This window comes from Xenorhabdus budapestensis, assembly GCF_002632465.1.
GTDB lineage: Bacteria > Pseudomonadota > Gammaproteobacteria > Enterobacterales > Enterobacteriaceae > Xenorhabdus > Xenorhabdus budapestensis.
On sequence record NZ_NIBS01000006.1, the window covers coordinates 57,672 to 115,342 of the forward strand.

Here is a 57,671-nt window from a genome sequence, read left to right on the forward strand (position 1 = left end):
AAGCTTAAAAGGCCCATTACTGACAAAAAATTCCGGCTTCGTCCATTTATTACCATATTTTTTGACAACCTTTTCACTGAGCGTAGACATAACTGGATGCTCCAGCATTTGCAAAAAACCCGCTTTTGGTCTTTCCAGAGAAACTTCTATTGTGGCATCGTCCAGTGCTTTAATAGCGAGCTCTTCAGGTTTTTTCTTACCGGATAATACATCGTGTGCATTGATAACTTTGGCCTGAACGAGATAGCTGCCATAAGGGGAAAGAGTGTCGGGAGTTACCAGCCGCCGCCAGGTAAAAACCACATCATGTGCAGTCACTGGCGAACCATCTGACCACTTTATTCCTTTTCTTAAATGGAAAACCCACGTTTTATTATCTTTGGTTTCCCAATGCTCAGCCAACGCAGGGATAGTGTTACTATTTTTATCAATGGTAACCAATGGTTCAAAAAAATCCTGTAAAATATCAAATTCACTACTACCTTCGGACTTATGGGGATCTAAAGAGCCGGGCTCGGAAAAATTATTGCGGGTGATTTCTTGCTTTTCAGCTAATTGTGTACCAACAGGGACTACAGCAGCGTAAGAGTAAGTAGCACTTCCTAATATAAGACTTACAGAACAGGTTAATACTCTGGCAATTTTGTTTTTTATTAGCTTTGCCATTATTTTTTGCATATCAGTGCTCCCCATATTTATTTTTATTATTAATTTCACTATTACATTTATTATTACTACCTCTACTATTATTGCCTTAAAAACATTACTCTTATACCCATCGTCTTTCAAGTTGCAGCTTTGTTGGCTGCGCTCGTTCACCCCGGTCACATAGTTATCTATGCTCCCGGGGATTGGCGACTTCTCTGCAAAATATTTCACAACCGCATCCACATCAGGAACACTGTAAACCGGATCAGTACCCTCTCTAAATACAGAGAAATTACTTCCCCCTGTCGCCAGATATTCGTTGCAAGGTATCAGCAGTCAATGATAATGCCTGCTCCGTTGAGCAGGCATCAATACAGTTAAGGTTTATTTTTTATCAGTCAGATCAATTTGATAAATTGCAAACCCAACCTCATCATTTTTCAGGTATTTCACCGGATATTGCGCGTGTTCTTTAATAAACTTCACGGCCTTTTCTGATGGAGAGGTTTCAAAGCGGACATCCAGTTTTTTATCTGTCTTGATTGGCAGGAATGACCAGTTATTTTCCGCCTGTGTTGATACCACACCTTTCTCTTTAGTCATTCTGGAAATGTAGGCAGCCAAAATGGAGCGATTTTCATCCGGTGAAGCAAATGCAATATGGCCTTCACCTGTTCCTGCAAATTTACCACCATAACCACGGTAGTTATTAGTGGCGATCAGGAATGTCGCTGTTGGATCGATAGGTTTACCCTGGTAAGTAACGTCCTTAATACGGTTCGCACTTTTGTTGATCAATTGGCAATCTGTGTCGTATTTCGCTGGCTGAGTCAGATCCACCTTATAATTGACACCGCTGATGGTATCGAAATTATAAGTTCGGAAACTCTTCCAGTTCAATAACTCTTGTGGTTTGGTGGAGTTAGGATCTATCTGGTTATACATGCCAGCTGAACATTCCAGCCACTCCACAACATCAGCACCACTCGCTTTCACCACAACCAACGTGTTCGGGTAGAGATACAAATCAGCCGCGTTACGGAATGTCAGGTCACCTTTCTCTACTTCGACAAAATCAGCCGGTGCATTTTTACGTCCACCTACCTTGAATGGTGCAGCAGCCCCCAGAACTGGCAGATCTGCCAGATCAGGATCACCCTGAATAAAACGCGTGGTGTAATCAACCTGGGCATCGTTAACGATCTGAACCGTTGGATCATTCTGGATCAGAGCAAGATAACTGTACATATTGGCAGAGGCTTTACCAATGAACTTGCCAACGAAATCACGGGTTCCCTGATTGGCTTCTTCAATAATCGCTGCCAGTTTGTTGTCACGTTCAACCAATGCTTTCTTATGCGTTTTATCATAGATAGGACGCGCTTCAGCTTTAGCAGATTCCACTTTCCATTCACCGCTGTCGTTGTTGATAACCATATCAACAATCCCCAAATGGTCTCCCCATTGGCCCGGCATCACGGCAGGAATGCCATTGACTGTGCCATTAGCAACATCAACACCTCTAATACCGTTGTATTCCTCGCTTGGGAAAACCCCGTGCGCATGACCGAACATAATGGCATTAATGCCGGGAACTTCACTCAAATAATAAACAGAGTTTTCTGCCATCGCTTTATAAGGCTCTTGAAAGAAACCAGAATGCGGAATAGCAATAATGAGGTCAGCTCCCGCTTTCTTCATTTCAGGTACAAATTTTTTTGCTGTCTCAGTGATATCGTTGACAACGACTTTGCCATCCAGATTGGCCTTATCCCAAATACTGATCTGTGTTGGAACAAAACCGATATAACCGATCTTAATTGTGTGCTCTTTGCCTTCACGATCTTTAACGGGGGTATCAACAATAATATAAGGTGTGAAGTAGTTTTTGTCGGTCTTGGCATCCATAATATTGGCGTTAATGTAAGGGAATTTAGCCCCTGCTATCGCCTGTTTCAGATAATCCAGACCAAAGTTAAATTCATGGTTACCGAAATTACCTATGGTATAACCCATGGTGTTCATCAGTTGGTGGACCGGATGGACTTCACCTTGTTTGAGTCCTTTTGCCACTATGTAATCTGCCATCGGGCTTCCCTGGATCAGGTCACCATTATCAACCAGAATTGCGTTGGTAGCTTCAGCTTTGGCTGCTTTAATTAAACTCGCAGTACGAACCAGACCAAACTGCTCAGTCGGTTTATCCTTAAAGTAATCGAAATCAATCAGGTTGCTGTGAACATCTGATGTTTCCATAACCCGTAAATCAACGGTTGCCGCATTGACATTAAATGCCACCAACATCACCAACGTTGAAATTTTCAAGCCATACTTCAACATGTTATCCCCTTCTATAGATAGAGTTTCCAGAATGGTTTGTTTCTTATCTCTATAAACCGGATTGTCTCTGCGGACATCATCATATGCCGCTTCAATCAACAGACGTATGCTATTGTACTGATTGTTCTTTTATTTATGGTATTACCCGTAACATAGAAACAGGATTCGCTCACAAAATCAGGAATTTTATGCCAAATAGATATGCCCTTCATTTTTAGAGTAAAAATGAAGGGCATAAATGAAGGGTATAGTTATTTATTAGGCCACAACCACGCCGCCCCACGCACTCCGCTGGAATCACCATGCAGTGCTTTTCTAATTGGCGTTGCACACTCGCCACCAAAGACCCACTCACTCACTAAACCCGGCAAGGTCTGATAAAGGCGATCAACATTACTCATACCACCACCCAGCACAATGACATCAGGATCAAGTAAGTTAACGACCTGAGCTAACGCCCGTGCCAGACGCTTTTCGTAGCGCTGGATGGCCAGTTCCGCAATTTTATCTCCCTGAGCTACAGCCTCCATAATTTCATGACCTTTTTTGTGCACGCCACTCAAGCGGAAATAATCCTTCATAAAACCGGTTCCCGATACGAACATTTCGGTACAGCCTGGTTTACCGCAGAAACAACGAACCTCTTCCTGATATGCCCGATCTTCATCATCCATCCACGGTAATGGGTTATGTCCCCATTCTCCAGCCAGACCATTACCACCTGCATGTACCTTGCCATCAAATGCCAGACCTGAGCCACAGCCAGTCCCGATAATAACGGCAAACACCATTGGCATACCTGCTGCTGCACCATCAGTCGCTTCCGAGACAGCCAGACAGTTTGCGTCATTGGCAACCCGTACTTCACGCCCCAAGAAAGCAGAAATATCTTTGTCCAAAACCTGACCATTCAGCCAGACCGAATTGGCATTTTTCACTTTTCCGGTAAAAGGTGAAATCGCGCCCGGAATGCCAATTCCTATTGTGCCTCTCTGCCCGGTTGCCTGTTCCGCATCCGCTATCAAACCGGCAATGGCAGCCAGTGTTTGTTGATAGCCATTGCGGGGAGTATCCACCCGTTTCCGAAACAGTTCTTCACCCTGATCACCCAATGCGATCACTTCAATCTTGGTTCCACCAAGATCAATACCTATACGCATAGCTTACCTTTTTCTCTGTGGTTTACCGTTAGCTGAATTTTTTCAGGCTAACTGAATCGTGTTGTCGTAAGATCATTGCCTGAGCAGCATTAACAATCAAGAATTATAACGTCACTTTGTTTTAGGAAATGGACGTTTTAGATAATGCATGAAATTCCAAGAAGGAAATAGATGAAGTTCTAGGGCTTCGCCGCATGATTCGTTATCATGCGCAGCTATGTTTTTCAAATAACGTTTCATATGACGTTTATCACAATGCACAAATATGGGGTAACCACATGTTATGGTTCAAAAATTTAATGATTTACCGTTTAAACCGAGAAATTTCACTTTCTGCGGATGAACTGGAAAAACAATTAAGCCCATTGGCATTCACCCCATGCGGCAGTCAGGACATGATGAAAACAGGTTGGGTTCCGCCAATGGGTGCTCATGGTGAAGCATTCACTCATGCTACCGGTAATCAGATCCTGATTTGTGCGCGCAAGGAAGAAAAAATGCTGCCTTCTCCGGTCATTAAACAGGAACTACAAACCAAAATCGCCCGTCTGGAAGGAGAGCAGCATCGGAAACTGAAAAAAACCGAGAAAGATTCACTGAAAGATGAAGTGATCCATACTTTATTACCGAGAGCATTCAGCCGTTTCAGCCAGACTTATATCTGGATAGATACCGTTAACAATCTGATTATTGTTGATTCAGCCAGTGCCAAACGTGCCGAAGATAATCTGGCTTTATTAAGAAAAACACTTGGCTCATTGCCTGTTGTTCCCTTGACTTTCAAAGATCCCATTGAGCTGACATTAACTGAGTGGGTACGTTCGAGTAATTTACCTGCCGGTTATACTCTGATGGATGAAGCTGAATTAAAAGCCATTCTGGAAGAAGGCGGGGTTATTCGCTGTAAGAAACAGGAGTTGGTGTCTGACGAAATAGCGGCACACATTGAATCTGGGAAATATGTCACCAAACTGGCACTGGACTGGGAAGAGCGTATCCAATTCATGTTGTCAGATGATGGTTCTTACAAGCGCATTAAATTCAGTGAAACATTGCGTGAGCAAAATGATGATATTGATCGTGAAAATGTTGCTCAACGCTTCGATGCTGATTTCACGCTGATGACTGGTGAATTAAGTACGCTGATAAAACATACCATTGATGCGCTGGGTGGTGAGGCAGAAAGATAATTTCTTATCCATCCAATAGATTTCAAAAAGCAACTAACAACACTATGGCTTGATATAGACAGGATATAAAAAGGATACAGCCTCAATAGTATTTCCATTGAGGCTGTTACTGTGACAATTATTACTCTTCATACAAACTATTACTTCACACAATTAGAAACGGTATACTAAACCAACACCCATTATATTATCTGTTTTAATCTTAGCTGTTTTAGTAAAGTCATTATTTTTCAGCAAATTAATCTTGTATTCAGCATAAGTACCCATATTTTTGTTGAAATTATAAGATGCTCCGATAGAGATGTACTTCACCAGATCTTCAGCCCCTTTGGTTCTCAATAAATTGTTCTCGCCCAAATCATTGCCTAAGTCTTTACCTCTGGAATAGACATAACCAATAGACGGACGCAAACCAAAATCAAACAGATATTGGGCAGTTAACTCAATGTTTTCCGTTTTATTGGCAAACATCACATGGTTATCTACAGAGCTGCCGAATCGGGTCAAATTACGAGCCTGACCATACATCGCTGCCAGATAGATATTATTTCTATCGTACTTGGCTGATACCAACCAGGCTTCAGCTTTATTCCCTTTCGCCAATACTTTAGCTGATTCCATGCCCTGTTTTTGTGCTTGAGTACGATTAGAATTACCATAAGAAGCTGCAACAGTCACACCATTGCCAAAATTATAAGAGCTGGAAAGACCAAAACCATCGCCATTTTGTCGCATGACATCATTACGGGTATTTTTAGTACTACTATCATTTTTAGCCTGATATTGCAGGGCAAAATTCCACCCATTCACCAAACCAAAAAAGTCAGTATTACGATAAGTTAATAACCCTGTCGAACGTCCCATCATGAAATTATCAGTTGCCGCTATGCTATCGCCACCAAATACAGGAAGCATATCTGTAAACGTATTAGCATCATAAACCACGCCGAAGTTACGACCATAATCCAGGGTGCCATAGTTCCCCAGTTTAAGGCCGACATAAGCCAGACGTGTTCTTGCGAATGTACTGCTTTCAAGTTCAGTTCTGTTGGCACCCAGATTGAATTCCCAGCGCCCGAATCCTGAAATTGTGTCTGTAAGTTGGGTTATCCCTCTCACACCGATACGGCCGCTGGAGTTATCACCCGCTTCTTTGCTTTTTGATTTAGCAAAGTGGTATTGGGCTTCAGCCTTTCCATATAAATCAATTTTATTACCATCCTTATTATAAATTTCGGCTGCATTTGCAGTCCCAGCAATAAGGAAAACCGGAATTGCCATTGCTATTACGTTGTGTTTTGTCATTATTATGGTCCTCACTAGTGTTGTTATTACCTTTGCCCCCGCCAGGAAATACATTTTCTAAGAAACAATTAATTCAAAAAAATTTCCTAAGAAATAGTTAGGCGGATTAACATTTAGCAACCCTTGCCTCTTTGTTACTTTATGGTTAATTCCGCAACAAACAATAGCGATACTAAGATCAAAATTAACATTTTTCTAACAAAATTTAACCAAAAGTGCTATCCCGTGAAGAAGATCACATAGTGAACATATTTTCAATAATAGAACAACATCAATTATGATTATTAGTTATTAAAAACAGTAAGTTATAAGTAATAAGGGGCTTGATGAAAAATAATCGAAGTGTTCTGAGCAGCATTTTTCACTGCTAATTACTGTAGATCACGTGACAATCATTTATTGTAAATATTGACAATTGACTGTAAGTTCTGTATCTGATGGAAATTGATAAATTTCCATTTATTTCAAGTAAACTTTTTTTGCTTTTATATGGAATAAAGCCAATGCGGTACATTAAATATCGACAACTTATAAGGTGCTAAAATGGCAGAAAATCACCCACGCCCACGAGGTCGCCCGTCAATTCCTGAACAAGAAATACGTGAAAAAATCCATGATATTACTCTTTGCCTTCTGTTAAATCAGGGCTATAGCACAACTACCATGGATGTCATTGCCCAAAAAGCAAAAATCGCCAAAAAGACACTCTATCGTTTCGTTAAAAATAGAGAAGATTTGATTGAGCAAGTTGTACTAAGCTGGACAGATAATACTGTACTTTCCCTGACTAAGAATGCTAACAATCACCAACAAGTGATAATTTCATTAGGTAAGTATTTGGCGGAAATCGCTGAAAAATCCTTATCTAAAGATGCAGTCGGATTATTTAAATTATTACAGTCTGACTTTCCTCATCGGGATACCTTCCTGGAAAAATATCAACAAGGCGGTATTGAAAAAAACAAAATTATCTTAGCAAATTGGCTAGAACAGCAATATAAACAAGGATTATTAAAAGAATTTAATTATGAAACATTCAGTGAATTAGCTATCTCTATGGTGATTGCAGAGCCGCTCAGACAAATGGCGCTGGGGCAAACACCACCTTTACCAGAAACTGATATTTCCCATCGCATTACTGCAATAATAAATTTACTTAAATCTGGATTAATTGAGAAATAAGAATTTATTCTCACAGCAATAAAGAAGGCGTTGAGTTCATGATAACCACTCAGCGCCTTATTTCTATTTTATAATCAACAACCAGATTTTAAACATTATTATCTATACCCTTCATTTTTCAAGTTGCAGTTTGAAATCTATTGGGTATATAACTTAAGATTTATTTGCTCTGACCAACATTTCCCGAAAGCGTTCAAAACAAGTTATTTTATGCAGTTGATTAATAATCTTATCATGGCTAAAGACATCTAATAACGCATCATAACACTCTGCAAAACATACCCTGTCTATCCTGTTTATCGCGATTAAAAAAATAACATGCACACGTTCATCTTTCCCCCAACGTATCCCTTTTGGGCTGATAACAACAGCAACACCCGTTTTTATTGCATCCATCTTTACTGAATGGGGTAATGCCAGAATACCAAAGGCCGTTGAGGAAGCACTTTCACGCTGATAAACATATCTGAAAAAATCAGACTCAACATAACCTTTGGCAAACATTGTCTGACAAAGATCATCAATAATTTCATCTCTGTATTGAAAGCCGGGTTCAAACCAAAACAGACCTTGCTCAAAAAATAGATCAAAATTACGTTGTAGCGTCTTCTTCTTCCGATTGGCATTAGCAATATCAATCTTGCCAATCAACTGCGTGCGCTTATTCCGTAATTGGAAAGGAGAAATACACACTGTTTCATAATTATGGCTGGCAGGAAGATTTATTGTCGTAATCAATAATTCGAACTCCAGGTTTTCCAATTCAGAAGGCTGCGAAATCCTCTTAATTACACTTATTTCATTACCAAAATCACACAATAATTGATGATAGATTTTATTTTCAATTCCTCGGTAGCCGGGGCATAAAAGCACTGCCCGCACTTTATTATCATGACTTTTTTGCCGTTCAAATTCAGCACCAACATGCAGGGCAATAAAAGAAATCTCATCTTCATTCAGTTTTTTACCTAAGAATTCATTTAATTGTAAAGAGATAAAAACAGCGATATCAAAAATTGTGCGACACTCCTTTTTTATTACTTCCAACATGGGATTTTTGGTATAAATATTATGTTCCAACCGTATTTTCAGCCCTGATATATGCAGAGAAAATAATGAGATAAAATCATCTGTTCCAAAATCAATCAGGTAATGTTCCTTTACAAATTCAGTAACTTGTTTTGTAAGTTGGTATAAACCCTCATCCACCAAATCAATTGATTCACTACCTTTAGTATGATTAGAATTGACGTTGATTTTCAACAAAGTATAACAAGCATTTCTTTCATTCTCTGATATTGAAACATCAAATTTATGTTGCAAATTATCACATAACTCATCAGTTATAGTGTGTAATTTATTGTTTCCAACAAAAGTTAGCGGAGTATCTAAATATTTGTCATGCTTTATCCGATTTATCAGTATTAAAAGATGTAAGACAAGATTGGCATAAGAGAGATCATAAACAGAATAGCCCCATTTATAAAATATCTCCTTAATAAGATCGGATACCATTTCTACCTGTTGAGTACCAAATATTGTTTCCAATGTTTTTAACTCACTGAAACAATAGTCTGTTTGTTCGATAATTATATGATAAACCAACTCTCTTAATTTTTGTTCTGCCCCCCAAATTTCAATATGGTTATTCTTGCATAAAAATCTGACATTAAATTGTTCAAATGAACTATTCATTTTATATATCAATGATTTTAACGTTGAGTCACTGATATACAAATCAGCACTGAGATCATAAATATTATTGCTTTTCTTAAATAACAGGATGGACTTAATCAAAAAACTTACCCTTTCCTGATAAGTCTTTGGCAAACCACTGGGTTGCTGAAGTAATTTTATATTTATATCAGGTGAAAAATAATATCCTGAGCGACCAGAGAGAATAATTTTCTCGCCATAGGATTCATTAATTTCTGCTACATAATTTTTTATCGTTCTAATGGAGACGTTTAAGACCTGAGATAATTTTATTGCCAGAGTCGGGGTATTTTTATTCAGTAAATAATCCAATAATTCTTTCTGCTTAGGCCTTAGCATTACAACCCCCTGTTAAATGAATAAATAACACCTTAAACTTACCGGGATAATCAATTTAAAAAAAATAGAAATTTGCCCTCTTAAAGTGAAAACACATAATTGAATATAAAATCAAAATTCAAGATAGTAGTTTATAGGTCAAAAAACAAAAATCAATTAGCAGCAAAATAATAAGGAATTCATATGAAAAATATTTTTATTATGTTGTGTTGTGGGGCAGGTATTTCCAGTGGCATGTTAGCAACAAAAACCAGGAATGCCGCCAAACAAAAAGGTGTATCAGTTACCGTCGAAGCCAGAAGTGAAAGCGAGGTTGCAGAATACTTTTCAGTTATCGATATCCTATTTCTTGGCCCTCACTATGCTTCGCAAAAAGATGAGTTCCAAAAACATGCTGATATTTACAATATTCCTGTCCTTGTTGTACCACAAAATATTTATGGAAAATTAGACGGAGAAGCATTACTGAAATTAGCCATAAGTACTTTGAATCATTAATTTTACTCTTTACAACACCAGGGATTGTACTTACTCAGAATAGATAAAGACAATAATAAAGAGAGATGCGAAATGAAAGCATTTATGTCGTGGTTATCTGACTCATTTGCACCGGCGATGCAAAATTTTACTAAGCGGCCGTGGGTAGCCGCTATTTCTGGCTCTATGCAAAAAAATATTCCTTTTATTTTAGCAGGATCACTTATATTTTTTTATAACGTATTTCGTTCTTACCTCCCTTTTTTACCCAATCTTGGCCGGATCGCTGAATACTCTTTTGGCATGCTCGGTTTAATTACCGCGTTTATGATAGCTAATCAGATGATGGAGAAACTTCATCATTTTCGCTATACCCTAATTGCCGGGCTGACTTCCATCTGCGTCTATATGATGTTCATCAAACCAGAATTTTCTGACGGCAACATGATTGTCAGTTTTGAACGATTCGGCCCCGCAGGAATTTTATTGGGTATTGCCACCGGCCTGTTTGTTTCCTATCTGTTTCACCTATATACCAAAATAGGTTTCCTGAAAGAAAGCTCCCTGCCTGATTTTGTTGTCGGCTGGATACATGCCATTATCCCGATTCTGATTTCCATCGGGACAGGAACATTATTGGTATTCACCTTTGAAGTTGATGTCTTCTCCCGGCTACTTTCTCTCTTTTCTCCTATTGCTGCATTCGGGCAAACATTGCCGGGATTCATACTTATGGCATTGATCCCGGCTATTGCAATGTCGATGGGAATTTCAGTCTGGACATTTACCGGCCTGCAAATGCCTATCTTTATGCTTGGTATCAGTGCCAATATTACTCTGGTGGCAGCAGGGCAGCCCCCTACCAATATTGTGACCTATGAAACCATGTATACAGCAGCTTTGATTACGATGGGAGGAACTGGTGCCACTCTCGCATTAAATCTTTTAATGCTGTTTTCTAAATCCAGAGAGCTTAAAGCCACGGGCTATATCTGCATTGGGCCTTCTTTCTTCAATATCAACGAACCGCTGGTGTTTGGTACACCGATTGTCCTCAACCCACTGTTAATGCTTCCCATGTGGATTAACGCAATCACCAGCCCCATTATCGTCTGGGTATTCATGCGCTCAGACTGGCTGAATATTCCCGCAAAAATGATTCAAGTCGGTCAAATACCAGCTCCGTTCTCCAGCGTCATGATTACGGAAGACTGGCGGGCTATCATCTGTTACGTCGTACTAATGGCCGTGTTCCTGATTACCTGGTATCCCTTCTTTAAGGTGTATGAGAAAAAACGTATTGAGGAAGAGAGCACCAATTCAGCATAAGTTATATATCCAACTCCAGTACAAGGAAAATAACAATGAACAGTGAGGCAAATATTTTAGTTCCTATTTCCATGGAAATAATTCTCGATGCAGGTAATGCCAGAGAAAAAAGTGAAAAAGCCATGAAATATGCCCGGGATGGTGATTTTGAAAATGCCCGCTTATATATGGAAAAAGCACGCAAAATGATGTTATCTGCTCATCAGACACAGACTGAAGTTATTCAGAAAGAAACTCAGGGAGATAACTTTAATTTAAGCCTGCTATTTATTCATGCTCAGGATACATTAATGACAATACGCAGTGAGTTAATTTTGAGAGAAGAAATTATTAGTTTATATAAACATCTTCACATTACGAGTAATAATAAAGAGGAAAAACAGCATGACGAAAAATAATACTTTGTTTCCTGAAAACTTTCTTTGGGGAGCTGCAACCAGTGCCTATCAGGTTGAAGGAGCAGCGGAAGAATATGGCAAGAAATTATCACAGCAAGATATTCTCAATAATAAACCCGGATTAGCTGATACTCATATTACCAGTGACCATTATCATCGCTATAAAGAAGATGTTGCATTAATGAAAGAGCTGGGGTTGAAAGCCTATCGTTTCTCCATCGCATGGTCGCGCATTTTCCCTGATGGGATCGGCAAGCCTAATGATAAAGGCGTACAGTTTTACCACAATCTTATTGATGAACTCTTGGAAAACGGTATTACGCCAATCCCGACACTTTATCATTATGATATGCCTATGGTATTGGTGGAAAAATATCATGGTTGGATCGATAGACAAAGTGTGAATGATTTTGCCTATTATGCTGAATTTGTCATCAGAGAATATGGCGGGAAAGTCAAATATTGGCTGACTATCAATGAGCAAAGCATTATTGTGCAATTCTGGACAAAAAAGTGCTTTATCCCTGAGCAATATCTCCACAATGAGCAGATTAAGTATCAGATAAATCACCATATGAATCTGGCTCATGCGATTGCCTGTAAGTTAGTTCATCAATGGGTGCCTGATGGTCAAGTCGGCGCAGCATTGGGATATTCCGCTATTTACCCGTTAACCAGCAAACCGGAAGATAATTTGGCTGCCCAAAATGCTAATGATCTACGTAATTACTATTTCACCGATATTTATCTGAAAGGACAATATAATCAATCCGCGTTGATTTACCTGAAAAATCATGGGCTGGCTCCCAATATCGAAGACGGTGATATGGAATTAATCAGAGAAGGCTATTCTGATTTTCTGGCACTCAATTATTATTGCAGCCATACTGCCGCAGCAGCGCCGACAAATGCTCAGAGACGAATGGATGGTTTTAATCCAACAGGTATCAAAGGGCAAATTGACGGCTATGAGATTCAACCTGATTACTATCAGATCCATAAAAACCCCCAACTTGATACCACAGACTGGGATTGGGCGATTGACCCGCTTGGGCTTGAATATTTATTACGCGATTTATATACCCGTTATCAGAAGCCGTTGATGATCACGGAAAATGGTTTCGGTGCTGATGATCTACTGGAATCTGATGGCACCATTCATGACAGTTACCGCATTGATTATCTGGCAAAACACCTTCAGGCCATTAAACAAGCGATGGATTCAGGTGTTGTGGTTCTCTCTTATAATCCGTGGAGTTTTATTGACCTTCTTTCCACCAGCAATGGTTACAAAAAACGGTATGGCTTCGTTTATGTCAATCGCACTGACGACGATCTAAAAGACCTCAACCGTTATAAGAAAGATTCGTTTTATTGGTATCAGAAAGTTATTCAGACACGTGGTGGTTCATTAACTGAATCCTGATTTTCTTTTTAGGTAAATTTATGATCGAATATTCCGTAATAGTCACAGCCCCTTCGGGGCTGCATACCCGGCCTTCTGCCCAACTTTGTAATTTAGCCAAAACTTACAATGGCACGATAGAAATTATCAGGGGAGATAAAAGTGCCAATTTAAAAAGCATGTTCAAAATTATGTCAATGGGAATAAAAAATGGCATGGAAGTCACTATTCGGGTTGAAGGAGAAAATGAAGAGGAAATGGCACAATCAGTTGTGGATCTTATTCGTAATATTAAAGAGTAAGTTCTATATCTTATAGATTGCCTATTGGGAGTACCTTATGATCTCTTTTGATGAAATGGAAAATATTGCACATCAACTTATTTCCCCGACACAATTAAATAAATATATTAAATATGGTCATGTAGCTGCGGTTATTCAGTGTGAATCCGGGCATATTTATACCGGTATTAATATTGACACCGCCTGTTCAATGGGATTTTGTGCAGAGCATGGTGCCATTGCAGATATGATAAAACATAGAGAAAACCGAATAATGAAAGTTATCGCGGTTAATAAATATAGGAATATTATTCCTCCTTGTGGTCGATGTCGGGAGTTTATCAGTCAGATCAATAGAGAAAATATCCATGCTGAAGTGAAAATTAACCAAGAGTTGGTTTTATCACTTGGTGAGTTACTGCCGTTTGATTGGAAAAACGTGTAGAGTGTTTTATTATTATTTTGTGTCCAATAGAAACTGCCCGATTTGATTATTCGGGCAGTTTCTATTATTCAGATAAATTAACCACTGATAACGTTATTTAGCCTCTACCGCTTCCATTCCGACCAGACCAACTTTCAGATAGCCAGCCTTACGCAAAGAATCCATCACGCTCATTAACGTTTCATAATCCACGGTTTTATCCGCCTGGAAGAAAATCGTGGTTTCTTTATTGGATTGGGTTGTTTGATCCAGTACCGAAGACAGCGTGTCACGCTCAACCAGCTGATCACCAACATATAGCTGATGATTTGCTTTTACCGTCAGAAAGACCGGTTTCTCTGGTCGGGGTTGTGGTTTGGCTGACGATGCCGGTAAATCGACTTTGATATCAACTGTTGCCAGTGGTGCTGCCACCATGAAGATGATCAACAGTACCAACATCACATCAATAAATGGCGTGACGTTAATCTCGTGTAATTCACCGTTATCGTCCAAATTCTCATTAAGACGTATTGCCATAATTGATTACCTTGCTTCTGCTTTTTCAGTTTTTCTGTCAGCCAAATCAAGATCACGACCAAGCAACAACATTGCCTGTGCCGCCATATCACCTACTTGTCCACGGTATGATGAAATCACACGGGCAAAAACGTTATAGATAACTACCGCCGGAATTGCAGCTACCAAACCCAATGCTGTCGCCAAGAGTGCTTCTGCAATACCCGGAGCAACAACCGCCAGGTTAGTGGTTTGTGAATGCGCGATACCAATGAAGCTGTTCATGATCCCCCAGACAGTACCAAACAGGCCGACAAACGGTGAAATAGCGCCAATAGTCGCCAGATAACCGTTTCCACGCCCCATATAACGGCTGATTGCCGCAACAGCGCGCTCCATGCGGAATGAGGTACGCTCTTTGGTTCCATCTTTGTCATTGCTTTCAGCAGATAAGTTGCGTTCAGACTGTGCTTCGTTCAATAACAGGCGGCTGATACTATTCTTACCGAAATCAGTGGCAATTTTCACGGCTGCATCCAGATTAGCAGCGTCAGCCAATGCCAGTTGCTCTCTGCGTAAACGGCGACGAGCCATTAATAATTCGCTTCCTTTGGAGAAGAAAAGTGCCCATGTAATAACAGAAGCAATCACCAAACCTACCATGACGCTTTTTACCACGACATCCGCATTCTGATACATACCCCAAACAGAAAGATCCGTTGCAAAACCACTGGACAAGTTTTCAGATCTTTCCACAGCCGTTGATTCCGCTGCGCCTGTTTCTGTTATTTCAGTGAACTCGGTAGTTACTGTTTGCTGTTCAGCTGTCACTGACGCATCCATTTTCTGAGCTTCACCTTGCTGTGTATCTGCTTTCGCCGTTCCTGCTTGCGGAGCCGCAGAAGATATCGATGTTGCCGGAGCCGCTACCTGAATGGCCGCCTGATTTTCTGGCGCAGCAACCGCTGTTGTTGGTACGGTATTAGCTGGTACGGTATTAGCCCACGCTGAACCTGTTAACCCGAGTGCCAATAGAATAGAAGCTGTCAAATTACGCATCAGTTAGCCTTACTCTCTTTTTTATAGATTCTGTTACTTAGCAATGAATCGCGTATACTCATCTTGCTAATCCTAATATATCCTGAGCCATAGCTCGCTTTTCCACCTGATAAGGTTCCGTTTAACCCTATTTCATGCTTTTCATCACGTGAGGGAAAAGTCCATTCCAAATGATATCAGACATTGAGCGATTTGATAGTAATTATCATTACTATTTAATAAAAAAGTGGTAATGAAAAGGGGCGATTTCACTACAACCATCTTTTTTCACTATCACTAATCACCTTGAATTTTCGTCACGTTGCAAGAATCCCTTTGTAAAAAACGTGACAGATCTTTTAACTTGCAATGATTATTTGAGTAATCAACGTTAATTGAGGGGGAAATCATATGGCAGAAGAAAAGAAACTGGAGACCAAACTGGTTGATATCGGAAGAAAGCACAAATTCACGCTTAATGCTGTCAATCCCATTATCCAACGAACCTCATCCGTCATTTTCGAAACTGTTGAAGATCTGAGGCATGCCATAAAACATCGTGCTAACGGTGAACTATTCTATGGACGTCGTGGCACATTGACGCATTTTGCTTTTCAGGAAGCAATGGCAGAACTGGAAGGTGGCGTGGGGTGTGCACTGTATCCATCCGGTACAGCCGCTATTACCAACAGCATTCTGTCATTTGTAGAGACAGGGGATCATATTTTAGTAGCAGGTACAGCCTATGAGCCGACGCAAGAGTTTTGTAATCACGTTCTCAAAAAGCTGAATATTTCCACCGATTACTTTGACCCAATGATCGGAAAAGAGATTGCCACACTCATTCAACCAAATACAAAGGTCATCTTTCTAGAATCCCCCGGCTCCCTCACGATGGAGGTTCAGGATGTCCCTGCTATCGTGCAGGCTGCCCGGCAGATTAATCCTGAAATTGTCATTATGATCGATAATACATGGGCTGCCGGTATTCTCTTCAAAGCATTGGATTTTGGCGTCGATATTTCTATTCAATCCGCCACAAAATATATCATCGGCCATTCGGATGGCATGCTGGGTACGGCTGTCGCCAATAAGCGCTGTTGGGATCAATTGCGGGAAAATTCTTATTTGATGGGACAAATTGCTGACCCCGATACGGTTTATTTCGCAACCCGTGGATTACATACGCTGGCTGTCCGCTTAAAACAACATGAAGAAAGCAGCCTTGAAATTGCTAAGTGGCTATCCCAACGGCCTGAAGTCGCTGAGGTTTATCACCCCGCGCTACCTTCTTGTCCCGGACATCACTACTTTCAACGTGACTTCACTGGCTCCAGCGGGCTGTTCTCTTTCCTCCTGAATATTAACCTGACTTCCACTCAACTTTCTGATTATTTTGATAATTTACAACATTTTAAAATGGCGTTTTCTTGGGGAGGATTTGAATCGTTAATTTTGGGCATCTCACCTGAATCACTCGCGACTTTACGCCACTATCATTTCCCCAAACATTACCATTTCCCCAAAAAAGAAAGAACGTTAATCCGTGTACATATCGGACTCGAAAATCTCCAGGATTTGATTGCTGACTTGGATGCCGCTTTTACCCGCATTGCTATGCGTTAACATAAATTACTTGGCGTTAGCATAAATAACTTGATACATAACGATCGTCCCCCTGAATGGCTATCTTTCCACTACAGATGGCCACTGTTTTCTTTCCTTATCTTCAATTGATTCTCTTCATGCCAGATCAAATCAACTCCTCTACCACAATTTTGCGGTACACTGGGACACATGTGCTTATTTGATACTTTTTGCTGTTGTTCAAAAACGGTTGTTCAGAAACGGTTATGTAAAGGTATCGTGCAGAAATTACAGGATAAATAATGGAAACGTTAAGCGGGATCGTGCATGCACTTTGGCAGCATGATTTTACCCAACTCGCCAATCCCGATGTCATCTGGATTATTTATGGTGTTATCTTCGTCACGCTGGTGTTAGAAAACGGTTTGTTACCCGCCGCATTTTTGCCCGGAGATACTCTTCTGGTTCTTGCTGGTGCGTTAATCGCTAAAGGTGTTATGGGGTTCTTTCCAACCATCATTTTACTGACTATTGCAGCAAGCCTCGGATGTTGGTTAGGTTATTTGCAAGGACGTTGGTTAGGCCATACCCGGATCGTCAAGAACTGGTTGGCTCAACTTCCTCTACAGTACCGCCAACGTGCCAATATTTTATTTACCAAACATGGCCTGGCGGCGTTGCTCATCGGGCGTTTTCTCGCCTTTGTCCGTACTCTCCTGCCAACTTTTGCAGGTATTTCTGGACTGAATAATAAACGCTTTCAATTTTTTAATTGGTTAAGTGGCTTCTTATGGGTCATCATAATCGTGAGTTTTGGCTATATCTTGAATCAAATCCCTTTTGTCAAAGCACATCAGGATTTGGTCATGAATATTTTGATGATCTTGCCTGTCATTCTGTTGATCAGCGGTCTTACCGCATCTCTATTGATGTATTGGCGTCACAAAAAAGCATCATCAAGAAAACGTAAATGAATATATTGGTTATTCACCGCTATTTCAAAACCCTTTTTTTTCTCTGGTTATTAACTTCTCAATCCAAAAGTTAAATCATTAGAGTCCGCTCCGACAGGTATCATGATTGTCAATGATTTGAATTCTGACCAAATTTTGACAAAAAAGTTAAGTAACCTTGAATCGAGTGGACTCTGTTACTGCAATAAACCGATATAGACAAGCGATAGCATGTTAGGTGAACACCAGAACATTATGCTTGCTGCCAGTAAGCTAATTTACGAAGTGTCCATCTGATATGCCAAATCTGAAGGAGGTAAGAATGGGTCAGCAGACAATAATTAAACTCGTTGATGGGAACCTCATGCCACAATTAGGGCTTGGGGTTTGGCAAGCGAGTAATGAGCAAGTTGTTAACGCTATCCACACCGCATTGGAAGTAGGCTATCGTTCTATTGACACTGCGGCAATTTATCACAATGAAAAAGGCGTAGGGAAAGCATTACAAGAAAGCAATATTCCACGGGAAGAGATTTTTATCACAACCAAACTGTGGAACGATCGCCATCAGGATGCACAAATTGCATTGCAAGAAAGTCTGGATCAGCTAAAACTGGATTACGTCGATCTGTTCCTGATTCACTGGCCCGTGCCCCAGCAAGATAAGTATGTTGAAACATGGAAACAATTCATTGAATTGAAAGAATCGGGACTGGTGCGCAGTATTGGTGTATGTAATTTTCACATTGAACATTTACAGAAATTAATATCAGAAACAGGTGTCGCACCTGTAATCAATCAAATCGAACTGCATCCACTGATGCAACAGCGACAACTTCATTCATGGAATGCCACCCACCATATTACAACTGAATCCTGGAGCCCATTGTCTCGTGGTGGAAAAGGCGTTTTTAATCACCCAATAGTTGAAAGTCTGGCTGCTAAATATGAAAAAACACCGGCTCAAATTGTTATTCGCTGGCATCTTGACTCTGGCATGATTGCTATTCCCAAATCAGTAACACCTCACCGTATTAAAGAAAATTTTGCCGTTTTTGATTTCAAATTAGAGAAAGAAGATCTGGCTACCATGGCTGGGTTGGATATAGGTAAACGTCTCGGCCCCAATCCCGATACTTATAATCTGACTGTGCTCAATTTAGGATAGTACTCATATAAAATCTTAATGATAATCCATCTCAATAAACTGAAAAATCATGCCTGAATTCTGCTCTCTACAGAGTTCAGGCAGTTTAAATAAAAAGTTTTTAATTAATGACTTTCTGTGATAGGTTTTCGTTTATTAAACTACGGTTTAAAATCTATTTGTATAAGTTAGTGTTTACATCTGATATTAAATTATACTTTAACTATACTCAGTAGATTTGGTTATTTAATTGATAATGTATCTAATTGATAAACCATATGATTGAGAGGTGCTTATGTGGAACATATCTCCGCAAAGAGGACATATGCAGTTCTTAGCTAATTTCATGTCACCTATAGAGGCTAATATTATCCTTGGCAGAATGTTATCTGAGGGTATCCGTGCAAGAATAATCGATGAAGGCGTAGTATGGAATAATTATATGTATTCCCATGCATTTGGAGGAGTAAAGCTACTGGTACATCGTTCTGACCGGAAACGTGCTGAAGAAATACTTTCCAAGATTGACGATAACAAATATTTATTAGATGAAAAAAAACCTGACCTTGAAACTCCTGTTTTAACATCATCAAAACGTCCACTTTCTGTATTAGTAAATTCCTTTTTGGTTATATTATTATTTTTGATAATTGGTATTGCATTACCATTACAATTTAATTAATAGTTATCAAAAAAGAGTTAAATACAAAATAGCCCTGTATAATCATCTGCTACATCAATAATTAAAAAACCAATCAAACTTATAAGAAATATAAATAATAACCATGTTTACTATCTATATACAAACCACGATCTACTCTTGTTTCATTGCTTTAAATAACAGAAAAATAAACTGATCAGCGAAAATGTTATTTATAGTGATAATCGTCATAAATATTTTCATGGTGAAATTTAAAATAGCATCAGGGTAAATGATAATGACTTACATAATAATTTCTCTATTAATGTTGATTCCTTTTTTCTTTATAGTAAGACGATTCCTCTTATCAACTCATGTCCACTACAATGTTTTCGGAATTATACTAACGATATTAGCTATCTCTTTTCATATGTATGTTTTCCGTTTTGGGCATCCTCCGCTTGTTCATTCGGAACTTCCACATCATTCCATCATTTTTTATGGCTCCGTCGCAGCAGCACTATTACATTGTCTGATCTATTCCATCTGCTTCAAGCTGTATTATGATGATAAGGATTTTTATGATGATCACTAAAAACAGTGCCACCCTGGGTCATTTTGATCAGGCAGCACCATCCCCTTCACCCCAAATTATTTTCTGTTTTGGTAACCAACCCGGTTTAACGGGTGGAATTATCTATTTTGTCTTCTTCATCCGATGATTTGGTATTAGCTGTCAGTAAATAAGGTGATTGCTGCCAACGGCTGGGAGCAAGCTGTAGTAAGTTATGAGCAAGAATAAATCCAATCGCCAACGCTAACAGCAGCATAACCCTGAGCAAATTAGTCGTGTTATCTACTTGCTTGGCTTCTGTTGCTAATCTGTGGGTATCCAGCGTCAAACGGAGAAAACCTTTAGGTTTATTTTTACCCGGTATGGGCACAACAATTTGTTGGTTAAAATAACTGCCTGCTTTTTTACCATCCAAAGATAACCGCTCACGAACAGAGACAAGTTCACCACTTCGTGCAACCTGTGTTCCATTTTCCAGATAAACGCTGGCATCCAGGATGCGGCTTTTATTAGTCAGATAATTCAGATTGTCCATAATCTTCTTATTATTAAGATCTTTGCTGCCATTATCCATATAATCAGACAGACTGAATGCAACCTGTTTTGCCAGCGTCTTGGCTAAATCTTCAAACTGATCTATATGGGCTTGTTGCTGTGAACGGCTAAAATAAGAAACACCCTGCATCAGCAATACCAACAGTGCTATACATATTAAAATAATTGCCGTCTTGTGCAGTCGAAATTTCAGTTTTGCTTTACTCATAATTATCTCACCCCCAAACTCGTAACATTCCATGTTGCCAGATACAGTAGTGATAGGATAGTTTGAAAAGTATTTTTTACCTGCCAAAATTACATGGAATTACAGGAGCCGATATTCATGTCTAACAATCTGGCCTATCGTTACTTACCCGATGAAGTCCATAAATGGCCGGGATTACCGTTATCCCTCAGTGGGGATGAAGTTATGCCACTGGATTACCGAGCTGGAGACAGTGGTTGGTTACTATATGGTCGCAATTTGGATAAACAACGCATCAGTGATTTTCAGCATCGTCTGGGAGCCGCCATTGTTGTCGTTTCTTCATGGCGCATTGATGACTATCAAGTTGTTCGCATCGCGGGAAGTCTTTCTCCACGCATAAAACGATTAGCAGATGAATGTCATCTGGATGTTGTTCCATTGGGACAAATCCCTCGCTTACGTTCGCCAGGGTTGTTAGTCATGGATATGGACTCAACCGCCATTCAGATTGAATGTATTGATGAAATCGCACGACTGGCTGGTGTTGGTGACAAAGTCGCTGAGATTACAGAACGGGCAATGCAGGGAGAATTAGATTTCTCAGAAAGCTTACACCAGCGAGTTGCCCAACTGGCTGGCGCTGATGCCGCTATATTACAGCAAGTCATGGATACACTTCCTCTCATGCCGGGTTTGACCAGCCTTGTCCGCAAACTACAATCTCTGGACTGGCATGTCGCCATTGCATCTGGAGGCTTTACCTTCTTTGCCGATAATCTTCGCCAACAATTACGCCTTTTTGCCGCAGTTGCCAATCAGCTCGAAATAAAAAATGGCAAATTGACAGGCAAAATCAAAGGGCCAATTGTTGACGCAAAATATAAAGCAACCACGTTGCTACGGCTGGCAAAAGAGTTGAATATTCCACTCAGCCAAACTGTGGCAATCGGGGATGGTGCCAACGATTTGAAAATGATCCGCAAGGCAGGGCTGGGAATTGCCTATCATGCGAAACCGAAAGTATATACACACGCTAAGGTGGGTATTCGTCATGCGGATTTGATGGGTGTTTTGTGTATTTTGAGCGGCGGCTTAAAACACGAAGAGCGTTAAAGTCATTTTCTAGCTGTCCAGAGCAGTCATATCAGGGAGTATACAGTGGCAAAAGCAGCAAAACGGGCGTTCGTCTGTAACGAATGTGGGGCGGATTATCCCCGCTGGCAGGGGCAATGCACTGCATGTCAGGCATGGAATACCATTACAGAAGTGCGTTTGGCCGCAACTTCATCTTCTTCTCGCAATGATCGTTTCAGCGGTTATGCGGGAGATGCCGGAGTCAGTAAAGTACAAAAACTTTCCGAAATCAGTTTGGAAGAGCTACCTCGTTTTTCCACCGGGTTTAAAGAGTTTGACCGTGTACTCGGCGGTGGAGTCGTACCCGGGAGTGCTATTTTGATAGGTGGTAACCCGGGCGCAGGCAAAAGTACCCTATTACTGCAAACCATGTGTCAACTATCTGAGCAGATGAAAACCTTATATGTAACGGGTGAAGAATCGTTGCAGCAAGTGGCAATGAGGGCCCATCGGCTAGGATTGCCGACGGATAAACTGAACATGTTGTCTGAAACAAGCATTGAACAGATTTGTCTGATTGCCGAACAGGAACAACCTAAACTAATGGTTATTGATTCTATTCAAGTTATGCACATGGCAGATATCCAATCTTCACCCGGCAGTGTGGCACAAGTCAGGGAAACGGCGGCTTACCTGACTCGATTTGCTAAAACCCGCGGTGTTGTGATCATCATGGTTGGCCATGTGACAAAAGATGGTTCTCTGGCTGGCCCGAAAGTGTTGGAACACTGTATAGACTGTTCAGTGATGTTGGATGGTGAAGCCGATTCTCGTTTCCGTACTCTCCGCAGTCATAAAAACCGTTTCGGTGCAGTCAATGAATTGGGGGTATTCGCTATGACCGAACAGGGATTGCGGGAAGTGAATAATCCCTCCGCCATCTTCTTGAGCCGTGGTGATGAGATCACCTCAGGCAGCTCCGTTATGATTGTCTGGGAAGGCACTCGTCCCTTACTGGTGGAAATTCAGGCTTTGGTTGATCACTCCATGATGTCGAATCCTCGTCGGGTAGCCGTGGGGCTTGAGCAAAATCGTCTGGCAATTCTGTTGGCGATATTACACAAGCATGGTGGTTTGCAAATGGCGGATCAGGATGTCTTCGTTAATGTGGTCGGTGGGGTAAAAGTCACTGAAACCAGCGCTGACCTTGCATTACTGCTCTCTTTGGTTTCCAGCTTTCGTGATCGTCCTTTGCCCCGTGATTTAGTGGTATTCGGTGAGGTTGGGCTGGCCGGGGAAATTCGCCCTGTGCCCAGTGGTCAGGAGCGTATTTCAGAAGCTGCCAAACACGGTTTTAAACGGGCAATTGTGCCTTATGCTAATATGCCGAAAAAAGCATTACCGGGAATGAAAGCCTTTGGGGTCAAAAAACTGACAGATGCTTTATCTGTTCTTGATGAACTGGACGATTAATCATGAATGATACATCGTGGATGTTATATTGTGGTTAGTACCTTGATTAGCAAACGGCAAGGCGATTATATATTTCATACACTTTAATTATCTGAAGTATCACTTTTTATGTTATCGCCTGCTCTCACTCATATGAGGAAACAGGCGATATCATTTTCATTTAATTTAATAACCATCTATTTACTTAATTCCGCGATTTAGCTAAAAGTTTAATTATTACTAATTTTATTCTATCAATAATGGTAACTATTAAATTTTAACTTCCATCAATATTTAACATTGTAGTATTTACTTCTAATAACCCAATGACCAACAAACTTTGCTTTTACCTTTCACAGTGAGCATGTTATTTTGTTTAGCATACTAAACAAAGGGGATGTGTATGGGACAGTTTGACTATTTAAAAGAGGCAATCAAACAGGCGAATCACACACTACAGCAAGTCGCTGATGCAAGTGGTATGACAAAAGGCTACTTAAGCCAACTTATTAACGGCAAGATAAAAAGTCCGAGCGCACAGAAATTAGCATCTCTTCATCAACATTTAGGATTGGCGTACCCTATGGAAAAGAAAACTATCGGTGTCGTGTTTGGTAAATTTTACCCGTTACATACTGGACATATTTATTTGATCCAACGAGCATCCAGCCAAGTCGATGAATTGCACGTCATTCTCTGTTATGACGAATTACGGGATCGGGAGCTGTTTATCAATAGTTCAATGTCTCAACAGCCTACTGTCAGTGACCGCCTGAGATGGCTGTTACAAACGTTTAAATATCAAAAAAATATCCACATCCATGCTTTTGATGAACAAGGTATGGAGCCCTATCCACACGGTTGGGAAGCCTGGAGCCAGAGTACGAAACGGTTCATGGTCACAAAAGGCATCAATCCTGACTATATCTATTCCAGCGAAGCACAAGATGTCTCACGCTATAAAGCGCATTTTGGCATTGAAACTATCCTTATCGACCCACAACGCTCATTCATGAATATCAGTGGAAGTCAGATACGACAGGCTCCTTTCCACTATTGGGAATATATTCCGACAGAAGTGAAGCCGTTTTTTGTGCGTACTGTCGCTATCCTTGGTGGTGAATCAAGTGGGAAATCTACGTTGGTAAACAAACTGGCGAATATGTTTAACACGACGAGCGCGTGGGAGTATGGGCGTGAGTATGTATTTTCCCATTTAGGGGGAGATGAGATGGCTCTACAATACTCCGATTACGATAAAATAGCTTTAGGTCACGCACAATACATTGACTTTTCAGTAAAATATGCCAACAAAGTCGCCTTTATTGATACTGACTTTGTCACAACACAGGCATTTTGCAAACGCTACGAAGGGAAAGAACATCCCTTTGTTCAGGCAATGATTGATGAATATCGATTTGATCTGGTCATTCTCTTAGAAAATAACACTCCCTGGGTGGCGGATGGACTGAGAAGTCTGGGCAATGAACAAGAGCGTAAAGAGTTTCAGCAATTGCTTAAAAGCTTATTGAAAAAAAATAACATTGATTATGTATGTGTTAACTCACCTGATTATGATCAGCGTTTTCTTCGCTGTGTTGAACTTGTTCAGGAAATGTTAATGGCATAACGCATTTTTATATCAATAGATTTCAAGTAGCCGCAATGGTAAATAAAGCAGATAAATAAGCGCAAATAACCAGGCGGCAACTTGAAAGATTAGGGTATATATACTAATAGCCTGAATGGTTACTATTATAATGATTAATTAAGATGATTTATTTTCTATAGTAATTTTTGTTATTTCATGTTTTATTCTAAAACACTCTATAATTAAATATTTCATTGTGTTATTTTTTCATCAGTAACAAAATAAATTGTGATAATAATATTTTTTGATGCTTAGGTTTTACTGTTTAGGCTTGAATTGTCGAGAAATAAGTCATTTAATTAACGGACCTATTGATTTATCTATATAAAATTCATTTATTATCAACAAAAACCACATAATTTCCGTGTGATTTTTATTAAGGATGGAGGTGATGTAAAAAATATTAGCCTTTTGACATGAGTAAAATGACTTTTTTCCTTATTATAAAATTGGAATAAAAACAGAATAATTTATACCTTTTTATTTATGTTATCTTCTTCTCAGTAATAGCGGATATCATTAACATTTGACTCTAAGACTAAGAAATATCTCATTTATTATATAATAATTGTAAATAATAATTGACATAAGTTTAGTATTGTCGAGATATTTCATGCGTGAACTATTTAAATTCTTACAATGTCTTATTGATATTAATAAGCCGCCAATAAATTTAGATAACATATTTAAGGAAAAAGCTTTAACTTTTTAACCTAATTGTGTTGAGAATATGAACTTAAATCAATTTAAATCGATTGAAGTTATCAATATTTCATATGGTCTAACTGATAATACAGTTAATTATGAAATGATTTCAGACATCACATTTTCTATTATACCAGGTGAAATTACTTTGATAACAGGGCCGAAGACATCAACCAACAGCATATTGTTATCGATTGCTTCGGGTATGTTACAACCAGATCAAGGAGATGTATTAATCAATAATAACAAACTAAAACTAATGAGTGATTCCGAATTAGGTCAGTTTCATTCGAAAAATAGTGGGTTTATTTTTCAGGGTTTTAATTTATCCAGTGAGCTTACGCTGTTAGATAACTTGTTATTATCCAACTCTTACGGATTATCTCTTTCCCAAGAGCAAGCAGTAAGAATTGCACAGAAGTCGTTAGATATTGTGAAATTAAGTGACAAGAGCCGTTACTATCCAGGAGAGCTTTCTGAAAACGAAAGACAACGAGCTGCTATGGCAAAAGCACTCGTAAGAAGACCTGAGTATCTATTTGCAGATGAACCAACTAGTCACTTAAACCATCAGGAATTAAAGATGTTTGTTGATATCTTTAAATTTATCGCACATGAGCAGAAAGGCACAGTAGTGATCTCCTCTCAAGATAAACGCCTGATTCAGTACGCTGATAGTATGATTACTCTAGAAAGAGGTAAAGTCATTAAGACTTATGAATCCTTACAAGAGCAAAGAGTTATGGTGTCATAACTGTGTGTTTCCTTAAAAGAACGAAAACGGCCTGATATCAGGCCGTTTCTTATCTTAACTAATTAAATCTTATTTACTGATTTTCTTATACTTAATGCGATGAGGCTCCAACGCTTCAGCGCCCAGTGTCCGCTTCTTGTAGTCTTCGTATTCGCTGAAGTTTCCTTCAAAGAAACTCACCTTACCTTCATCTTGATAATCAATGATGTGTGTTGCGATACGGTCAAGGAACCAACGATCATGAGAAATAACCATCGCACAACCTGGGAATTCCAACAGAGCATTTTCCAGTGCGCGCAGAGTTTCGATATCCAGGTCATTGGTTGGTTCGTCCAGCAACAACATATTACCGCCCACTTGCAGAAGTTTCGCCAGATGCAAACGGCCACGCTCACCACCGGACAATTCACCAACGCTCTTCCCTTGATCCACGCCTTTAAAGTTAAAGCGGCCTACATAGGCACGGCTTGGGATCTCAAAGCTACCGATGCGCATAATATCCTGCCCGCCGGACACTTCTTCCCATACCGTCTTCTTGTCATCCATGTTATCGCGGAACTGATCAACGGAAGCCAATTTCACAGTCTCACCCAAAGTGATTGAGCCGGAATCCGGTTGTTCCTGACCAGACAACATACGGAACAGGGTTGATTTACCCGCACCGTTCGGGCCGATAATCCCGACAATAGCACCTTTTGGTAGAGAAAAACTCAGGTTATCAATCAGAACTCGATCACCATAAGATTTAGTCAAGTTACTCACTTCCAGTACCTTGTCCCCCATCCTTGGCCCAGGCGGAATGAACAACTCACTGGTTTCGTTACGCTTTTGGTACTCAACGTTATTGAGTTCTTCAAAGCGAGCCAGACGAGCCTTACCTTTGGCCTGACGCCCTTTCGGATTCTGGCGAACCCATTCCAATTCTTTCTCAATGGATTTACGACGGGCAGCTTCTGTTGCGGCTTCTTGTGCCAGACGAGCATCTTTCTGCTCCAGCCACGAAGAATAGTTACCTTCCCATGGAATACCTTCGCCACGGTCAAGCTCCAAGATCCAGCCCGCAACGTTATCGAGGAAGTAACGGTCGTGGGTAATAGCAACGACTGTACCTTCATAATCGTGCAGGAAGCGCTCCAGCCATGCTACAGATTCAGCATCAAGGTGGTTGGTCGGTTCGTCAAGCAACAGCATATCCGGTTTTTCCAGCAACAGGCGGCAAATCGCAACGCGGCGACGTTCCCCCCCGGACAGGTGCTCAATTTTAGCATCCCATGCTGGCAAACGCAGAGCGTCAGCCGCTCGTTCAAGTTGGTTATCCAGATTATGACCGTCATGAGACTGGATAATCGCTTCCAGTTCGCCTTGTTCTTTAGCCAGTTTGTCAAAATCCGCATCTGGATCAGCATAAGCGGCATAAACTTCATCAAGGCGTGTCAGTGCATTTTTAACTTCGCTGACTGCTTCTTCCACCGCTTCACGAACGGTATGTTCAGGATTGAGTTTAGGCTCTTGCGGCAAATAGCCAATTTTGATGCCCGGTTGTGGACGCGCTTCCCCCTCAATATCTTTATCGATCCCTGCCATGATACGCAGTAAGGTCGATTTACCAGCACCATTCAGGCCAAGAACACCGATTTTTGCTCCAGGGAAAAAACTCAAGGAAATATTTTTCAGAATATGCCTTTTCGGGGGAACAATTTTTCCAACCCGGTGCATACTATAAACATATTGAGCCAAAGTAATGTACCTTTTTGATAATTAAGGAAATATTTAATATTTGTTTACGCTTGTGGGGCTTGGATAGGGTATTTTACCCTAAATTTAGCTGATCGTGTTGCTACCTGTTTAGCATTATGGTCAATTACGTTCATCGTTGTGATAAATCACATCAATATTATTATAATTAAAACAATTTATATTTCGTTCACTATCGGTCAATCTTCTGGAGGAGTATGTGACTATAAGTAAATGGCAGCATTTTATAATGACTGTTAGTCTGGCTTCTATTGTTGGAATGGCGCATGCTGACTCTCTGGAAGCTCAACGAGAGCGCTATCAGGCAATAAAATTCGCATGGGATGCGAAAAATATGGCAGAAGTTGATCGGTTGATGCCAACATTAAAGGATTACCCTCTGTATCCTTACCTTGAGTATCGTCAATTAGTTCATAACCTGAAAATTATTTCTCCCCAACAAGTTCGTCACTTCATTACTGCTCACCCGACCCTGCCACCCACTCATTCCCTGTCATCCCGATATATCAGCTCTCTGGCAAATGACGGAGATTGGTATGGTATTCTGGCATTCAGTCCTAATGCACCCAATACCATGGCAGCACGTTGTAATTATTACTTTGCTAAGTGGGTAGTAGGAAATCAGAAAACCGCCTGGAAAGGCGCTAAGGAAATTTGGTTACGTGACAACTCATTACCCGATGATTGCGATAATTTGTTGAATGTCTGGGAACGCTCCGGGCATTTATCCGTAAATTTAATATTGCAGCGTATCAAGTTAGCAGTAGAGGGGAATAATACAACCCTCGCGAGTTATCTTATCAAGCGCCTGCCCTTGAATTATCGCAGCTTGAGAACTCATTTACTGAAATTGCAAAGTGATCCAACGTCTGTTGAACACTTTGCCAGGACAATAAGACCGACTGATTTCACCCGTTCTATGATCATCAATGCTTTTTCTCATTTTGCCCGTAAAGATGCTGAGCAAGCCAGACTCAGTCTCTCCTCCATTGCACGGGCGCAAAAAATGAATGACCAGGAAAGACAGAGATTAAAAGACATCGTGGCATGGCAATTAATGGGTGATATTACTCCAGAGCAAGCAAAATGGCGGGATAGTACAATACGAGGCTCACACTCCAGCGCCCTGATTGAACGCCGTGCTCGTTTGGCGCTACAGAATGCCGATGAAAAAGGGCTGGCGGAATGGTTAAGCTTGTTACCTAAAAATGTCCTGCAAAAAGATGAATGGCAATATTGGCGTGCGATTGTCCTGTTGAATACAGATAAGAAAAAGGAAGGGGACGCCATATTACGTAAGTTGATGGAGCATCGTGGTTTCTACCCCATGGTAGCAGCGCAGAAATTACATATGCCCTATCCTCTGGTTATCAATAAGTCAGAAAGACCTGATACTTCCATTGCGAAGTTACCACAGATTAAGCGGATCCGTGAATTAATGTATTGGCATATGGGTGATCTGGCCCGCTCAGAATGGATCAATTTAGTTTCTTCACGAAACAGCACCAAGCAAGAACAACTGGCTCGTTATGCTTTTGAACAGAATTGGCCTGCGATGAGTGTTCAGGCGACGATCGTCGGCAAGATGTGGGATCATCTTGAAGAACGTTTTCCTTTAGCATGGCAAAACGAATTTGCTCATTTCACTTCAGATAAAAGTATTTCACAAAGTTATGCAATGGCTATTGCGCGACAGGAAAGCGCATGGGACCCACAAGCGCGATCTTCAAAAGGAGCGAGCGGATTAATGCAACTGATGCCCAAAACGGCAGAACATACAGCAAAGAGCCAAAAAATTGATGGCTATGTCAGCAGCAACCAATTAATGAACCCGACCATGAATATCAAAATTGGAACCGCATATCTGGAATCGATTTACCAAAGTCTTGGTAATAACCGTATTCTCGCCAGTGCTGCCTATAACGCAGGCCCCAGAAATGTCGAACGTTGGTTAACCAATAGTGCGGGAAACATTGATGCTATCGCTTTTATTGAAAGCATCCCTTTTTCTGAAACACGCTCTTATGTCAAAAATGTGCTGGCTTATGATGTGTTCTACCATAATTTTATGGGCAAACTATCTAATGTGTTGACTGATGCTGAATGGCAAAGACGTTACTAATTTCAAATCCAATTGTGATATGATTTTGTACTAGTTAAATAGTATGGCTATAGATTATGACACAAAATCATTTGATTGACCCAGCACTTTCCCCAGAAGATGGCGATGACTGGCTTGCTTTTGTCGAGTTATTACAAACGGCATTTGAACAAAATTTGCAACATCAAATTTTACAGTTATTATTGACACCCGATGAACGCACGGCATTATCAACCAGAGTTCGAATTATTCAAGAGTTGATGCGTGGGCAAATGAGTCAACGTGAACTCAAAAACGAACTTAGTGTTGGGATTGCAACAATCACTCGTGGCTCAAATAGCTTGAAATCGGCGCCAGCCCACGTCAAAGAGTGGTTGGAGACGCAGTTATTGAAGTAAATCAGTTGTGATAATAGCTGTTCTGACAATATCTGTTTTGGCCGTGGCAGTTAAATAATCAATAACAGAGGCCATATCATTATGGCCTCCAGCAGTTATGCTATTGTCATTAAGATTGATTGTTCAACTCTTTATAAATTTCATGATGGATAGGAACGAGAGCCAGTATCAGTGCCTGATGGTAAACACTAGTGCGAGTCAAGATGCCATTGGTGAAAAAACCAATTGCTCCACCTTTCTGTTTGATGTTATCAACGCCGGTCAGATAAGCCATTTCGTGACCAAGCTCACGTCCTTCACGAATGCCTTCCAGTACCTTTTCAGGCAGCATCAGACTGGCAGAACGCGATTCACCCCGGATTTGCTTATACTCAATAACCATCCAGGCAAAAGTCATGTCATCTTCGATTCCGGCTTCAACACCGACCCAAAAATCGGCTTCCGGCCTAACCTGACGAGCAGCCATAACCCGATGACGAGCACCAGTACGAGTTTCGGTATTACCAATTGGCTGTTGAGGGACACTACTGTCTACATTGACATCTTCTATACGGTATGTTCCCGGGCCAAAAACATCATCAAATGCAAGGCTAATCGCTTTTATTTTCGCAGGGTTAGTTGTTGCAGCAATAACATGATACATAATAAATAAGTAATCCTTTGAACTATTTCATGATGCAGTATAACGGAAAATAACTATGTTACAGGTATATCTTGTTCGTCATGGCGAAACAGAATGGAACGTGGCTCATCGTATTCAAGGGCAATCTGACAGCCCATTGACTGAAATTGGGCGGCGTCAGGCACTCTTGGTAGCACAAAGAGTACAGTCAGAGAGCATTACACATGTTATCACTAGTGACCTTGGTCGGACACGCGAAACCGCAGAAATTATTGCAAAAGCCTGTGGCTGTGAGGTGATATTAGAACCGCGCTTGCGGGAAATAAACATGGGCATTCTGGAAAACCGTGAGCTGAGTTCCCTGACACAAGAAGAAGAGTCCTGGCGCAAAAGTCTTGTTGATGGAACACCAAACGGACGGATACCAGAAGGTGAATCAATGAATGAGGTATGCAGTCGTATGCGTGCAGCACTGGAAAGCTGTCTTGACCTGCCAACTGGAAGTCGCCCTCTGCTGGTGAGTCATGGCATGGCATTAGTCAGTCTGATTTTTTCTATTTTGGGATTACCAGCCAACTCTGAACGTCGCCTGCGGCTGAGGAACTGCTCTATCTCAAGGGTGGATTATCAAGATAGCCCATGGCTGGCTTCTGGTTGGATTGTTGAAACTGCGGGCGATATCACACATCTCAATATGCCCGCATTAGATGAACTACAAGGCTAACGCTGAATTGGGATGAGGTACTCAAACTCCACAACATGGCTTTGAGACTCATCCTCCAATTTCTTCCTTTCAAGATTAGTAAGATAGTATCGCTCAACATCGTATCCTTTCCTGCGAGTGATATTCAGTCGGGGTAAACAAACAGTATAGATATTGAAGAGAAACTCATCGAGCTGATCTTCTTTACCAAAATAACTGAATGAAATGTACTCCCCTCCGGGCAAAACAACCGGCTGACTATCTTTGGTATCAAAAGTCGCATATTCCGGATCTATTGCAGTGGTATAAAAAACCGTCTGTTCATCTTCATGATCCGTACTGATAGTGGAATGATATAATCCATACAATTTAGGAGGTAAAATTTCAGCATGTTGCAGATAGAAAACCCAAAAGTTATTGCGCATCTCTGTACAGGCTTTCGACCATTGTTCCAGTGTATAGGAGCAGGTATGCTCAGTACCGATAAGTAACTTATCTTCCAACGTCACAAACTTATGTTCAGGTAACGGTTTGTTATCCAACATAATCGGAGGACAAATCCCGGTAGCACACCACTCTTCACTTCGGCGATAAGAAGCCGGTGTCCGGTTAAATTGTTTTTTGAAAGCTCTGGTAAAAGTTTGTTGAGAATCAAAACGATATTGCAGAGCGATGTCCAGAATGGGGCGACCGGTTACGCGCAATGCAATGGCAGCCTTGGACAACCGCCTGGCACGAATGTAGGAACCAATAGCCTGTCCCGTAACATCTTTAAACATGCGCTGTAAGTGCCACTTGGAATAACCTGATTTTGCTGCAACATTATCAAGGGATAGTGGACGATCCAGATTATTATCCAACCAATGCAGCAGATCTCGAATGATGTTGGTTTGATCCATACATCTCCCTAATTCATCAAGACAAAAAGAAAACCGTACAACCTTAAGATAACTAAATGTTTTAAAAATTTTCAGAATGAAAATGTTAAACAGTAACTACCCTCAGCAGTTATTTTCATTGCAATTCCTAAATTGACAAACATTCTTCCTGACATAATAAAGCAGAATATTGTGATACGATCACAACAGATAAAACCTAACATCAAATTAAACAAGACAAATCTTGGAATAAGCTAATGGTAAATCTGATCATTTGTCAAGCTTACCTTTAGGATCCCATTACCAATGATGGTTGGAAAAATTATTAAATAATTTGCCTCTATCAATTTATATTGATGGGTGATAAACAACAGTTATACACCATGACATTTTCTATAAAGAAAGCTGTTTTGCACGTCTTTGAGAAAGTATGGGCATCCGTAAAAGCAGATTTAAAACCCACTCTTTACTCGTTTTGAATGTATATTCAGCTATAATGCCATGTTTTTCTTTATAGATACATTAACTTTGAAAATGCCTTTGCAAAAGCCATTGATTCGCATTATATGTCAATGATAGATATTTTCACCGTGTTTATTTAATTAAAGTGGACTAAATATGGTAACAATTAAGAAAATAGTGATTGCTGTTGCCCTACTCTGTTTTCCGGTGATCCTGCACGCCGAAGAAATCGGATCTGTTGATACCGTGTTCAAATTTTTTGGGCCAGATAACAAAATAGTGATAGAGGCCTTTGATGATCCCGACGTTAAAAATGTAACTTGCTATTTAAGCAGAGCTAAAACGGGTGGAATTAAAGGCGGTTTAGGATTAGCAGAAGATACTTCTGATGCAGCGATCTCCTGCCAGCAGGTTGGGCCTATCGAACTGGCAGATAAGATCCTTAAATCACCGAAGAAAGGACAAGTCGTTTTCCAGAAAAGAACATCTCTGGTATTTAAAAAACTTCAGGTTGTCCGTTTCTACGATCCAAAACGTAATACACTGATCTACTTAACCTATTCCGACAAAGTCATTGATGGTTCACCTAAAAATGCCATCAGCGCCGTACCGATTATGCCGTGGAAAGAGTAGAACAACCAACGAAACCGCAACCTAAAAAAAGAATAGTTATTAAAAAGCCCTGAACTTCCTTAAGTATTCAGGGCTTTTTTATTGATATTATATTTTTATAAAAAAATAAATTAAAAATATAATAAATCAAAAAACAATAAATAACGGGAACGAATTGATTAATCTTCCAAGTCGCCACAGAAACGATAGCCTTCACCATGAATGGTGGCAATAATTTCTGGGGTATCCGGTGTCGATTCGAAATGTTTACGAATACGACGAATGGTGACATCAACAGTACGATCATGTGGCTTCAGTTCACGACCGGTCATTTTTTTCAACAGCTCTGCACGAGTCTGAATTTTTCCCGGATTCTCGCAGAAGTGGAGCATCGCACGAAATTCACTGCGTGGCAGCTTATAGTGATCTCCCATTGGGTTTACCAGAGAACGGCTATTGATATCCAATTCCCAACCATTGAACTTATAACTTTCAACTTGACGACGTTCTTCACCAGAATGGCTCAGATTCATAGTACGGGAAAGCAGGTTCCGCGCACGAATAGTTAACTCCCGCGGGTTGAAAGGCTTGGTGATGTAGTCATCAGCACCAATTTCAAGCCCAAGTATCTTATCCACCTCATTATCACGCCCAGTTAAGAACATCAGGGCGACATTTGCCTGCTCACGTAATTCACGGGCAAGAAGCAGCCCATTTTTGCCTGGCAGATTGATATCCATAATCACTAAGTTGATATCGTTGTCTGACAAAATATTGTGCATTTCTGAGCCATCATTGGCTTCATAAACAACATACCCTTCGGCTTCAAAAATACTCTTCAGAGTATTGCGTGTGACAATTTCGTCTTCAACAATCAAAATATGCGGGGTTTGCATGGTTGCTACCTAAAATCGCTAAAAAAACAGAACCTGTATGACATAATCTACTATTATTAATAGAAAAAACCTATTCTCGCTCTGGATCACAGAAAACGCAGCTCATGTCTAAAAAATGTTGTTGATATGTTTTACGCTAAAAGCATTTGTTGCTTCTCTCTGAGGGTACATACCCGGAAAACCCATCTCAGCAGGGGCTATATTAGTCTATTAACAGCAATATAACAGCTAGTAATGCATTTACCCTCTAAAAAAACCAACTTTTGTTGATACATATCAAAATCAATTGTAGCACGTCAACATTATTTGTAATTGTTAATTTAAAATTAACAATTTTGTTATTTATTTGAAAATTTTATGTTAATAACTTGCTATATTGCCTCTAATGCTTAGAGAGATCAACCCAACACTTAAATGTTAAAATTAACGCGTTTTATCATAAAGACGAAATAATTACAAAATATGTTTTTTTATAAAATTAAATGCTAATAAAAATATTCCAAACCAGATAATGGCTCAGTTATCGAATCATATTTTGAATGATTACAGCACAGAAAATGATGCCTTTTCCTTGATGATTTTAAAAATCATTTGACTTCAACCACAGTTTCCTTTAACCAATAGAGGGCGAACAGAATAAAAAGACAGACAGGAAACCATGCGCTACATCAACCCGAAAAATACAATCACTGCAAACACAGTTACTGCTAAAACAATCGCTACGATTACCACCGGAACCACAAATTACGGTGCGGGCTGACGCGTACAAATAAAATAGTAAAAAGCCCGTATCCCACAAGATACGGGCTTTTTTTTGACGTTTTTTTAACAAAAAGTCAGGAGAGAAATACCAATGCGAGTACTAAAATTTGGGGGCACTTCAGTCGCAAACTACCAGCGCGTACTGAGTGTGGCTGATATCGCTGAAAGTGAACTATCCCTTGGGCAAGTCGCCCTGGTTCTTTCTGCACCCGCAAAAATTACAAACCATTTGGTAGCGATGATAACCAAAACGGTTGCAGGACAAGACATTGTTTCCAATATGAGCGATACCACCCAAATCTTTACTGATTTGCTATCGGGATTAAAAGAACATCAGCCAAATTTCGATTATGAACATCTGAAAGGTGTTATGGAGCGTGAGCTTGCTAATCTAAAACAAACCCTGCATGGTATTTCTCTATTAAAGCAGTGCCCAGACAGCATTAATGCAGCCCTGATTTGCTGTGGTGAAAAATTATCCATTGCTGTTATGTCCGCTGTACTACAGGCTCGCGGACATCAAGTATTTGTTATCGATCCAGTTAAAAGCCTTCTTGCTCACGGGCACTATCTCGAATCCACTGTTGATATCCACGAATCCACCAAGCGTATTGCAGCACTGAACATTCCTGCTGACCATATTATTCTGATGGCAGGCTTCACTGCCGGTAATGATAGTGGTGAATTGGTTGTTCTTGGGCGTAATGGTTCCGATTATTCGGCCGCAGTGCTGGCAGCATGCTTACGTGCGGATTGCTGTGAAATCTGGACTGACGTAGATGGTGTTTATACCTGTGACCCCCGGTCTGTCTCTGATGCCCGTCTATTGAAAAGCCTGTCCTATCAGGAAGCGATGGAACTTTCCTATTTTGGAGCCAAAGTTCTTCATCCCCGCACTATTGCGCCTATCGCTCAATTCCAAATCCCTTGCCTGATTAAAAATACCGCCAACCCTAATGCGGCAGGAACATTCATTGGTGAAGGGCAAAAAGACGAAAGGATGCTTATCAAGGGCATCACTAACCTGAACCATATGGCAATGATCAACGTTTCAGGCCCCGGCATGAAAGGTATGGTCGGCATGGCAGCAAGAGTATTTGCCGTTATGTCCCGCTCAGGCATTTCTGTTGTACTGATTACACAGTCTTCATCGGAATACAGCATCAGTTTCTGTGTACCGCAAAAAGAGTTGAACAGAGCACAAAAAGCACTGACAGAAGAATTTTATCTGGAATTGAAAGATGGAGTGCTTGATCCCATTGATGTGATAGATAACCTCGCCATCATTTCTGTGGTTGGTGATGGAATGCGTACACAACGTGGCATCTCTGCCCGTTTCTTCTCAGCATTGACCCGTGCCAATATTAACATCATCGCCCTTGCTCAAGGTTCATCGGAACGCTCCATCTCCGCAGTCATTGACAATGATGCTGCGACAACAGCGGTTCGTCTCTGTCACCAAATGCTGTTTAATACTGCTCAAATGGTTGAAGTGTTTGTTGTCGGTGTGGGTGGTGTGGGCAGCGCATTGATTGAGCAAATCCGCCGCCAACAATCATGGCTGAAACAAAAACATATTGATCTCCGCGTATGCGGTATTGCCAACTCGCGGGCTATGCTAACAGATATGCAGGGCATCAGTTTAGATAACTGGCAACAGGCTCTATCAGAAGCCAGTGAGCCTTTCAGCCTGAGCCGGTTGATCCGCCTCGAAAAAGAGTATCATCTCCTGAATCCGGTGATTGTGGACTGTACATCAAATCAATCCATCGCCGAACAATATGCCAGCTTCCTGAGCGATGGCTTCAACGTTGTCACACCGAATAAAAAAGCCAATACACTTTCAATGGCCTACTACCGTGAAATCCGTCAGGCTGCTGAAAAGTCGAAGCGCAAGTTCCTGTATGACACCAACGTAGGCGCGGGATTGCCTGTCATCGAAAATTTACAGAATCTGCTGAATGCCGGGGATGAGTTAGTTCAGTTCAACGGTATCCTGTCAGGCTCTCTGTCTTATATTTTCGGTATGTTGGATGAAGGTATGACACTTTCGCAAGCAACGTTGCTGGCAAAAGAAAAAGGCTTTACGGAACCCGATCCACGAGACGATCTCTCAGGTATGGATGTTGCGCGTAAACTATTAATTCTGGCCCGTGAATCTGGCTATGAACTGGAGTTGGAAGATATTCACGTCGAGCCCGTTTTACCGGCATCATTTGATGCCAGTAGTAATATCAGCAATTTCCTGCAACGTTTACCACAACTGGATCTGGAATTTAATCGTCGGGTTGCAGATGCCACAGAGCAAGAAAAAGTGTTGCGCTATGTTGGCATTATTGAACAAGGCCGTTGTATGGTGAAAATTGCCGCAGTCGATGGCAATAATCCACTTTATAAAGTCAAAAATGGCGAAAACGCCCTGGCTTTTTATACCCGTTATTATCAACCAATCCCATTGGTGCTACGTGGCTACGGTGCAGGGAATGATGTAACGGCAGCAGGCGTTTTTGCTGATATATTACGCACTCTGTCATGGAAATTGGGGGTTTAATGGTGGTCAGGGTTTATGCTCCTGCCTCTATCGGTAACGTTGGAGTTGGGTTTGATGTGCTTGGCGCAGCGGTTTCTCCTGTTGATGGTTCACTGCTCGGGGATTGTGTCTCTGTCAGTGCAGCAGAAAGTTTTACTTTAAGTAATGAAGGGAAATTTATCGGCAAACTACCTGAAAATCCCAAACATAATATTGTCTACCAATGTTGGCAGCTCTTTTGCCAGCGACTGGGTAAAGAACTCCCTGTTGCCATGACACTGGAAAAAAACATGCCGATTGGCTCTGGATTAGGTTCCAGTGCCTGCTCAGTAGTTGCCGCATTAGTGGCATTAAATGAGTATGCAGGTCGTCCTTTTGGGCGCTGCCAATTACTGGACATGATGGGGGAATTAGAAGGACGAATTTCCGGTGGTGTACATTATGACAATGTTGCACCGTGTTATTTAGGTGGGCTGCAATTAATCCTGGCTCAGGAAGATAGCGTTTGTCAGTCAATTCCCGCTTTTGATGATTGGTTGTGGGTGATGGCATACCCCGGCATCAAGGTTTCGACATCAGAAGCACGCGCAATTTTGCCTGTTCACTATTCCCGCAACGATATCATTAACCATGGCCGTTATTTTGCAGGATTTATTCACGCCTGCTACACCCAACAATCTGATTTAGCGGCAAAATTGATGAAAGATGTTATTGCCGAACCTTATCGCACACAGCTTTTACCCGGTTTTGCCAACTCACGTGATGGAGTAAAAAAACTAGGTGCCCTGGCATGTAGCATCTCTGGCTCCGGTCCGACATTATTTGCGATTTGTAATGAGATGGCGATAGCGAAACAAGTTGCCCAATGGCTGCAACAACATTACGTACAGAATGACGAAGGTTTTGTTCATATTTGCCGTCTGGATCTCGCAGGCGCACGACAGGTAGGGTAACAATGAAATTATATAACTTAAAAGACAATCACGAGCAGGGCAGTTTTTCACAGGCAGTTAAACAAGGATTGGGGAAACAGCAAGGATTGTTCTTCCCGCAGGATTTACCTGAATTCAGTCGTGCCGAAATTGAGGAATTATTAAAACTGGATTTTGTCAGCCGCAGCCAGCGTATTCTTTCTGCGTTTATTGGTGATGAAATTCCCACTGAACAACTAGCTGAACGCGTTAAAAATGCTTTTACTTTTCCTGCTCCCGTATCAACTATCGAAGATGACATCGTTTCACTGGAGCTTTATCACGGCCCGACACTGGCTTTCAAAGACTTTGGCGGCCGTTTTATGGCTCAGATCCTTGCACAAATTGCAGGAGAACAACCAGTCACTATTTTGACTGCAACTTCCGGCGATACCGGAGCGGCTGTTGCTCATGCCTTTTATGGCTTAGATAACGTACAGGTGGTGATCCTCTATCCAGAAGGAAAAATCAGCCCATTACAGGAAAAACTGTTCTGCACATTGGGTGGCAATATTCACACTGTCGCTGTTCAAGGCGATTTTGATGTTTGTCAGGCGCTGGTTAAACAATCTTTTGATGATGAAGAACTGAAAAAAGCTTTGCACCTCAACTCTGCGAACTCAATTAATATCAGTCGCCTACTGGCACAAATTTGCTATTACTTTGAAGCCGTTGCACAGATCCCAGCAAAAAAACGCGAACAGTTGGTAATTTCTGTGCCTAGCGGCAACTTCGGCAACCTGACCGCAGGTTTACTGGCAAAATCGATGGGATTGCCGGTAAAACGTTTTATCGCAGCAACCAATGTTAACGACACCGTTCCCCGTTATCTGGCAGAAGGCACATGGCAACCAAACCAGACCGTTGCCACTCTCTCCAATGCGATGGATGTCAGTCAGCCAAATAACTGGCCGCGTATTGAAGAACTTTTCCGTCGCAAAGGCTGGTCACTCAGTGAACTGGGCAATGGCGTTGTGGATGACAATATCACTCAAAGCACAATTCAGGAATTAGCTGCCAAAGGCTATATTTCTGAACCTCACGCTGCCGTTGCTTACCGGGTATTACGGGATCAATTGCAGGAAGGTGAGTACGGACTGTTTTTGGGAACGGCTCATCCAGCCAAATTCAAAGAAAGTGTGGAAGCTATCCTCGGCCAGCCATTGCCGTTACCACAAGAACTAGCAGAACGTGCAGATATGGCATTGTTATCTCACGTCCTGCCTGCTGATTTCGCCACCTTACGTGAATTTCTGATGGAAAGAGCACCGAAATAACGTGGCATTTGTCACTCCACAATGATTTGTGGAGTGACCTTTATCAATGCTGTTCAGGGCGTTTAAACACCAGTTCATTGCTTTTGGAAAGAGATTCATCAAAAGCATATCCTTCCAGATTAAACTCCACCAACCGTGCTGGATTGGTCAGTTGGTTTTGAATAATAAAGCGGCTCATCAATCCACGGGCTTTTTTGGCATAGAAGCTAATAACTTTGTATTTACCATTTTTTTCATTCAGAAAAACCGGCTTGATAATGTTGGCTGACAGCTTTTTGGTATTTACTGATTTGAAATACTCATCAGAAGCTAAATTAATCAGAACATCATCACCTTGTTGCTCCAGTGCAGTATTCAGATTTTCCGTAATACGATCTCCCCAGAATTTATACAAATCTTTACCACGGGGATTTTCCAGTTTGATACCCATTTCCAAACGATAAGGCTGCATCAGATCGAGAGGGCGCAAAACCCCATATAATCCAGATAAAATTCTCAAATGAGTTTGGGCAAAATCAAAATCAGCATCTGAGAATGTTTCTGCCTGCATACCGGTATAGACATCCCCTTTGAAAGCAAGGAGCGCCTGACGAGCATTTTCCGGTGTGAAATCGGGTTTCCACTCACCAAAACGGGCTGCGTTTAATCCCGCCAGTTTATCACTGATCCCCATCAGGCTACTGATTTGTGCAGGTGTTAATGTGCGGCAGATATCGATTAACTGTTTTGACTCCTCCAACAAGGCAGGTTGACTATACTTTTCTGTTGCAAGCAGGCTTTCATAATCGAGCGTTTTGGCTGGTGAAATAGTAATAAGCATGATTCTGTTCCGAGTTTCTGAATGGTTTTCTCAATAATCGAGGCTCTTCCACTTCAATTTAGCAAAATTAACCTGAAAAAGGGGAATAACAGCGATAGAATTTTCTGACCTGACGAGCTGCACTTGACCATGTTATTATCACGAAATGGTGAGGCAACCGTACCAAAGATTTTACGTATAATGATGAGATATTAACCATGACCGATAAACTGACTTTCCTGCGTAAACTGACAACAGTAGTAGCAGATACAGGGGATATCGCGGCAATGAAATTGTACCAGCCGCAAGATGCAACAACTAACCCTTCCCTGATTTTGAATGCTGCACAGATCCCTGAATACCGCCAACTGATTGACGAAGCCATTGAATGGGCACGTCGTCAGAGCGACTCCCGTGAGCAACAAATTATTGATGCCGGCGACAAATTGGCGGTTAACATCGGTCTGGAAATTCTGAAACTGATCCCTGGCCGTATTTCCACTGAAGTTGATGCCCGTCTCTCTTATGACACTGAAGCCAGTGTCGCGAAAGCAAAACGTCTGATCAAACTGTACAACGAAGCGGGTATCAGCAATGACCGCATCCTAATCAAACTGGCTTCCACCTGGCAGGGTATCCGTGCTGCGGAGCAACTGGAAAAAGAAGGTATCAACTGTAACCTGACTCTGCTGTTCTCTTTTGCACAAGCACGCGCCTGTGCAGAAGCAGGGGTTTACCTGATCTCCCCATTTGTTGGCCGTATCCTTGATTGGTACAAAGCGAATGGCGATAAAAAAGAGTTCGCGCCACACGAAGATCCGGGTGTCATTTCTGTTTCTGAAATTTACCAGTACTACAAAGAACATGGTTACAACACGGTTGTTATGGGAGCAAGCTTCCGTAATTCCGGTGAAATTCTGGAACTGGCTGGTTGTGACCGCCTGACTATTTCTCCTGCTTTGCTGAAAGAGCTATCTGAAACAGAAGGCAAAGTTGAACGTAAACTGGGCTATGAGGGCGAAGTTAAACCTCGTCCAGCGCCAATGACTGAAGCTGAATTCTACTGGGAACACCATCAGGATGCGATGGCAACCGAGAAACTGGCAGAAGGTATCCGTAAGTTCGCTATTGATCAGACTAAACTTGAGAGCATGATCGCTGACCTGCTGTAATCCTGAACAGTACGCTATTTTTTCTTCTATAAAGGCGACATAATAGTGTCGCCTTTTTCACTATTTTTTGCTGTTTTTATTTTTTACTGTTAATTGAGGTTCGTATGGATGTATTGCGCATTGGCCTCGTATCTGTTTCTGATCGTGCTTCAAGCGGTATTTATCAGGACAAGGGCCTGCCTGCATTGGAAGAATGGCTAGGGAAAGCGGTAACCACGCCTTTCAGTATCGAAGCCCGATTGATCCCCGATGAGCAAATCCTGATTGAGCAGACCCTGTGTGAACTAGTCGATGAATTGGGCTGCCATCTGGTACTGACTACCGGGGGAACCGGCCCTACCCGTCGTGATGTGACACCAGATGCAACATTGGCTGTTGCTGATCGTGAAATGCCCGGATTTGGCGAGCAGATGCGTCAAATCAGTCTGCAATTTGTGCCAACCGCGATTTTGTCTCGTCAGGTTGGTGTGATCCGCAACCAGGCGTTGATCCTTAACCTGCCTGGACAACCAAAAGCCATTGCAGAAACGCTGGAAGGGTTGAAAGATGACAGCGGCAAGGTTTTAGTTCCGGGGATTTTTGCTAGTGTGCCCTATTGTATTCAACTGTTGGATGGCCCTTATATCGAAACTGATGAAACCGTTGTGGCCGCTTTCAGACCTAAAAGTGCCCGCCGTTAACCCCTGGTTTCCTGTGTTCAGTGGCTGATTTACGGCTATCAGTATTCAGTGATTAGACAGAAAGCACATATTAAAAAGGTTCTGAATAAAACCAGAACCTTTGAGAAAAGAAACCAACTTTACGCACTAACTCAATTCAAATTCAGACTGCCACCATGAGTTTCAATAACCTGCTTGTACCAATAGAAGCTTTTCTTACGGCGTCGTTCCAGTGTTCCTGTTCCCTGTTCATTCTGGTCAACATAGATGTACCCGTACCGCTTGGAAATCTCGCCTTTTGAGGCACTGACTAGATCAATCGGCCCCCAGCTGGTATATCCCATAATCTCCACCCCATCTTCAATTGCTTCCCTAACCTGCACAAGATGGTCATTAAGATAATGAATGCGATAATCATCCTGAATACTGCCATCAGCTTCCACGGTATCTTTGGCTCCCAAGCCATTCTCAACAATAAACAGTGGCTTCTGATAACGATCCCACAATAAATTGAGTAAGGTACGCAAACCGACCGGATCTATCTGCCACCCCCACTCTGAACTGGATAGATGCGGGTTCGGGATCATATTCAGGATATTACCCTGTTTTTTCTGGTATTCAGATTCATCCCTTGACGCACAACCACTCATGTAATAACTGAATGAGATGAAATCAACCGTATTTTTCATTTCCTGCTTATCTTGTTCAGTTATCGTCACCTCAATGCCATTTTCGCGGAAATAGCGCAATATATAGCCGGGATAAGCACCACGACACTGTACGTCACCGAAAAACAGCCATTTCTGATTTTGCTGGAGAGTTGCTAGTACATCATCCGGTTTACACGTCAATGGATACATCAGATCACCCAATAACATATTGCCAATTTTGGCATCAGGTATAATCTGATGGCACAGTTTCACCACACGGGCACTGGCTACTAATTGGTGGTGGATGGCCTGGTAGATCTCTGATTGTGTGCTGTTTTTAGGTAATCCGACTCCTGTTAGTGGTTCATGCAGTGACATATTGATTTCGTTGAACGTCAGCCACAACTTCACTTTTTTCCGATAACGAGTGAAAACCATGCGGGCATAGTACTCAAAAAAATCGAGCAGCCTGCGATTGCCCCATCCACCGTATTTTTTGACCAGTGCCCACGGCATTTCATAGTGGGACAACGTGATCAATGGCGTAATCCCATATTTCGCCATTTCATCTAATAATTTGTCATAGAATGCCAGCCCTGCTTCGTTAGGCTGCGTTTCGTCGCCTTGAGGAAAAATCCGGCTCCATGCAATGGACGTACGCAAACAGGTAAAACCCATTTCAGCAAACAGTGCGATATCTTCGGGATAACAATGATAAAAATCGATAGCAATATCTTTAAGATACTGTGTGTTATCACTCTCTCGCTCAGTGACAGGTCCCATAATACCCTGCGGTTGAACATCGGATGTTGAAAGCCCTTTTCCATCGGTTAAATAAGCCCCTTCAACCTGATTGGCAGCAACTGCACCACCCCATAGAAAATGTTTTGGAAACTGTTTCATGCGGATCTCCTCTTTGGGCACGTGATGAATAATGATGTCAGGGGCACCTTTCACCCTTATTTTCTTTTGTGGAGAGCTTGGTTGAGGCAGGAAGCCCAAACAACCATGTCAATAAAGTTGAAATGACAAAAGCCAGCGCAGTACCAATAATCGCGCCCCACACCGTATTATTGATACCCGTTGGTGGAATAAGCTGAGTAAAGGTAAGAATATTAACCAGCCCCAGTGAATAGGCAGCACTTTGGTAATAACCAACCACTGAACCGCCAATTGCTCCAGCAACACAGCCAAAAATAAATGGGCGTCGATAAGGTAGGGTCACACCATAAACCGCAGGCTCAGTAATACCAAATATCCCGGTGGTTACAGCCGAACCAGATAACATTTTCAATTTAGCATCGCGGGTACGCAGGAACACACCAAAGGCCGCTCCTGTTTGCCCTATCACTGCGGGGAGTATCAAAGGCATTAACGTATCGTGGTCAACAATAGTTAAGTTATTGATGATAATAGGAATCAATCCCCAATGGAGACCAAAAATGACACAAATTTGCCATACTCCCCCCGTAATCATCCCCGCCAGTACCGGAGCGAATCCATAAGCAATCTGATAACCTTGAGCCAGCAACTGGCTTAACCAAGTCGCCGTTGGTCCAATAACAAGAAATGTAAGAGGAGCAATCAACATGAAGCAGGCAAGGGGAGTAGTAAAATTCTTGATTGCAGCAGATAGATGAGCATCTAATGCTTTTTCAACCTTGCTGCTTGCCCAAGAGGCCAGAATAATAGGGATCACTGAAGAACTATAGTTCAGGAAGGAGAGTGGAATTCCCATAAAATACTCAGTTGTACCACCAGCTACCGTCGATGCTTTAAAGGCAGAGATGATCATGGGATGAACTAATGCACCACCAATCCCCATCGAAATAAAGGGATTACCACCGAACTTTTTACCTGCTGTATAACCAAGCACCAATGGGAAAAAGTAAAACAGAGAATCGCTGGCAGCATACCAAACATGATAAGTCCCACTGTCGGGAGACATCCATTCCAGAGTAACAGTAACCGCAAGCAATCCTTTTAAAATACCAGCCGCCGCCATAACACCCAAAAATGGGGTGAAAATACTGGAAATTATATCAATGAAGTGGTTAAAAAGGCCGTCTTTCTTATTAGCTAAATCTGATGCAGCTTCTATCTTATCAGGAGGAGCTAACACTTGTTGAATTGCCTGATAAACATCACTCACGTCATTACCGATGACTACCTGAAATTGTCCCCCACTTTCAACAACTGTCATAACATCTGACTGAGCTTTTAGCCTACCAATATCAGTAACTGCACTATCCCGCAGTTTAAATCGTAGCCGGGTTGCACAATGGACAAGACTGACAATATTCTCTTGCCCACCGACACCCGCAATAATTTCCTGGGCCAGTAGTTGGTACTTCATACTATTTCCCCATTTTTTCCTTAGATAGACCGGAAAATGCAAAACGGTGAATTTTATTCAGGCAAAAAAACTGACAATCCTCCCTTGCATACCATGCGGGGAATTATTGTCAGGTGTCATATCCTAAAGATTTTCAAGTTACGCAGCCGACAAAAACTGCAACTTGAACGACAACAGGTATACTTCCTGTTACCATTAAAAGCAGTAATAATTCACTTTCTGATATTAGTTGCTTTTAGTTATCACTCAAATTCCGAATAATAGAAGTGTGACTGTGATCGCGAAGCTCTATTATAATTGACTTATTAACCGATAATACTGATCAGGCTAAGATCCAACTTCGATACCCATCCCAGCCTCTGTCCAGCCTGAAAAGCCTTTTTTAAAACGGCTGGCATGAATACCTTTAGCACGCAATAGTTCAAGGGCATCGGCAGAAAGAACACAATAAGGCCCACGGCAATAGGCGATAATGTCCTGACGGGAAGGCAGCTCATCCAACCTGTTTTCCAGTTCATCAACAGGGATATTGATAGCATTGGGTAAATGACCTTGCTCAAACTCCTCTTTGGGTCTGACATCCAGCAAGAATGTGCTTTTTTCTTTGATTCTCTCTAACAATTCATCCCATGAAATTGCTTCCTGATTATTCGTATCACCAATTAATCTGCGCATTTCTGCCCGATTAAATTCAGCATATCTCTGGATGGCTGTGATAATATCCATGATCGGCCCTTCCCCCAGACGATAAAACACATTTTTGCCGACTTTACAGGATCGAAGCAGCCCCGCACGTTTCAAATGTTGAAGATGCTGGGAAGTATTGGCAATGGACAGACCGGAAAGCTCCGATAGAATTACCCATGAAACATTAACTCTAAAATATATACTAATCTTTACTGGATTAACATTTATATATAAATTGCACTATAGTATTATAATTTATAGGGATTGAATCAATATTTATAAACCAGATTTTACGCCTATTACTTGTCAAAGTATAAAATACCATAAATCACCCTAATAAATTATTCGATTAATCAATATAACAATAATTCAACGTAGTAATAGATATTATCTTTATACATTTGGCTAAAGGAAAATTTACAGGTGAATTTTTTCTGATAAAATTCTTAAATACATCACAAAAAATATGGCATGCCTTTCGGTAGAATTGTATCTCGCAGTTTTTCATACTTGAATTCCATTAAAAAAATTATAGAGTAGATATTTTTTAATATTGAATAAATTTTTATTTCTCATTTATTAAGATCTGATAGAGTCATAACTCTTACTTCATGAAAATCCTATTTTATAACTATAAGTCGGTACTTTATGTCACAACATCAAAATCGTTCATTAAACAAACAGGATTATAAGACTCTATTTTTAGCTTCCTTAGGTGGTGCTTTAGAGTTTTACGATTTCATTATCTTCGTCTTTTTTGCCATCGTGCTTGGTGAGCTTTTTTTCCCAGCTGACATCCCTGAATGGCTCCGGCAACTGCAAACATTTGGTATTTTTGCTGCCGGATATCTGGCCCGGCCTTTAGGTGGGATCATCATGGCACATTTCGGTGATCTAATTGGACGCAAAAAAATGTTCTCCCTCAGCATTCTGCTAATGGCCTTACCGACTCTAAGTATCGGATTGTTGCCAATTTACGACACTATCGGTATCACTGCCCCATTACTATTATTACTGATGCGGATTATGCAGGGAGCAGCAATTGGAGGTGAAGTCCCCGGAGCATGGGTATTTGTAGCGGAACATGTTCCCCACAAATATATCGGCTTTGCCTGTGGGATGCTCACCGCAGGGCTGACCCTCGGCATTTTGCTTGGTTCTTTGATAGCAACAGCAATTACTTCGGTTTATACCAAACAAGAAGTTTTAGACTGGGCATGGCGTATCCCTTTCTTTCTTGGTGGAATTTTTGGCCTGTTCGCTATGTACCTGCGCCGTTGGTTACATGAAACTCCGATATTTAAGGAAATGCAGGCACGTAAAGCATTAGCGGAAGAACTGCCCCTAAAGTCTGTGATCCTAAATCATAAACGTGCAATCACTGTTTCCATGTTGCTGACATGGCTTCTTTCGGCAGGCATTGTGGTTGTTATCTTGATGACACCAAGCTATATGCAGACCGTTTTCCATCTGGAACCGTCAATGACGCTGAAAGCCAATAGTCTGGCAATTATTGTACTTTTTATTGGCTGTATATTAGCCGGGCATTTATGCGATAAATGGGGTGCCAGCAAAGTGTTACTGGCTGGTAGCTTGCTGTTGGCTGCCGCAACATGGTTTTTCTACCACAATATCAGTGATGAACCTATCAGACTCTTCAGTGCATATGCTATGGCAGGTTTCTCTGTTGGTGTAGCAGGGGCGGTGCCTTTCGTTATGGTTCAGAGCTATCCACCTGAAATCCGGTTCAGTGGCATTTCATTTTCATATAATCTGGCCTATGCCATTTTTGGCGGATTAACTCCGATTGTGATTACTCTATTAATGAAATATACGTCACTAGCCCCAGCGTACTATATGCTGATGTTGTCTGTCATAGGGATATTCTTGGCTCTTTATTTGGATAAAAGAACAGTATTAGATAGCAAGACAAAGCACTAAAAAAATAATAAATTTACGCTTACTCAATTGATGGCGTTTTTAGCCGAATGTTCATCTGCCACGGTTGTGATGCCGATAACAATCACTTCCAAGCAACGATTACGTTCCGTCCGAACACGCCCTTTTCATTCCTTCATACATACTCCCCTGATAAACAGTCACCATCAGAGGCCGGATATGGCGAGTAAAAGGCAAGAACCTCCATGAATATCTGTCTTGAAGTCCTGCGGCTCAGATTTGAGCAAAGTCTCAGTTATCGCAATATCGCCTTTGAGACAGGCTCATAATTATCTTATTCTATAAAATAGACTAATCCCTGCATTTGGATATTTTTTCTATAAAGATTTTATTAATGGTTGGGTACAGATAAGATCACCAAGCCTATCTTTGCGTAATATATTTTCATATTGAATGATAAAAGAAAATTCTTTTTTAAATAACAGATACCACTTTTTAAAACAGAACATTTATTATTTATTTAATAATTCAATGTATTATATAAGAATATGATTACGGCTGTGTTTATAGATCAGTTTAATAGAATCAAGGTACGAATATGGGAAGGAAAAAACTATACAACGCCAAGAATATCTAATGGACGAAATGGCCGTCGTGCTTGACCTGTTTGCGCGTAAACCCATTGGCTGGGCGATGTCTTTCTCAGCGGACTCGGAGTTGACAAAGAAAGCATTAGAAATGGCTTTTGAATCAAGGGGGAAGCCACAAGGTGTTCTGTTTCACCATGCTCAAGGTAGCCACAATACCAGCAAGGCATTTAGACGGTTATTGTGGCGTTATGGCATCAAACAAAACCTGAGCCGCCGGAGTAATTGCTGGGATAACCAATGGAACGTTTCTTCAGGAGCTTAAAAAGTGAATGGATCCCTGAAGCAGGATATCCGGATTTTAGAGAAGCCTTTCGCTCAATCACGAATTATATAACAGGTTATTATAGCCAACTTCGCCCCCATTGGTACAACAATGGATTGATGCCCAACGAATCAGAACGATTATTTTGGGAAAGCGCTAAGCGAGTGACCAATTTTTATTGACCACAACAGTTTTGACCATTAATCAAAATAAAGGATTATTGATAACAGGGTTTGCATTGAATCAAAAATTAGGTACTTCATTGTACGTTCCAAATTAGCTTGAATTACAAAATTTTCCAGGCTTTGGGTTTACCCCCAATCTTAGAACCCCCACATGCCCCTGAAAGGCGCTATCCCTACAACTAAAATTTAATTTTAGCCCCTACGGTTGGTCCTGTATTTTTTATAATATAACGACCTTTATTCTTATCATAGACACTTTCCATTATTTCCGGTGTGGCGTAGGGCTCAATACTAACGCCATCAACATTACCCTCTATTGCTTTATGTTCAAGCATATAACATCTCTCTGATGAAATATTTTCTCTTGATTTTATTTCATCTATTATTTTTAAGCTTAACGGGCCGTCCTTGTTATTTTCCCCCATATATATACACAACTCATCATTCGATAATTTCGTTAAATCTTTAATATTATTTTTTGAGGAGCAACCTACAACTAAAATAAAAGCGTAAAGGAATAATGTTTTTTGTTTTTTTCTCATTTCAAACCATCTCGTCTTCCCAGCCCTTCCATAAACTTAAAGCCGCAGTGTTTTTCAAGTTCATCAGGGGCGGAACTCATTGAGGCGAGGGCATCCTTGCCCATATTGACGCCGAATAGATTTAAGCAAGCCCCAAATTCATCAAAATCAGTATTGCAAAAACGAGGGGGATCATAGATTTCTTTCACCAATTGGCAAAATAGTACGACCATACTGTTCATTCAGAACTTCGGCCATAGCCAGATAGAAAGCACTGACACCACAAATGACACCCTCATAACCAGCAAAAGTCAGAATGCTGGCATTGCCGGTAATGTTACCAATCGCCAGCAATGCAAACAGCAATGTCAGGCTACCGAAGATAAACTGCAAAGTGCGGTTAGCTTTGAATGTTCCAAAGAACATGAACAGGGTGAAAATACCCCACAAAGCGAGATAAACACCAAGGAATTCATGGCTAGTTGCTTCCGCCAACCCCATTGTTGGCAGGAACAGCAAGCCAATCAGGCTGAGCCAGAACATACCGTAAGAGGTAAACGCGGTTGCGCCAAACGTATTCCCTTTTTTGTACTCAATGATGCCAGCCAGCACCTGAGCCAAACCACCATAAAAAATTCCCATACTTAAAATGGCAGATGCTAATGGGAAAAAACCTGCGTTATGCAAATTCAACAAAATGGTTGTCATGCCAAAACCCATCAAACCCAATGGGCCTGGATTAGCCAACTGATTAGAACTCATAAGTCCCCTAAAAAAATTAATAAAACACTAAAAAAGTTCTCATGACATATTCCCACGCCAGAAAACCATAAAAGGTGGCGAATCATAATGTGATGACATCAACTACACAATGACCCAAAAAAAATTTTTTTATTAAATTTCAATTTTTTTTCAATCAGCCCCTTGATGATGAGATGAATGACCCCATTTAAGTCTCAACTACAGTTACTACTGACATTTCAGTAACAACTGAAAACATAAAATGAGGAATTTCTGGCTGACCGTGCCATTGAAAAGAAAACATTCGTCCTCATATAGCTTAGTAACTTGACCGAATATATGAATTCTTTGTGGAGGCGTTTAGATGGGTAAAATCATTGGTATCGACTTGGGAACTACCAACTCTTGTGTAGCAATTATGGACGGCGCAACAACTCGTGTGCTTGAAAACAGCGAAGGTGATCGTACCACTCCTTCAATCATCGCATATACTCAGGATGGTGAAACTCTGGTTGGTCAACCAGCTAAACGTCAGGCTGTTACTAACCCGCAAAATACTCTGTTTGCTATCAAACGCCTGATTGGTCGCCGTTTTCAGGACGAAGAAGTTCAGCGTGATGTTGCTATCATGCCATACAAAATCACCAACGCAGACAACGGTGATGCATGGCTGGAAGTAAAAGGCCAGAAAATGGCACCTCCTCAGGTTTCTGCTGAAGTTCTGAAGAAAATGAAGAAAACCGCAGAAGACTATCTGGGTGAGCCAGTAACAGAAGCAGTTATCACTGTTCCTGCTTATTTCAACGATGCACAACGTCAGGCAACTAAAGATGCTGGCCGTATCGCAGGTCTGGAAGTTAAACGTATCATTAACGAACCAACCGCTGCTGCTCTGGCTTATGGTCTGGATAAAGAAATTGGTAACCGTACTATCGCTGTTTATGACCTGGGTGGCGGTACTTTCGATATCTCTATCATCGAAATCGACGAAGTAGATGGCGAAAAAACTTATGAAGTTCTGGCAACTAACGGTGACACTCACTTGGGGGGTGAAGACTTCGATAGCCGCCTGATCAACTATTTGGTTGATGAGTTCAAGAAAGATCAGGGCATCGATCTGCGTAACGACCCACTGGCCATGCAGCGCCTGAAAGAAGCCGCAGAAAAAGCGAAAATCGAGCTGTCTTCCGCTCAGCAGACTGACGTAAACCTGCCATACATCACTGCAGATGCAACTGGTCCTAAACACATGAACGTTAAAGTGACTCGTGCGAAACTGGAATCTCTGGTTGAAGATCTGGTGAAACGGTCTATTGAGCCGCTGAAAGTCGCACTGAATGACGCTGGCCTGTCTGTATCTGACGTTCAAGATGTCATTCTGGTTGGTGGTCAAACTCGTATGCCAATGGTTCAGAAAGCTGTTGCAGACTTCTTCGGCAAAGAACCACGTAAAGACGTTAACCCAGACGAAGCTGTTGCAATGGGTGCAGCAGTTCAGGGCGGCGTATTGGCAGGCGACGTGAAAGACGTTCTGCTGCTGGACGTAACTCCACTGTCTCTGGGTATCGAAACCATGGGTGGTGTGATGACTTCGCTGATTTCGAAGAACACCACTATCCCAACCAAGCACAGCCAGGTGTTCTCTACTGCGGAAGACAATCAGTCTGCGGTAACTATCCATGTGCTGCAAGGTGAGCGTAAGCGTGCCAGCGACAACAAATCTCTGGGTCAGTTCAATCTGGATGGTATTCAGCCAGCACCTCGTGGTATACCTCAGATCGAAGTTACTTTCGACATCGATGCTGATGGTATCCTGCACGTTTCTGCGAAAGACAAAAACTCCGGGCGTGAGCAGAACATCACCATCAAAGCTTCTTCTGGCCTGAACGAGGAAGAAATCCAGCAGATGGTACGCGATGCAGAAGCAAACGCAGAAGCTGACCGTAAGTTCGAAGAACTGGTTCAGATCCGTAACCAGGCTGATCAGCTGATCCACGGTACTCGCAAGCAAGTTGAAGAAGCTGGCGACAAACTGCCTGCTAATGACAAGACTGCAATCGAAAAAGCCGTTTCTGAGTTGGAAACAGCGGTGAAAAGCGAAGACAAAGCTGAGATTGAAGCTAAGATCCAAGCTCTGGTTGAAGCTTCTAAGAAACTTCTGGAAATCGCACAGCAGCAAGCTCAGGCAGGTGCAGCTGATGCCGGCGCAGGCAACGAGAAAAAAGATGACGATGCTGTAGACGCTGAATTCGAAGAAGTTAAGGACAAAAAACAATAGCCCTTAGCGGGCAAAGTAACAGGACGCCTGTTACTTGTTAACTAGCACGGGCGTTGAGGTAACTCTACGCCCGTTTGTGCGTGTTAGGGGTAAACAATACAATGGCAAAAAAAGATTATTACGAAGTTTTGGGTATATCCAAAACAGCAGATGAAAAAGAAATAAAAAAAGCCTATAAGCGGCTGGCAATGAAATATCACCCTGACCGTAATCAGGGGGATAAAGACGCTGAGGGTAAGTTCAAAGAAATTAAAGAAGCGTATGAGATCCTGACCGACTCACAGAAACGCGCTGCTTATGACCAGTATGGTCATGCTGCCTTTGAACACGGCGGCATGGGTGGTGGCGCTGGTGGTTTTGGTGGAGCTGACTTTAGCGATATCTTTGGTGACGTTTTCGGAGATATTTTCGGTGGCGGCCGCCGTCAACAGCGTCCAAGCCGTGGTTCTGATTTGCGTTACAGTATGGAATTGACGCTGGAAGAAGCTGTCCGTGGTGTGACCAAAGAAATCCGCATCCCAACGTTGGAATCCTGTGAAAGCTGTCATGGCAGTGGTGCAAAAGCAGGCACCAGCCCAGAAACTTGCTCTACCTGTCATGGCGCTGGTCAGGTGCATATGCGCCAGGGCTTTTTTACTGTTCAGCAACCTTGCCCTCAGTGTCATGGTCGTGGAAAAATCATCAAAGAGCCTTGCAACAAGTGCCACGGTCACGGACGTGTTGAGAAATACAAAACACTGTCCGTTAAAATCCCGGCAGGTGTTGATACCGGTGACCGTATTCGCCTGAGTGGTGAAGGTGAAGCAGGTGAACACGGTGCACCAGCAGGAGATTTGTACGTTCAGGTTCAGGTCAAAACGCACCATATCTTCGAACGTGATGGCAGCAATCTCTATTGTGAAGTTCCAATCAACTTCGCAACTGCGGCATTGGGTGGCGAAATTGAAGTTCCAACCCTTGATGGCCGCGTCAGCCTGAAAATCCCTGCGGAAACTCAGACTGGCAAACTGTTCCGCATGAAAGGCAAAGGTGTTAAATCTGTCCGTGGTGGAATTCAGGGGGATTTGTTGTGCCGTGTTGTTGTAGAAACACCGGTTAAACTGAACGAAGAACAGAAAGAGCTGATGCGTAAACTGGGAGAATCTTTTGGCGAAAAAGGTGGGGAAACCAATAGCCCGCGTTCCAAAAGCTTCCTTGATGGTGTAAAAAAATTTTTTGATGATTTGACAAAGTAATTTAATATTTTGCAAAATATCTAATAATAATTCCCCCTGATCATCCTTATAATTCATTGATGTTCAGGGGATATTTTTTATTTATTAATTTTTTGTTTTTTTAATCAATTAAATTATTTTATTTCTCAATTATTATTAAAGATGCTGTTATTCTATTAATATTGCACTTTATTTAAAAAGAGTAGAAAGTATCATTTTAAAATATCCATACACAAATAATACAGCAACAATGAGGATATTAAAATGATTTCGTATATATTAAAACAAGCAATTACACATTCCCACCATATTTTCCGGGGTAAAACTACAAATATCTCTTATTTTAATGTTGAACTTCAATCAGGAGATCGGCCAGAAAGATATTCTAGAAAAAGTTGCTTTTCTAGAGAGCAAAAACTCATAGGATTAAAAAATAAATTACACCTTTTGCGGACCGCAGATAAAAAATACGAATGTATAATGAAAGAAAAAGAATGTGATAATTCATTGGTTGGCAATTGCAATGAATTAGCTAACACTGTATTTATATATTTAGCAAGAGAAAGGGTGAGTGATATATATAATTTATATAAAAATTCTTTTACTGCAAATACATCAGGAGAAATACAATCTATTTATATTGAGATTCTTTATCCGTCGCCTTTATCAAGGTATGATCACTGTTTTGTCATGCTCTATTATCCTCTACATACCTATAACATAGAATCTCAATATAAAGAAACAAATCCACTGTACAAAGTGTACAATAAGATCCCAGATGGGGCGTGGATATGCGATCCATGGGCAAATATAGTTTGTTTATCTGAAAATTATGATGCTAATTGGCAAAGAAAAATGCTTGACTGGGCAATCGATGGCAAGTATTTGTCTTTAGGGCAAGCACCTACTCCCTCAATATATAAATCAAAATTTCCGTTACAGGGAGATCCGGGTAATCCTTTATATGAAAATACATTTTATATGATGAGTAATAGTCCAAAAACAGTGTCAGATCAGGCTATTATAAGACCTGATGGTACGGTTGTAATCAGTAATTCAAAATTTGAATATGCCACCCAATGAAGTTACCTGAAACGAATTGGAGTCTCCAAGTTTCTATTTATTACTTGGAGCTCCATCACCCTAATTTAGTACTAACAATCCCAATAAGAATCACAACACAAGCCAACAATCGCATCTTACTAAACGGCTCCCGTAAGATGAAAACCGATAACAATATCGCAAATAGTATGCTGGTTTCACGCAATGCAGCAACCAGCACGATGGGAATATGGCTCATTGCCCAAATAGCAATACCATAGAAAAAATAATAAGCAGGCGTATGGTCACCATTTCCACGAGAATATAACTACGAACGTTGGCAAGATAAAGAAAATCGTATTGAAGTGGTATTTGAATATGGGTTCCATCGGTATGGTAATGGCGATCTTCCGACACATTATTTTACGTTACCGGCCAATCATTTCGATCCTTCGCAAAGTGCCTATATTCATCCCGTATTTCATGTTTTCCGCGAAGGGGTAGAAGTGGATTCTTTCCATATGCAGGAAAGTCTGATTAGCCGTTGGAATATTGATGATTATGTGGATGAAGAAACTAACGTTGACCAATACAAAAATGTGGCTTTTAACGCCTGTGCCAGCGCTCAGGGCCTTGAAGAACGAAGAAGCATATTACCGGTACTTGATGAATTTGTGGAGAAATGTTATCCGCTGATGAGTGAAGAGGAGGTTGCCGAAGCATTACGTATGCAACCAACTCTGGCATTGCTTGCCAAGAGGTCATGATTGCATTATACCGGATATGTTTAACAGGAATAACAACATTCATGTCACTGCACTAAAACGCGAGGGTTACCTTATTATGCTCACAAATTTTCCTGTACTTAATGGTCTGTTAGGGCTCTTGCTAACCAGTGCAGTGCTGATAGCTGTTCCTGGCCCAAGTATTATGTTTATTGTCGGGCAGGCTGTGTCTGTCGGTCGAACTAATGCATTACGAGGTGTGATTGGTAATGCAATAGGAACCTATTTTGTTGCTGTGATTGTTGCTTTCGGGATTGGCTCTTTACTCATTCAATCCAGTATGGCTTTGATGGTTATTCGGTTACTGGGCTCCGCCGCCCTACTCGCTATCGGTTTTCAATATCTGTTTTTTTCCAAGCCGTTATAAACTGGGGAAAATATCAGTGCCAATAAACATAGGCAAACACTGATACTTGGGATCATTGTAGGAGCAACAAATCCAAGAGCATTGATTATGTTCGGTACGATAGTTCCGAGTTTTTTAACAACAGGCACAGACAGCCCTATTTCATCCCTGTTCAGTTTTTCACTGATACCGATTGTTTTAGGTTTAATAATCGACACGGCTTGGGTTGCGGCTGCACATACGGTGAGTTCCCGTCCGTCTTTTACTGAAAAAAGAATGAAGCTGGTTAATCTTGTGGGAGGCGGGCTCATAATCTTAATCGCTATTGTATTAGCTGTAGAAGCTTTACGTTAATAGGCTTGTATCTGGGCAGACTAAAAGATTGTGCAAAAATCAATATAGTTACTCTCCGTTTTGATCTTTTGA

The 57,671-nt window shown here is 41.3% G+C and carries 48 protein-coding genes, 4 pseudogenes and 1 other annotated feature (1 of these 53 only partly in view); of the genes and pseudogenes, 32 read left to right on the forward strand and 20 right to left on the reverse strand.

Features of this window, described 5'->3' with window-relative positions; genetic code table 11:
* The 3 genes from Xbud_RS07850 to mak form a co-directional block, all read right to left on the reverse strand.
* Positions 1 to 678, reverse strand: the start of a protein-coding gene (locus Xbud_RS07850; RefSeq protein WP_244589881.1) for an ABC transporter substrate-binding protein. Its footprint begins 957 nt before the window's first position; the window shows 678 of its 1,635 coding nt (coding positions 1–678); it begins with the start codon at positions 676 to 678; the stop codon falls past the left edge of the window.
* Between the two features lie 354 nt (positions 679 to 1,032).
* Complete coding sequence (locus Xbud_RS07860) at positions 1,033 to 2,988, reverse strand: bifunctional 2',3'-cyclic-nucleotide 2'-phosphodiesterase/3'-nucleotidase (RefSeq protein WP_099135548.1); 1,956 nt, start codon at positions 2,986 to 2,988, stop codon at positions 1,033 to 1,035.
* A 251-nt stretch (positions 2,989 to 3,239) separates the two neighbouring features.
* Positions 3,240 to 4,148, reverse strand: a complete 909-nt coding sequence (mak, locus tag Xbud_RS07865) for a fructokinase (protein ID WP_099135549.1) — start codon at positions 4,146 to 4,148, stop codon at positions 3,240 to 3,242.
* A 278-nt stretch (positions 4,149 to 4,426) separates the two neighbouring features.
* Between mak and rdgC the strand changes: the two genes are divergently transcribed.
* The gene (gene rdgC, locus Xbud_RS07870; RefSeq protein ID WP_099135550.1) at positions 4,427 to 5,338 is read left to right on the forward strand and encodes a recombination-associated protein RdgC; all 912 of its coding nucleotides are present in this window, start codon (positions 4,427 to 4,429) and stop codon (positions 5,336 to 5,338) included.
* A 153-nt stretch (positions 5,339 to 5,491) separates the two neighbouring features.
* Here the strand turns inward: rdgC and Xbud_RS07875 are convergent, their stop codons facing one another.
* A complete protein-coding gene (locus tag Xbud_RS07875; RefSeq protein WP_099135551.1) occupies positions 5,492 to 6,643 on the reverse strand; it encodes a porin in 1,152 nt (383 codons plus the stop codon).
* Positions 6,644 to 7,186: 543 nt separating this feature from the next.
* Here Xbud_RS07875 and Xbud_RS07880 point away from each other — a divergent pair.
* Positions 7,187 to 7,825 carry a TetR/AcrR family transcriptional regulator gene (locus Xbud_RS07880; protein ID WP_099135552.1) on the forward strand — a complete coding sequence of 213 codons (639 nt, stop codon included), beginning with the start codon at positions 7,187 to 7,189 and terminating at the stop codon, positions 7,823 to 7,825.
* Between the two features lie 153 nt (positions 7,826 to 7,978).
* Here Xbud_RS07880 and Xbud_RS07885 read toward each other — a convergent pair whose 3' ends face one another.
* Entirely contained in the window at positions 7,979 to 9,880 is a 1,902-nt protein-coding gene (locus tag Xbud_RS07885; RefSeq protein ID WP_099135553.1) for a BglG family transcription antiterminator, read from the reverse strand.
* 183 nt (positions 9,881 to 10,063) lie between these two features.
* Between Xbud_RS07885 and Xbud_RS07890 the strand changes: the two genes are divergently transcribed.
* The 6 genes from Xbud_RS07890 to Xbud_RS07915 all read left to right on the forward strand — a co-directional run bounded on the left by Xbud_RS07890 (position 10,064) and on the right by Xbud_RS07915 (position 14,215).
* Positions 10,064 to 10,378: a PTS sugar transporter subunit IIB gene (locus Xbud_RS07890; protein ID WP_099135554.1), complete on the forward strand. Its 315-nt coding sequence runs from the start codon at positions 10,064 to 10,066 to the stop codon at positions 10,376 to 10,378.
* Between the two features lie 72 nt (positions 10,379 to 10,450).
* Positions 10,451 to 11,686: a PTS transporter subunit EIIC gene (locus Xbud_RS07895; protein WP_099135555.1), complete on the forward strand. Its 1,236-nt coding sequence runs from the start codon at positions 10,451 to 10,453 to the stop codon at positions 11,684 to 11,686.
* 35 nt (positions 11,687 to 11,721) lie between these two features.
* On the forward strand, positions 11,722 to 12,084 hold the full coding sequence (locus Xbud_RS07900) for a PTS lactose/cellobiose transporter subunit IIA (protein ID WP_099135556.1): 363 nt from the start codon (positions 11,722 to 11,724) through the stop codon (positions 12,082 to 12,084).
* Complete coding sequence (locus Xbud_RS07905; RefSeq protein WP_099135557.1) at positions 12,071 to 13,510, forward strand: glycoside hydrolase family 1 protein; 1,440 nt, start codon at positions 12,071 to 12,073, stop codon at positions 13,508 to 13,510. The genes Xbud_RS07900 and Xbud_RS07905 overlap by 14 nt, the downstream gene beginning before the upstream one ends.
* A gap of 20 nt (positions 13,511 to 13,530) precedes the next feature.
* Positions 13,531 to 13,791, forward strand: a complete 261-nt coding sequence (locus Xbud_RS07910) for an HPr family phosphocarrier protein (protein ID WP_099135558.1) — start codon at positions 13,531 to 13,533, stop codon at positions 13,789 to 13,791.
* A gap of 37 nt (positions 13,792 to 13,828) precedes the next feature.
* Complete coding sequence (locus Xbud_RS07915) at positions 13,829 to 14,215, forward strand: cytidine deaminase family protein (protein WP_211283502.1); 387 nt, start codon at positions 13,829 to 13,831, stop codon at positions 14,213 to 14,215.
* A gap of 93 nt (positions 14,216 to 14,308) precedes the next feature.
* On the opposite strand, the gene exbD is transcribed toward Xbud_RS07915, so the two are convergent.
* Positions 14,309 to 14,734 (reverse strand): TonB system transport protein ExbD, encoded by a 426-nt coding sequence (gene exbD / locus Xbud_RS07920; protein ID WP_099135559.1) that lies wholly within the window; start codon positions 14,732 to 14,734, stop codon positions 14,309 to 14,311.
* Between the two features lie 6 nt (positions 14,735 to 14,740).
* A complete protein-coding gene (gene exbB, locus Xbud_RS07925; RefSeq protein ID WP_099135560.1) occupies positions 14,741 to 15,772 on the reverse strand; it encodes a tonB-system energizer ExbB in 1,032 nt (343 codons plus the stop codon).
* 390 nt (positions 15,773 to 16,162) lie between these two features.
* Here exbB and metC point away from each other — a divergent pair, with 390 nt between their 5' ends.
* The 4 genes from metC (at position 16,163) to Xbud_RS07945 (ending at position 20,120) form a co-directional block, all read left to right on the forward strand.
* Entirely contained in the window at positions 16,163 to 17,377 is a 1,215-nt protein-coding gene (gene metC / locus Xbud_RS07930; protein ID WP_099135561.1) for a cystathionine beta-lyase, read from the forward strand.
* Positions 17,378 to 17,640: 263 nt separating this feature from the next.
* Positions 17,641 to 18,312, forward strand: coding sequence for a DedA family protein (locus Xbud_RS07935; RefSeq protein WP_099135562.1), 672 nt, complete (start codon positions 17,641 to 17,643; stop codon positions 18,310 to 18,312).
* Between the two features lie 301 nt (positions 18,313 to 18,613).
* Entirely contained in the window at positions 18,614 to 19,459 is an 846-nt protein-coding gene (gene dkgA / locus Xbud_RS07940) for a 2,5-didehydrogluconate reductase DkgA (protein ID WP_099135563.1), read from the forward strand.
* Positions 19,460 to 19,763: 304 nt separating this feature from the next.
* On the forward strand, positions 19,764 to 20,120 hold the full coding sequence (locus tag Xbud_RS07945) for a putative signal transducing protein (protein WP_244589882.1): 357 nt from the start codon (positions 19,764 to 19,766) through the stop codon (positions 20,118 to 20,120).
* Positions 20,121 to 20,758: 638 nt separating this feature from the next.
* Here Xbud_RS07945 and Xbud_RS07955 read toward each other — a convergent pair.
* Positions 20,759 to 21,415: a YtjB family periplasmic protein gene (locus tag Xbud_RS07955; protein ID WP_099135566.1), complete on the reverse strand. Its 657-nt coding sequence runs from the start codon at positions 21,413 to 21,415 to the stop codon at positions 20,759 to 20,761.
* Positions 21,416 to 21,532: 117 nt separating this feature from the next.
* On the opposite strand from Xbud_RS07955, the gene serB reads away from it, so the two are divergent.
* From serB to Xbud_RS07975, 4 genes are all read left to right on the forward strand, one after another.
* A complete protein-coding gene (gene serB / locus Xbud_RS07960; RefSeq protein ID WP_099135567.1) occupies positions 21,533 to 22,510 on the forward strand; it encodes a phosphoserine phosphatase in 978 nt (325 codons plus the stop codon).
* A 45-nt stretch (positions 22,511 to 22,555) separates the two neighbouring features.
* Entirely contained in the window at positions 22,556 to 23,944 is a 1,389-nt protein-coding gene (gene radA, locus Xbud_RS07965; protein ID WP_099135568.1) for a DNA repair protein RadA, read from the forward strand.
* Between the two features lie 382 nt (positions 23,945 to 24,326).
* Entirely contained in the window at positions 24,327 to 25,553 is a 1,227-nt protein-coding gene (gene nadR, locus Xbud_RS07970; RefSeq protein WP_099135569.1) for a multifunctional transcriptional regulator/nicotinamide-nucleotide adenylyltransferase/ribosylnicotinamide kinase NadR, read from the forward strand.
* A gap of 751 nt (positions 25,554 to 26,304) precedes the next feature.
* Entirely contained in the window at positions 26,305 to 27,033 is a 729-nt protein-coding gene (locus Xbud_RS07975; RefSeq protein WP_099135570.1) for an ATP-binding cassette domain-containing protein, read from the forward strand.
* Positions 27,034 to 27,102: 69 nt separating this feature from the next.
* Here the strand turns inward: Xbud_RS07975 and ettA are convergent, their stop codons facing one another.
* Positions 27,103 to 28,770, reverse strand: coding sequence for an energy-dependent translational throttle protein EttA (gene ettA, locus Xbud_RS07980; RefSeq protein WP_099135571.1), 1,668 nt, complete (start codon positions 28,768 to 28,770; stop codon positions 27,103 to 27,105).
* A gap of 223 nt (positions 28,771 to 28,993) precedes the next feature.
* Here ettA and sltY point away from each other — a divergent pair, with 223 nt between their 5' ends.
* Together sltY and trpR are read left to right on the forward strand one after the other, a co-directional pair.
* Entirely contained in the window at positions 28,994 to 30,910 is a 1,917-nt protein-coding gene (sltY, locus tag Xbud_RS07985; protein WP_099135653.1) for a murein transglycosylase, read from the forward strand.
* A 56-nt stretch (positions 30,911 to 30,966) separates the two neighbouring features.
* Complete coding sequence (gene trpR / locus Xbud_RS07990; protein WP_086954245.1) at positions 30,967 to 31,287, forward strand: trp operon repressor; 321 nt, start codon at positions 30,967 to 30,969, stop codon at positions 31,285 to 31,287.
* 109 nt (positions 31,288 to 31,396) lie between these two features.
* Here trpR and yjjX read toward each other — a convergent pair whose 3' ends face one another.
* On the reverse strand, positions 31,397 to 31,930 hold the full coding sequence (yjjX, locus tag Xbud_RS07995) for an inosine/xanthosine triphosphatase (RefSeq protein ID WP_099135572.1): 534 nt from the start codon (positions 31,928 to 31,930) through the stop codon (positions 31,397 to 31,399).
* Between the two features lie 55 nt (positions 31,931 to 31,985).
* On the opposite strand from yjjX, the gene gpmB reads away from it, so the two are divergent.
* Positions 31,986 to 32,633: a 2,3-diphosphoglycerate-dependent phosphoglycerate mutase GpmB gene (gpmB, locus tag Xbud_RS08000; RefSeq protein WP_099135573.1), complete on the forward strand. Its 648-nt coding sequence runs from the start codon at positions 31,986 to 31,988 to the stop codon at positions 32,631 to 32,633.
* Here the strand turns inward: gpmB and robA are convergent.
* Positions 32,630 to 33,511, reverse strand: a complete 882-nt coding sequence (robA, locus tag Xbud_RS08005) for an MDR efflux pump AcrAB transcriptional activator RobA (protein WP_099135574.1) — start codon at positions 33,509 to 33,511, stop codon at positions 32,630 to 32,632. The two genes, gpmB and robA, sit on opposite strands and share 4 nt — an antisense overlap.
* A 597-nt stretch (positions 33,512 to 34,108) precedes the next feature.
* Between robA and creA the strand changes: the two genes are divergently transcribed.
* Complete coding sequence (gene creA / locus Xbud_RS08010) at positions 34,109 to 34,585, forward strand: protein CreA (protein ID WP_099135575.1); 477 nt, start codon at positions 34,109 to 34,111, stop codon at positions 34,583 to 34,585.
* Positions 34,586 to 34,743: 158 nt separating this feature from the next.
* Here the strand turns inward: creA and arcA are convergent, their stop codons facing one another.
* Positions 34,744 to 35,460, reverse strand: a complete 717-nt coding sequence (arcA, locus tag Xbud_RS08015) for a two-component system response regulator ArcA (RefSeq protein WP_099135576.1) — start codon at positions 35,458 to 35,460, stop codon at positions 34,744 to 34,746.
* 700 nt (positions 35,461 to 36,160) lie between these two features.
* Positions 36,161 to 36,277: a sequence feature (Thr leader region), on the forward strand.
* Positions 36,278 to 36,313: 36 nt separating this feature from the next.
* Here arcA and thrA point away from each other — a divergent pair.
* From thrA to thrC, 3 genes are read left to right on the forward strand one after another with little or no spacing between them, the layout of a single operon-like run.
* Entirely contained in the window at positions 36,314 to 38,773 is a 2,460-nt protein-coding gene (thrA, locus tag Xbud_RS08020) for a bifunctional aspartate kinase/homoserine dehydrogenase I (protein ID WP_099135577.1), read from the forward strand.
* Between the two features lie 2 nt (positions 38,774 to 38,775).
* The gene (thrB, locus tag Xbud_RS08025; RefSeq protein ID WP_465245042.1) at positions 38,776 to 39,705 is read left to right on the forward strand and encodes a homoserine kinase; all 930 of its coding nucleotides are present in this window, start codon (positions 38,776 to 38,778) and stop codon (positions 39,703 to 39,705) included.
* A 2-nt stretch (positions 39,706 to 39,707) separates the two neighbouring features.
* Complete coding sequence (thrC, locus tag Xbud_RS08030) at positions 39,708 to 41,000, forward strand: threonine synthase (protein WP_099135579.1); 1,293 nt, start codon at positions 39,708 to 39,710, stop codon at positions 40,998 to 41,000.
* 43 nt (positions 41,001 to 41,043) lie between these two features.
* On the opposite strand, the gene yaaA is transcribed toward thrC, so the two are convergent.
* The gene (yaaA, locus tag Xbud_RS08035; protein ID WP_099135580.1) at positions 41,044 to 41,820 is read right to left on the reverse strand and encodes a peroxide stress protein YaaA; all 777 of its coding nucleotides are present in this window, start codon (positions 41,818 to 41,820) and stop codon (positions 41,044 to 41,046) included.
* Positions 41,821 to 42,017: 197 nt separating this feature from the next.
* On the opposite strand from yaaA, the gene tal reads away from it, so the two are divergent.
* Complete coding sequence (gene tal / locus Xbud_RS08040; RefSeq protein WP_099135581.1) at positions 42,018 to 42,971, forward strand: transaldolase; 954 nt, start codon at positions 42,018 to 42,020, stop codon at positions 42,969 to 42,971.
* Between the two features lie 104 nt (positions 42,972 to 43,075).
* Positions 43,076 to 43,651 carry a molybdopterin adenylyltransferase gene (gene mog / locus Xbud_RS08045; protein WP_099135582.1) on the forward strand — a complete coding sequence of 192 codons (576 nt, stop codon included), beginning with the start codon at positions 43,076 to 43,078 and terminating at the stop codon, positions 43,649 to 43,651.
* 131 nt (positions 43,652 to 43,782) lie between these two features.
* On the opposite strand, the gene Xbud_RS08050 is transcribed toward mog, so the two are convergent.
* The 3 genes and pseudogenes from Xbud_RS08050 to Xbud_RS08060 all read right to left on the reverse strand — a co-directional run bounded on the left by Xbud_RS08050 (position 43,783) and on the right by Xbud_RS08060 (position 47,362).
* The gene (locus Xbud_RS08050; RefSeq protein WP_099135583.1) at positions 43,783 to 45,183 is read right to left on the reverse strand and encodes a glycoside hydrolase family 1 protein; all 1,401 of its coding nucleotides are present in this window, start codon (positions 45,181 to 45,183) and stop codon (positions 43,783 to 43,785) included.
* Between the two features lie 58 nt (positions 45,184 to 45,241).
* A pseudogene (locus Xbud_RS08055) lies at positions 45,242 to 46,636 on the reverse strand (PTS transporter subunit EIIC); the annotation flags it as partial.
* A gap of 327 nt (positions 46,637 to 46,963) precedes the next feature.
* Positions 46,964 to 47,362 carry a rhodanese-like domain-containing protein gene (locus Xbud_RS08060; RefSeq protein WP_244589883.1) on the reverse strand — a complete coding sequence of 133 codons (399 nt, stop codon included), beginning with the start codon at positions 47,360 to 47,362 and terminating at the stop codon, positions 46,964 to 46,966.
* A gap of 609 nt (positions 47,363 to 47,971) precedes the next feature.
* Here Xbud_RS08060 and Xbud_RS08065 point away from each other — a divergent pair.
* Complete coding sequence (locus Xbud_RS08065) at positions 47,972 to 49,264, forward strand: MFS transporter (protein ID WP_099135586.1); 1,293 nt, start codon at positions 47,972 to 47,974, stop codon at positions 49,262 to 49,264.
* A gap of 603 nt (positions 49,265 to 49,867) precedes the next feature.
* Positions 49,868 to 50,316 (forward strand): annotated as a pseudogene (locus Xbud_RS08070) (DDE-type integrase/transposase/recombinase); the annotation flags it as partial.
* A 182-nt stretch (positions 50,317 to 50,498) separates the two neighbouring features.
* Here the strand turns inward: Xbud_RS08070 and Xbud_RS08075 are convergent.
* The 3 genes from Xbud_RS08075 to satP are packed head-to-tail and all read right to left on the reverse strand — an operon-like array spanning position 50,499 to position 51,602.
* The gene (locus Xbud_RS08075) at positions 50,499 to 50,861 is read right to left on the reverse strand and encodes a hypothetical protein (RefSeq protein ID WP_099135587.1); all 363 of its coding nucleotides are present in this window, start codon (positions 50,859 to 50,861) and stop codon (positions 50,499 to 50,501) included.
* Complete coding sequence (locus Xbud_RS08080; protein WP_211283507.1) at positions 50,858 to 51,082, reverse strand: hypothetical protein; 225 nt, start codon at positions 51,080 to 51,082, stop codon at positions 50,858 to 50,860. The genes Xbud_RS08075 and Xbud_RS08080 overlap by 4 nt, the downstream gene beginning before the upstream one ends.
* On the reverse strand, positions 51,033 to 51,602 hold the full coding sequence (gene satP, locus Xbud_RS08085) for an acetate uptake transporter (RefSeq protein WP_099135588.1): 570 nt from the start codon (positions 51,600 to 51,602) through the stop codon (positions 51,033 to 51,035). Before satP ends, Xbud_RS08080 begins: the two co-directional genes overlap by 50 nt.
* Positions 51,603 to 51,945: 343 nt before the next feature.
* Between satP and dnaK the strand changes: the two genes are divergently transcribed.
* From dnaK to Xbud_RS08100, 3 genes are all read left to right on the forward strand, one after another.
* The gene (dnaK, locus tag Xbud_RS08090) at positions 51,946 to 53,859 is read left to right on the forward strand and encodes a molecular chaperone DnaK (RefSeq protein WP_099135589.1); all 1,914 of its coding nucleotides are present in this window, start codon (positions 51,946 to 51,948) and stop codon (positions 53,857 to 53,859) included.
* A 101-nt stretch (positions 53,860 to 53,960) separates the two neighbouring features.
* The gene (gene dnaJ, locus Xbud_RS08095) at positions 53,961 to 55,094 is read left to right on the forward strand and encodes a molecular chaperone DnaJ (protein ID WP_099135590.1); all 1,134 of its coding nucleotides are present in this window, start codon (positions 53,961 to 53,963) and stop codon (positions 55,092 to 55,094) included.
* 243 nt (positions 55,095 to 55,337) lie between these two features.
* The gene (locus Xbud_RS08100) at positions 55,338 to 56,156 is read left to right on the forward strand and encodes a hypothetical protein (protein WP_099135591.1); all 819 of its coding nucleotides are present in this window, start codon (positions 55,338 to 55,340) and stop codon (positions 56,154 to 56,156) included.
* 55 nt (positions 56,157 to 56,211) lie between these two features.
* Here the strand turns inward: Xbud_RS08100 and Xbud_RS08105 are convergent.
* Positions 56,212 to 56,394, reverse strand: a pseudogene (locus tag Xbud_RS08105) (EamA family transporter); the annotation flags it as partial.
* An 85-nt stretch (positions 56,395 to 56,479) separates the two neighbouring features.
* Between Xbud_RS08105 and Xbud_RS08110 the strand changes: the two are divergent.
* Both Xbud_RS08110 and Xbud_RS08115 read left to right on the forward strand, forming a co-directional pair.
* A complete protein-coding gene (locus Xbud_RS08110; protein ID WP_211283503.1) occupies positions 56,480 to 56,881 on the forward strand; it encodes a hypothetical protein in 402 nt (133 codons plus the stop codon).
* 76 nt (positions 56,882 to 56,957) lie between these two features.
* Positions 56,958 to 57,599 (forward strand): annotated as a pseudogene (locus Xbud_RS08115) (LysE family translocator).
* The last annotated feature ends 72 nt before the right edge of the window (positions 57,600 to 57,671 follow it).

Coding starts and splice junctions, on each gene's coding strand:
- nadR (WP_099135569.1), top strand. CDS start 24,327: ATGGGACAGTTTGACTATTTAAAAGAGGCAATCAAACAGGCGAATCAC.
- Xbud_RS07915 (WP_211283502.1), top strand. CDS start 13,829: ATGATCTCTTTTGATGAAATGGAAAATATTGCACATCAACTTATTTCC.
- Xbud_RS07910 (WP_099135558.1), top strand. CDS start 13,531: ATGATCGAATATTCCGTAATAGTCACAGCCCCTTCGGGGCTGCATACC.
- Xbud_RS07895 (WP_099135555.1), top strand. CDS start 10,451: ATGAAAGCATTTATGTCGTGGTTATCTGACTCATTTGCACCGGCGATG.
- serB (WP_099135567.1), top strand. CDS start 21,533: ATGTCTAACAATCTGGCCTATCGTTACTTACCCGATGAAGTCCATAAA.
- arcA (WP_099135576.1), bottom strand. CDS start 35,460: ATGCAAACCCCGCATATTTTGATTGTTGAAGACGAAATTGTCACACGC.
- creA (WP_099135575.1), top strand. CDS start 34,109: ATGGTAACAATTAAGAAAATAGTGATTGCTGTTGCCCTACTCTGTTTT.
- mog (WP_099135582.1), top strand. CDS start 43,076: ATGGATGTATTGCGCATTGGCCTCGTATCTGTTTCTGATCGTGCTTCA.
- metC (WP_099135561.1), top strand. CDS start 16,163: ATGGCAGAAGAAAAGAAACTGGAGACCAAACTGGTTGATATCGGAAGA.
- yaaA (WP_099135580.1), bottom strand. CDS start 41,820: ATGCTTATTACTATTTCACCAGCCAAAACGCTCGATTATGAAAGCCTG.
- exbB (WP_099135560.1), bottom strand. CDS start 15,772: ATGCGTAATTTGACAGCTTCTATTCTATTGGCACTCGGGTTAACAGGT.
- Xbud_RS07885 (WP_099135553.1), bottom strand. CDS start 9,880: ATGCTAAGGCCTAAGCAGAAAGAATTATTGGATTATTTACTGAATAAA.
- Xbud_RS07935 (WP_099135562.1), top strand. CDS start 17,641: ATGGAAACGTTAAGCGGGATCGTGCATGCACTTTGGCAGCATGATTTT.
- Xbud_RS07900 (WP_099135556.1), top strand. CDS start 11,722: ATGAACAGTGAGGCAAATATTTTAGTTCCTATTTCCATGGAAATAATT.
- Xbud_RS08060 (WP_244589883.1), bottom strand. CDS start 47,362: ATGGATATTATCACAGCCATCCAGAGATATGCTGAATTTAATCGGGCA.
- Xbud_RS08100 (WP_099135591.1), top strand. CDS start 55,338: ATGATTTCGTATATATTAAAACAAGCAATTACACATTCCCACCATATT.
- robA (WP_099135574.1), bottom strand. CDS start 33,511: ATGGATCAAACCAACATCATTCGAGATCTGCTGCATTGGTTGGATAAT.
- tal (WP_099135581.1), top strand. CDS start 42,018: ATGACCGATAAACTGACTTTCCTGCGTAAACTGACAACAGTAGTAGCA.
- Xbud_RS07875 (WP_099135551.1), bottom strand. CDS start 6,643: ATGACAAAACACAACGTAATAGCAATGGCAATTCCGGTTTTCCTTATT.
- yjjX (WP_099135572.1), bottom strand. CDS start 31,930: ATGTATCATGTTATTGCTGCAACAACTAACCCTGCGAAAATAAAAGCG.
- Xbud_RS08080 (WP_211283507.1), bottom strand. CDS start 51,082: ATGAACAGTATGGTCGTACTATTTTGCCAATTGGTGAAAGAAATCTAT.
- rdgC (WP_099135550.1), top strand. CDS start 4,427: ATGTTATGGTTCAAAAATTTAATGATTTACCGTTTAAACCGAGAAATT.
- dkgA (WP_099135563.1), top strand. CDS start 18,614: ATGGGTCAGCAGACAATAATTAAACTCGTTGATGGGAACCTCATGCCA.
- Xbud_RS08050 (WP_099135583.1), bottom strand. CDS start 45,183: ATGAAACAGTTTCCAAAACATTTTCTATGGGGTGGTGCAGTTGCTGCC.
- mak (WP_099135549.1), bottom strand. CDS start 4,148: ATGCGTATAGGTATTGATCTTGGTGGAACCAAGATTGAAGTGATCGCA.
- Xbud_RS08075 (WP_099135587.1), bottom strand. CDS start 50,861: ATGAGAAAAAAACAAAAAACATTATTCCTTTACGCTTTTATTTTAGTT.
- Xbud_RS08065 (WP_099135586.1), top strand. CDS start 47,972: ATGTCACAACATCAAAATCGTTCATTAAACAAACAGGATTATAAGACT.
- thrA (WP_099135577.1), top strand. CDS start 36,314: ATGCGAGTACTAAAATTTGGGGGCACTTCAGTCGCAAACTACCAGCGC.
- Xbud_RS07860 (WP_099135548.1), bottom strand. CDS start 2,988: ATGTTGAAGTATGGCTTGAAAATTTCAACGTTGGTGATGTTGGTGGCA.
- Xbud_RS07975 (WP_099135570.1), top strand. CDS start 26,305: ATGAACTTAAATCAATTTAAATCGATTGAAGTTATCAATATTTCATAT.
- gpmB (WP_099135573.1), top strand. CDS start 31,986: ATGTTACAGGTATATCTTGTTCGTCATGGCGAAACAGAATGGAACGTG.
- trpR (WP_086954245.1), top strand. CDS start 30,967: ATGACACAAAATCATTTGATTGACCCAGCACTTTCCCCAGAAGATGGC.
- satP (WP_099135588.1), bottom strand. CDS start 51,602: ATGAGTTCTAATCAGTTGGCTAATCCAGGCCCATTGGGTTTGATGGGT.
- dnaJ (WP_099135590.1), top strand. CDS start 53,961: ATGGCAAAAAAAGATTATTACGAAGTTTTGGGTATATCCAAAACAGCA.
- exbD (WP_099135559.1), bottom strand. CDS start 14,734: ATGGCAATACGTCTTAATGAGAATTTGGACGATAACGGTGAATTACAC.
- Xbud_RS07890 (WP_099135554.1), top strand. CDS start 10,064: ATGAAAAATATTTTTATTATGTTGTGTTGTGGGGCAGGTATTTCCAGT.
- Xbud_RS07945 (WP_244589882.1), top strand. CDS start 19,764: ATGCAGTTCTTAGCTAATTTCATGTCACCTATAGAGGCTAATATTATC.
- thrC (WP_099135579.1), top strand. CDS start 39,708: ATGAAATTATATAACTTAAAAGACAATCACGAGCAGGGCAGTTTTTCA.
- Xbud_RS07880 (WP_099135552.1), top strand. CDS start 7,187: ATGGCAGAAAATCACCCACGCCCACGAGGTCGCCCGTCAATTCCTGAA.
- dnaK (WP_099135589.1), top strand. CDS start 51,946: ATGGGTAAAATCATTGGTATCGACTTGGGAACTACCAACTCTTGTGTA.
- Xbud_RS07955 (WP_099135566.1), bottom strand. CDS start 21,415: ATGAGTAAAGCAAAACTGAAATTTCGACTGCACAAGACGGCAATTATT.
- Xbud_RS07905 (WP_099135557.1), top strand. CDS start 12,071: ATGACGAAAAATAATACTTTGTTTCCTGAAAACTTTCTTTGGGGAGCT.